Raw genomic sequence first — 55,260 nt, 5'->3', positions numbered from 1 at the left:
GTCGCAAGCTTCGACGAACCCTTTGCCGATGCCTCTGCGCTCGCAACCTATCAGGTCTGCGCGCTAGCCCGAGAGAACGTGACCGTCGCGCTATCCGGAGACGGCGCCGATGAAGCGCTCGCCGGCTATCGTCGCTACAAGTTCCAGGCGGCGGAAGAGCGCATCCGCGGATTGCTCCCCGAGCATCTCCGGCAGGACGTGTTCGGCACGCTCGGCCGCTGGTATCCTAAGGCCGATTGGGCACCGCGACCGATGCGCGCGAAATCAACCTTGCTCGCGCTCGCAAGGGGGGGCGGCGAGGCGTATGCGCGGTCGGTAGGCGTGACCACGCCCGAACTCCGCGCGGACCTCTTCAACCCGAGCGCGCGCGCCGCCCTCCAGGGTCATCGCGCCGAAGACCGCTACGCCGCGACGATGGCGAACGCGCCCGCCCGCGACGCGATCGACTGCGCGCAATACGCCGACATCAAACACTGGCTGCCCGGCGATATCCTCACCAAGGTCGACCGCATGAGCATGGCGGTCGGGCTCGAAGCACGCGAACCGTTGCTCGACCACCGCCTGATCGAGTTCTGCGCGACGCTGCCCGCCAACATGCGGCTGCGGCACGGCGAGGGCAAATGGCTGATGAAGAAGGCGATGGAGCCCTATCTCCCGCGCGACATCCTGTATCGGCAGAAGATGGGCTTCGTGACGCCGATCAGCGCTTGGTTCCGCGAAGGGCTGGCCGGCGAGGCGTCGGCGCTGGCGAAATCGCGGACGCTGGGCGAGACGGGATGGTTCGACATGGCGACGATCGCGCGGATCGCCGACGAGCACCGGATGGGGCGAGCCGAGCATGGCCGAACGCTCTGGCAGTTCGTAATGCTCGAACGCTCGATGAAACGGATGTTCGGCTAGGCGTTCAGTGGAGCTTGCCGCCGTCGCCGGCTTGAGCCCGGGCGATCAATTCGTCGAGCGCGGCTTCGTCGAGCCGACCGGCGGTGCGCAGGGCAGCTTCGGGGGTCATCGAGATTACCGTTCCGTCCGGCCCATCGATGATAACCTCGCCATGCTCATGGAAAACGTCACGGGGCTGGGCGTGCGGACGGGTCATCGCGCTTCTCCTGTTATTCGGGATCAACGCCGCACCAACGGGATGGGTCCGAACTGCTGACTCAACGCTCAGGACGCGACCAGTTCGCCCATCCAGCGGTCGAACAACTGCGGCCAGAGCGAGCCAGGTGACCGTGGTGACAGGCGCGTACCGAAGCCGTGGCCGCCATGCTGGAGGAAATGCGCCTCTGCTGGGATGCCGGCGCGACGCGCTGCGGCGAGCGTGTCGACGCTGTTGGCGACAGGGACGGTGGTGTCGTCCTCGGCATGGACGAGGAACAGCGGCGGGTCGCCCGCCTTCAACTGCCGGTCGACCGCATAGCGCGCCTGTACCGCGGGCAGCGGGTCGGGGCCGAGCAGGTTGGCGCGCGATCCGCCATGGCTTCGGCCGGGGTCCATGTTCGAGACGGCGTACATGAGGCCGGCCCATGCGGGGCGCGCCGAGTGACGATCGGCGGCGTCGATCGGGCGATAGGCCTTGAACTCGTGCAGGACCGTCAGCGAGCCGGCGAGATGCCCACCTGCCGAGAAGCCGAGCACGCCAAGCTTCTCCGCCCTGATCCCGTAGAGGCGGGCGTTGGCGCGGATCAGCCGCATCGCCCGCTGTGCGTCGGCGAGCGGCACGTCGGCGCGGTCGGCCCAGCCTTCGCCGGGCAGGCGGTAGCTCAGCACGAACGCGGTGATCCCGAACGCGTTCAGGACGCGCGCGACGTCGATGCCCTCGTTGCGCAGCGACGTGATCGAGTAACCGCCGCCGGGGACGATCAGCACCGCGCGGCCGTCGGGCCGTGAGGGACGGAACACGCCGACCTCAGGCCGCACCACGCCGCGCATCTGAAAGTCGCGATAGCCGTCTGGGTAGCGCGGCATGCGCGGCTGCGGGATCGGCAAAGGGTTCGGCGCGCCTGAAGGGATGCCGGGCCACAGTGCGAACCGCTCGGCGGGGGGCCAGATCGGTAGGTCCGTCGCACGCGGCTGGCCGGCGGTGAGCTGCCCACCGGTCCGCGCGAATGCGGCGGGCGCCAGGCCGGCGGCGAAAGGAAGGCTGAGGAGGGAACGGCGATCGAAAGTCATCTGGCAATTCTAGACGATCCCTGCACGCTCGGGGAGGGGAGCATGACGCGATCGGTAATTATTCCGGGCGAAAAGCCATCAGAAGACCGCGAGCGCCGCGTGCAACGTGAGTGCCACGAGCATTACGCTCGACAGCATGAAGAAGACGAACCGGTCGCGGACTCGGTTGCTGGTCGCCTAGACCACGCTGTGCACGATCCGCAGGCCGACATAGGCCCAGGCTATCCAGCTGTTGATCCCGTTGCCCGTGCCGCTGAGCGCCAGCACGGTGCATACCGCATAGAACAGCGTCGGCTGCTCCATCAGATGATTGTGATTATGCGCCTTCCACTGCACCTGCGGAGGCAGCGATCGATCCGCGTCGGACCCCTTGGTGCCGACGAGCTTGCCCATGTCGACGCCGGCCGCCTTCATCGCCGGCAACCGCGTCGCCAGCGTCCAACCCAGCATCACGAGCGTCCACGCGATCAGCACGACCATCGGTCGCAGGATCTCGCTGTGCATGAAAAAGCCTCCCCCGGTTATCCGGCGGAGGCTGCATCAATTGCCCGGAAGGGGCAACGTAGATTGGAACCGACAATCCTCCCCCGCTAGGGGGAGGTGTCGCGAAGCGACGGAGGGGGAGGCGGCGATAACGTCGGTTCCGTGTCCTCCCCCTCCGTCAGGCAAGCGCCTGCCACCTCCCCCTGGCGGGGGAGGATCAGTCAGCCTCAGGCCTTGTCGAAGCTCGCGCCCCACTTGCGGACCGGACGGTCCTTCCAAAGCCCACGATGATACGCGTCCGACGCCAGCAGCGGCATGACCGAACCGGCTTCCGCGAACACCATCTGCTCGATCCCCGTGTTCACCTTGCCCCACGATGCCGCTTCCTGCAGCGTCGAGGAGGAGCACGCACCGTCGCGCACGTCGGCAACCGTGATCTGCACCGCATACTTGTGCACCTGGACGTCGTCGTGGCCGAGGATCTCGGCGCAGACGACCGTATCCTGGATGAAGTTCTTCGGCACGCCGCCGCCGATCATCAGCAGCCCCGTAGTGCCCGCCTTGATCTTGATCTCGGTGAGCTCGCGGAAGTCGGCGATCGCGTCGAGGACCATGTACGGCTTGCCCGCCTTCACCGCATCGACCTGATGCTTGACCAGACCGAAGCCTGCCGAAGAATCGACGAACGCCGGGCAGAAGATCGGCACGTCATGCTCGTAGGCGAGCTTGACGAGGCTGTTCTCCTTCTTGCCGTGCTCGACGAGATACTTGCCCATCTCGCGGATGAACTCGCGGCTCGAATAGGCGCGTGGCTTGAGCGTCTCGGCGATCTCGAAGATCGTGTGGTCGACGTGCTGGAGCTCTTCCTCGTCGATATAGGTATCGTAGATCCGGTCGATCATCAGCGAGCGCAGCACGTCGTCGTGCGGCACTTCGAGCGCCTGATAATGCTTGTGGCCGAGGCCCTCGAAGAAATCCATGTCGACGATCGTCGCGCCGGTCGCGACGATGCCGTCGATCATGTTGTTGCGCAGCAGCTCGGCATACAGGTCCATGCAACCGCCGGCGCTCGTCGAGCCCGCGATCACGAGGAAGATCGTGCAGTCCTTGTCGGCCAGCATCTGGTTGTAGATGTCGGTCGCACGGCCGAGATCGCGGCTGGTGAACGACATCTTCTTCATCGCGTCGACGATCGGCCGCGCGTCGAAGCTGGTGATGTCGATATGCTCGACGGTGGTCGAAAGGAGTTCCGCCTTGCGCTGCGCGTCGATGCGGGTGTCTTCGGTCATAACATGCTCCATAAATCCCCCTTCCGCTTGCGGGAGGGGTTAGGGGAGGGACTGAAATATCCGCGAACGCCACGCTCGCGGACAAGCCCTCCCCCGACCCCTCCCGTAAACGGGAGGGGAGGAAGAAGGGCGCGGTACTAAAGCTTGGTTACAGCTTGACGACGTTCGACGCGAGGTCCTGGAAGCGCTCGTCGTACAGCGAGACCATCGGCTCGTCGGTGACGATCACCGTCTCGTCCGATCCGAACCCGTTGAACGCGGTCCGCATCGCCGAGCCATACGCGCCGAGCATGCCGATCTCGATGTAATCACCGGCCTTCGTATCCGCGGGCAGCATGAACGGGCCGACCATGTAATCCATGTCGTCGCACGTCGGACCATAGAAGCTGAACTCCATGTCCTTCGCCCGGCTGTCCGGCTCGCGGAGTAGCTCGACCGGGAAACGCCAGCCGATATGCGCCGCATCAAACAGCGCGCCATACGCGCCGTCGTTGATATACAGCTCGGTCCCGCGGCGCTTTTCAACGCGCACGATGATCGACGAATATTCCGCGCACAATGCCCGGCCCGGCTCGCACCACAGCTCGGACGAATAGCTGACCGGCAGCGATTCGAACGCACGGTGGATCGTCTCGAAGAAGTGCTCGAGCGGTGGGGGCTCCATGCCGGGATACGACGACGGGAAGCCGCCGCCGACGTCGATGACGTCGACCGTGACCGCCGCCTCGACGATCGCCGCACGGACGCGCTCCATCGCGTTGGAATAGGCCTCCGGGGTCATCGCCTGCGAACCGACATGGAAGCAGATGCCGAGCGCATCCGCTGCCTGGCGGGCCGCGAACAGCAGCTCCTTGGCTTCATGCGGGGCCGCGCCGAACTTCGATGCCAGCGACAGCTTCGAATGCTCCGACGACACGCGCAACCGAACGCAGAGCGTCAGATCGGAAGCTTCGCGGGTGGCGCGGACGACCTTGTCGAGCTCTTCCAGGCTGTCGAGGCTGAAGGTGCGGACGCCGTGCGTGAAATACGCCTCGGCGATCGCTTCCTCGGCTTTCACGGGGTGCATGAAGCACAGCGTAGCCTGCGGCAGCGTCCGTGCGACCAGGCGCACTTCGGCGATCGACGCCACGTCGTAATGCGTGATGCCATTGTCCCACAGGATCTGCAGGAGTTCGGGAGACGGGTTCGCCTTTACCGCATACATCGAGCGGCCCGGAAACTTCTCGACGAAGAACCGAGCGGCGCGCGCAGCAGCGTGCGGACGAACGAGCGTGACCGGGTTGACCGGGCGCCCTTTAGCGATGTCGATGCCGCTCCCGATATGGGAGGTGTCGGCGGTCGAATGGGCTTTCGCTAACCCCAGCGCGATATGATGCTTGACCAATTCAAGGGACCTCCAATGTCCTGAGACAAATTACGAAAACACTGCCTTGCGGTTGGAAGTCCCATGGGGCAGCGGAAGGGCGATCTACGGTCGCTTGCCCCCCATGTAAATAGGGTTGGCCGCATAGGAGCCAGTGTGTGACGATTTTGCGACAGCCCACGCGGGCGGGGGTACGGGACGCCGCGGAAAAGATCGCGCGGATCCTCCCGCCGACGCCGCTGTTTTTGAGCGAAATCAAAGGCGTACCGGTCGCGTTCAAGGCCGAATCGTTGCAACCAATCGGCGCGTTCAAGATTCGCGGCGCATGGCATCGGCTCACCGCATTGGACGACGCCGCGCGGAAAAAAGGTGCGGTCGCGTTTTCGTCGGGCAATCACGCGCAGGGCGTGGCCTGGGCGGCGAAGCGGCTTGGGATGGCGGCGACGATCGTGATGCCGTCGGATGCGCCACGTCTGAAGCGCGAATCGACGCTGGCGCTAGGCGCGGAGGTCGTCACCTACGACCGCGCCACCGAAAGCCGTGAGGCCATCGCCGCGCAACTGGCCGAAGCGCGGGGTGCGACGCTGGTGCCGAGCTTCGACGACCCGTGGATCATCGAGGGGCAGGGGAGCGCCGGGATCGAAGCCGCGGCGCAGATGGCGGCGCTCGGGTTGGGCGTACCAAGCCGGGTCGTGATCCCGTGCGGCGGTGGCGGCCTCTCGGCAGGCATCGCGCTGGCTCTTAAGGACAGCGCGATCACCGTCGTCGAACCCGAAGGCTGGGACGACATGCGCCGCTCCCTTGAGGCTTCATGGATCGAACCCGTCGGCCCCAACCCGCCCCCGACCGCCTGCGATTCGCTCCAGACGTTGCGCGTGTCGCCGCTGACGTTCGACGTGTTGTCGCGCCGGGACGCGACTGGCGTTGCAGTCAACGAATCCGAGATCGCTGCGGCGCAGCGCTGGGCTGCGGAGAAATTGCGACTGGTGATCGAGCCGGGCGGTGCGGTCGGGTTGGCGGCGGTGCTGGCCGGCAAGGTAAAGCTCGAATCCGGACTTCTCGTCATCCTGTCCGGCGGCAATGTCGACCTGGCCGCTTATGCGAAGGCGATTGCCGGCTGATTAAGCGGGGGGCAAAGTCTTCACCGCCGGTTTCGCGCAGCCATAGGCCTGCTTGTAACTCCGGTTCCAGCACGCGACGAAGCCGTTGAGAATGTTGACGTTCATCGGCCAAGCATAGGCGCGCGGCTTCCCGTCGGGACCGACCGGAGAATAGCCGGCCGGGCGGGGCAGCGCGGCGAGCTTGGCGCGGGCGGTGTCCAGTCCGGCGAGGTCGCGGCGCAGAAACGCAATGCTGCCGTCGACATAGAGGTTCCAGCCGAACCCGGCATCCTGCTCCACCGGTTTGCGCGCGGCTTCGAATAGCGCCACCGCGCGCGCGGTCTGCCCGGCGTTCGCGCGCAACTGGCCTTCGTGCCACTGCAACAGCCCGGCGGTGCGCGGGTTGGCGGGATGACCCGCGCGCCATTCCGCGATCAGGTCGGCGGCCTGCGCATCGCATTCGGCGTTGGCGAGCATGCGCCAGCCGCTCGTCATGGTTTGATCGAACGCGCGTTCGTCGAGCGCCATCATCGCGGGCTTGTCATATTCGCAGCTCGGCGGGGTCTGCGCGGCGATCATCGCGAGAAAGGGCAGCATCACACCTCCGAGTATCCGATCGAGGTCGCCAAGCTATTTCCGCGCGCCGCGCGAAGTCAACGCGCTTCAATCCAGGCTTTGCGTGGCGTATCGGACGGCATGAACGCCGCCCTGACCAGCATCGCCGCCGCCGCGCCCGCCATCGCCATGCTGGGCATGTTCGCCTGCCTGATCGGCGGGATCGCGCTGATCGTGAAGAAGCGCGATACGAAAAAGGGCGTGTTGATGCTGGTAATGGCCGCGGTTTTGCTAGCCAACGTGGCGATCTGGACACTCTGACTCCCTCGCCCCTCCGGGGAGAGGGAAGGGGCCCGCCGCACTTGCGGTGGGAAGGGAGAGGGGAGTTGTGGAGAGCGTATCGATCCCCAACTCCCCCTCATCCGACGCTGTCGCGCCACCTTCTCCCCGCGGGGAGAAGGACAGAATCACCGGATAGGCGAGTTCGGGTCCAACCGCATATCGAGGTACTTGTCCACCGACCCCATCAACTCCGGCATCTCATGCTCGAAGAAGTGGTTCGCTTTCGGGATGGTATCATGGTGGATCGTGATGTGCTTCTGCGTCCGCAGCTTGTCGACCAGCTTCTGCGTAGCCCCCGGCGTCGCCACCTCGTCGGCCTCGCCCTGGATGATGATCCCGCTCGACGGACACGGCGCCAGGAACGTGAAGTCGTACAAATTCGCCGGCGGAGCCACCGAGATGAACCCGCGGATTTCCGGACGGCGCATCAGCAGCTGCATGCCGATCCACGCGCCGAAGCTGACGCCCGCGATCCAGGTCGTCTGCGCCTCGGGGTGGAAGCTCTGCACCCAATCGAGCGCGCTCGCCGCATCGCTCAGCTCGCCGACGCCGTTATCGAATACGCCTTGGCTCTTGCCGACGCCGCGGAAATTGAACCGCAGGGTGGCGAACCCGCGCCGCTGGAAGGTCTTGTAGAGCTGCTGCACGATCGCGTTGTTCATCGTGCCGCCGGCCGACGGATGCGGGTGCAGGATCATCGCGACGGGTGCGCGCGGACGTGGGCCCGGCGCAAAACGACCTTCGAGACGGCCTTCGGGACCGGGGAAAATGACTTCTGGCATAGGCACTCGCGAGCTGGGATACGCACTCGGGTGGAGTGCCGGATTATCGACGCTATATAAGGTCCGCGCCCCTTTTCGCAATTGGAACCGACCCTGGCCCGTACCGAAGCCCGCATCTATCTCGATCACGCCGCCACCACGCCGATGCGCCCCGAGGCTATCGCGGCGGTGATGGAGGGCATGGCGCGCTGGGCGAACCCGTCCTCGCCGCATGCCGAAGGACGCGCGGCGCGGGCGGCGCTGGAGGACGCGCGGAAGCGGATCGCCAAGGCGCTGGACTGGCCGTATCACGTAATCCTGACGAGCGGCGCGAGCGAGTCCGCGGCGCTCGCGATGCGGGGTCGACCGGGTATCGGCGTGGCAGCGGTGGAGCATGACGCTATTCTCCGAGCCGCGGAACAGCCGGTCATGCTCGATGTCGATGCCAGCGGCATCGTGATGAACCGGGAGGGCTCAGCGTCGATCGCGCTCCAGTCCGCCAATAGTGAAACCGGCGTTCTGCAAGGCTCCGCCACCGGCTTCCGCATCGCCGACTGCGCGCAGACCGCCGGCAAGCTCCCGCTCCCCGACGCCGACCTCGTCATCGTCTCCGCGCACAAGCTCGGTGGGGCCCCCGGCATCGGCGCGCTGCTGGTCCGCGACCTCGGCCTGCTCGACCCGACCGGCGGACAGGAACGCGGCTACCGCGGCGGTACCGAGAACCTCCCCGGCGCGCTCGGGTTCGCAGCGGCGCTGGAAGCCTCCAGTGACTGGTTCGCCGGCATGGCCGACCTCCGCGCTAAGCTGGACGAAGCGATCCTCGCGGGCGGCGGCGAGATCGTTGCGCAGCACGCCCCGCGCCTCCCCACGATCGCCTCCTACCGCATGCCGGGCGTCAGCTCCGCCGCGCAGTTGATCCGCCTCGACATGGCAGGCTTCGCGGTCTCGGCCGGCAGCGCCTGCTCGTCGGGCAGCATGCGCCCGAGCCACGTCCTCGCTGCAATGGGGTATTCCCCGCAAGCTGCCGCCGAAGTCGTCCGCGTCAGCTTCGGCTGGACCACGACCGCCGACGACGTCGCGAAGTTCGCCGAAGCCTGGACGCGCATCGCCACCGATATAAGGCGGGCCGCATGACCTACCTCGACTACCAGGCGACCACCCCGCTCGCGCCGGAAGCGCTCGCCGCCATGCTTCCCTGGCTCGAATCACAGCACGCCAACCCGCATTCCCCCCACCGCGAAGGTCGCCGCGCCAAAGCCGCCGTCGAAGTCGCCCGCGATCAGGTCGCCGCGCTGCTCCCCGCCGGTGGCCGCGTCGCCTTCACCAGCGGGGCGACCGAGGCGCTCAACTGGGCGATCAAGGGCACTTCTGGCGAGATCGTCACGCTCGCGACCGAACACGCCGCCGTCCTCGACACGGTCGCGGCCGAAGCAGTGAGAGGACGCCCCGTCATGATCCTCCCGGTAGGCACCGACGGGCTGGTCGACCTCGCCGCAGCCCGAGCCGCAATCCAGCCAGGCGCCGGCCTCGTCGCCGCGATGCTCGTCAACAACGAGATCGGCGTCGTCCAGCCGATCGCCGCGCTCGCCGACATCGCGCATCAGGCCGGCGCGCTGATGCTCTGCGACGCGGTGCAAGGCTATGGCCGCGTGCCCGTTCCCGACACCGTCGACCTCGTCGCCATCTCCGCGCACAAGATCCACGGCCCCAAAGGCATCGGCGCACTCTGGATCCGCGATGGCGTCGACCTCGCGCCACTGATGCACGGCGGCGGGCAGGAAGCCCCTGGCCGCTCCGGCACGCTGTCGCCCGCGCTCTGCGCAGGCTTCGGCGTCGCCGCGCACCTCATGGCCGATCGCAAGGACCAGGACGCCGCGCACATCGACCGCCTCTGGTCGCTCGCGCTCGACCGCCTCGGCCCCGGCTGGACGATCAACGGCTCGACCGACCACCGCTACCACGGCAACTTCAACATTCGCCGTGAGGGCCTGGACGTAAACCGCCTGATGTCCGATCTACGCGACATCGCCTTCTCCGCCGGCTCCGCCTGCGCCAGCGGTTCGGGCCGCTCCAGCCACGTCCTTCGCGCGATCGGCCTCACCGAAGCCCAAGCACGCGCCAGCATCCGGCTCGGCTTCGGCCGCTACACCACCGAAACCGAACTCCGCGACGCGATCGATGCGATCGTCGCCGCAGCCGAGGCGCAATGGCCATGATCGTCCGCTTCATCGCCCGCGACGGCACCGTTACGCTGGCCGCGGCAAGCCCCGGCGACCGCCTGCTCGACGCAGCGCAGGCGCATGACCAGCCGCTCGAAGGCACCTGCGAAGGCCAGCTATCCTGCGCGACCTGCCACGTCATCGTCGATCCCGCCGATTTTGCCCGCCTGCCACCGGCAAGCGAGGACGAGGAGGACATGCTCGATCTCGCGCACAACGCGACGCGCACCAGCCGTCTCGCCTGCCAGATTCGGCTGACGGACGCGCTCGATGGCTTGACCGTGCGCATACCCGGTTAGGTCAGCAAAGCTTACAGGAAGACAACGGCCGGTTCAGGAAACGTCCACCGCCGGAAGCGGATTATCTCCTCATCGCCTCAATGTACGAGGTCTTGAGAGGAGTACCGGACATGAAGATCATCGCAATGTTCGCCGCTGGCGCGTTGGCCGCGGGAACGCTGTTCGCTTCGGCCCCCGCCGATGCCCAGCGCCACGGCTGGGACGGCCCGCGTGGCGGCCACGGCTGGCATGGCCCCCGCGGCGATCGCGGCTGGCATGGACGGCGCGGCTGGGACGGCCCCCGCCACGGGTATCGCGGATACCGGGGCGGCTATCGTGGTGGCGGCTACGGCTATCGAGGCCCGCGCGGCTACGGTCGATCGCGCGTCGTCTGCCGGATAGAGCGCGGTTATTATGGCCCGGTTCGTCGCTGTTTCCACCGCTGATACGGAACCGTAACGACCGCGCTTAGTTTGATAACATAGGTTGCCGGGTTTCGCAGAGCCCGCACCAGCAGGAGAATATCATGAAGTTGTTCACGCTCGCCGCCGCCGGTCTCGTCGCGCTCACCGGCCTTGCCCCCGTCGGCATCGCCGCCGAGGCTTCGGCACAGCGCACTGTCGTCCATGAGCGTACCGTCGTGCGTCACAACGACCGTCGCCCCGGTTACCGTCGTCACGTCGTTCGCACGCGCCAGGTCTGCCGCAACGTGTACCGCAACCATCACCGCCAGCGCGTCTGCCGCACGGTCCGCTACAACCGCTAAGTCAGGGCGCTCGTATTAAAGCGCCTTGATCATCCCGCCCGACCCCGCCATATGCGCCGCGGGAGTCGGGCGGACGTGGTCGTCGCCAACTTGGTCAGATCCGGAAGGAAGCAGCCACAACGACTAAGCCACGGGTCGTCCCGGCTCCCACCGCGAACGTTTGCAAGCAAACGTGAGCGCGGCTAGCGGTGCAAGGCACCGTCTGACGATGCGGCTTACCCGCAGCGCACTTCTGATCTTCTGATATAAAAAAAGCCGATAGCATCCCAAATCGCGGACCCCCGCGTCCGCGAGGGAACAGAAAGGGTTCGCTAGCCCTTCGACACCGCCTGTCAAACCGCCTATATCGACCGCAATGTCAGATTCATTCGACCTGGGCGAACCCCCGCAGCCAGCCAAAGCGGCGGACGTCGCCTACCGCGTGCTCGCGCGCAAATACCGACCGCAGACCTTTTCCGAGCTGATCGGGCAGGACGCGATGGTCCAGACGCTTGGCAACGCGATAAAGCGCGACCGGCTTGCGCATGCGTTCCTGATGACCGGCGTCCGCGGCGTGGGAAAAACCTCGACCGCCCGCCTGATCGCCAAGGCCCTCAACTGCATCGGCCCCGACGGCGAGGGTGGCCCGACGATCGACCCCTGCGGCGTCTGCGAACCCTGCCGCGCGATCGCCGAGGGCCGCCATATCGACGTGATCGAGATGGACGCCGCCAGCCACACCGGCGTCGACGACGTCCGCGAGATCATCGACGCGTCGCGCTATTCGGCGGTCACCGCGCGCTTCAAGATCTACATCATCGACGAAGTTCACATGCTGTCGAAGAACGCGTTCAACGCGCTGCTGAAGACGCTGGAAGAGCCGCCCCCCCATGTGAAATTCCTGTTCGCGACCACCGAAGTGAACAAGGTCCCGGTGACGGTCCTGTCGCGCTGCCAGCGCTTCGACCTCCGCCGCATCTCCGCCGAACAGCTCGCCAAGCATTTCGCCTGGGTCTCGAGCGAAGAAGGCGTCGTCGCCGATCCAGAGGCGCTGATGCTGATCGCGCGCGCCGCGGAAGGCTCGGCGCGCGACGGCCTGTCGATCCTCGACCAGGCGATCGCGCATGCCGGGCTCGAAGGCGGCGGCGTCACGGCGGAGGCGGTCCGCCAGATGCTCGGCCTGTCCGATCGCGGCGCTGTCCGCGATCTGCTGACGCTGATCCTGGCCGGCGACGGGGCAGGGGCGCTCGCCTCGATGCGCCGGCAATATGACTATGGCGTCGACCCGCTGTCGGTGCTCCGTTCGCTGCTCGAAACCGTCCACGGCATCACGCTGACCAAGGTCGGCACGCCTCCGGATGCCGCACAGCCGATGGAGGAGCGTGCGGCACGCGAGGAATGGGCGGCATCGCTCGGCTTCCCCGCGCTGCACCGTCTGTGGCAGCTGTTCCTCAAGGGCCATGACGAGGTCGCCAAGGCCGCGCTGCCGATCGAGGCCGCGGAGATGGCGCTGTTGCGTGCGATCTACGCCTCGACGCTGCCCGATCCCGGCGAGCTTGCCCGCCAGATCGCCAGTGGTGCGACCGTCGCGGCTGCACCAACGGCGCCGCCGCCGCCTGTTCCGTCCGGCGAAGCGCCGCCCTGGAACGCTGGTTCCGCTGCGAAGGCGCCCGAACCCGTCGCGACCGGCCCGATCCTGCCGCCGACGTTCGAGGCGCTGGTCGATCTGCTCGACGAATCGGGCGGCCTCGCGATCGCTGCGCGCCTTCGTCACGGCGCCCGCGTCGTAAGCTATGCGCCGCCCGAATTCGCGCTCAGCGGCAGTCGCCCGGTCTCGGCCGACACGCTCGCCGAACTCAACACATTGTTAAAAACGGTGACGCGGACGGCGTGGAAAGTGTCGATCGTCGACGCGCCCGGTGAGCCGACGCTGCGCGAGGCGCAGGACGCCGCCGACGCCGCGGTGCGCCAGGCTATTCTCGAATCCCCCATCATGAAGGCCGCGGTGGCAGCGTTTCCCGACGCCCAGCTAGAATCGTGGCCCGGCCAAAGGAGCAACGCATGAAGAATATCGATGAAATCCTCGCCATGGCGCAGAACGTCCAGAACGAGATGGAAAAGGCCCAGGCCAATCTCGACACGATCGAGGTCGAGGGCGCATCCGGCGGCGGCCTGGTCAAGGTGAAGGCCTCCGCCAAGGGCCGCATCATCAACATCGCGATCGACGACTCGCTGATGCAGGTGAGTGAGAAGCAGATGCTCGAGGACCTGCTGACGGCGGCGTTCAACGACGCGCGTGCCAAGGCGGATGCGGTGTCAGGGAGCGAGATGTCGAAAATGACGAGTGGCCTGCAACTGCCGCCAGGCTTTAAACTGCCATTCTGAACCAAATCGGGTTCGTTTCGGGGCGGGAACAATCGCTCTTCGGCCGGCGTTGCGCTCTCCAGTAATCAGGGAGAGTCAAAATGGCCGAAGAGCGTATCGTCGAAACCCCGACCACCCACACCACGATCATCGAACGCCGCGGCGGCGGCAGCGGCATGCTGATCGGCATCGTCCTGCTGATCGCGGTCCTGATCGGTGGCTATTACCTGTTCAGCCGCCAAGGCGCGCAGAACAGCAAGGACGCCGCGATCACCTCGGCGGCAAAGAGCGTCGGTAGTGCCGCCGACAAGGCCGGCGACGCGGTCGAGAAGTCGACGCAGTAAAGGCTCCTAGCTGGTTTCCCTGCGAAGGCGGGGACCCGGACTGTTCTCCCGCCTGCGCGGGAGAACAGGGGGGCATCTAGATCCGTCCGCCCTCCGTCATCCCAGCGAAATCTGGGATATCCCTCCACGGCGCGCACGATGCGCCACGTGGATACCTCCAGCTTCCGCTGGGGTGCGGGTCTCGGTTTGGGTATTCCTAATTCAGGATTGCAGACAGCTATCCAACCCGTCGTTCCGAACCACCGACACCCGCCGCGACAGCGTGTTCCCATGCTTGCGCACGAAACCATGAGGATCGATCGCCGCCCGCTTCTTGGGCAACGGCAAGACGGCGGCAATCCGCCCCGCCTCGGTCGGCGAGAGCCGCGAAGCATCATGATGGAAATACCTGATCGCCCCGGCGTTCGCGCCGTACGTTCCGATCCCGGTCTCGGCGATGTTGAGATACACCTCCATGATCCGCCGCTTCGGCCACAGCGCCTCGATCAGCACGGTGAAATACGCCTCGAACGCCTTCCGCACATAACCGCCGCCCTGGAACAGGAACGCGTTCTTCGCGGTCTGCTGGCTGATCGTCGAGCCGCCGCGGATCCGGCCGCCCTGCGCATTGCGCGCCGCCGCCCCCGCCATCGCCTTGAAATCGAAGCCGTGATGCGAACAGAACCGCGAATCCTCGCCCGCGATCGCCGCGCGCGCCATGTCGGGGTCCATCTCGGATAGCGGCATCCAGTCCTTCGTCACGCCGTGGCCATTGAGCACGTCGCCCATCATCGTCCAGGTGAACGGCACCGGCACGAACCGATAGATGCCGACCCAGGCGACGGTAATCAGGACGAACCCGAAGACGATCTTGGCGAAAATGCGGAAGAAGCCCATCGGCGCTCCTTATGCGATCGTAGCAGGCTCGCCAATCACCGCGCGCGCGGCCGCAACGCCGGTTTTATACGCCCCATGTGCGGTGGAGAAGTCGAACGGGTGGCATGCTTCGCCGGCGAAGTGGATCCGGCCGTCGACGGAGGCAGCGAGGACGGCGCGCTGCCCGGCCCTGCCAATTCGCGCATGACTGTAGCTGCCGCCGATATAGGGTTCGTGCCGCCAGCGGGTTGCAGCGAGCGGGGTGAAGCGCTTGCGCCAATCGCTGCCGAGCAAGCCGACAAGTTCGTCGATCGCGAACTGCGCGGCGTCGCGGTCCTCCAGCATCTCCGCGCAGTCACCGCCGAAGAAGCTCTCGACGATCGGCCAGCCGAACGGCGACAGGCGGTGGCTGGCGGTGCAGGCGCTGTACGGGTTGCCGATCAGATGCGCGTTGGTCGGCCATTCGGGGCGGTCGACAAGGAGAAATACCTTGTCCGCGAGCCCGAGCGGGAGGTCGGCGGCGGCGGCATGCTTGTCGGGGAGGGGTGGATCGAAGACGATCTGCGACTTGGCGAGGACGGTGGTGGGGACGCAGACGATGACGTGGTCCGCCTCGATCGTTCCGGCGGGAGTGTCGAGCTTGATGCGATGGCCGCTGTGATCAATGCGCGTTACCGGCGCCGAGAGGCGAACGTTCAGGCCCGTGGCGTGACTGGCGACCAGCGTGCCGTAGCCTTCCTTCACCGTCCAATTATCGTCGGTCGAGGCCTCCTCGTACGCTGCCCAGTCGTGGAGCGAGACCTCGCTGAGGTTCGCGCCATTGGCATAGCCGGAGATCGCGTCGATCTTCGGGCGCCATTTGTCGTTGGGGCCAATGAAGTCGGAGAGAGGGCGGTCGGCGCCTTCTAGGGCAGCGAGAGCGCGCTTGTTCCAGGTTGCGTACGCATCGGCGGATGAGGCTTGGTCTGCGGGCGAGAAGCCGAGATCGCGCCACTGGGTGCGCCAGTTTGCGTCGGAACGATTTACAGTGAAGCCAGAAGTCTCAGCGATGTTGGTCCATGGGTTGCGCTGGGCGGAGTGTAGCCAGCCGCAACCGGCGTCGACATGGTCCCCCGCGAAGGCGGGGGGCCAGTCTGGGCCCCCGCCTTCGCGGGGCAACAAGCAGGCTAAGGGTAGACATTTCGCTCTGCCGCCCAGACGATCGCTGGCCTCGACCAACAACACATCATGGCCCGCATCGTGCAAAGTCCGCGTCGCAACGATACCGGCCGCACCGCCGCCGATGACGACGGTGCGCACCACGTTAAGCCGCCAGCAGGCGCTTCTCGCCGGCGATGCGCATCATCGCCTTTTGCAGCTTCTCGAATGCCCGAACCTCGATCTGCCGCACGCGCTCGCGGGACACGCCGTAAACCTGCGACAATTCCTCGAGCGTCTTGGGATCATCCGTCAGGCGGCGCTCGGTCAGGATATGCTGCTCGCGCTCGTTAAGGTCGTCCATCGCCGACACCAGCATCGAGTGGCGAACATCCGCCTCCTGCGCATCGGCGACGATCTTGTCCTGCAACGGCGCGTCATCCTGCAACCAGTCCTGCCACTGGCCTTCGCCATCCTCACGCATAGGCACGTTGAGCGACGTGTCGCCGCCCATCGCCATGCGCCGGTTCATGCTGACGACGTCGGTCTCTGCGACACCCAGATCGGTGGCGATCTTGGTGACGTGCTCGGGGCGCAGATCGCCGTCCTCGAACGCATCGAGGCGGCTCTTCATCCGGCGCAGGTTGAAGAACAGCTTCTTCTGCGCGGCGGTGGTGCCCATCTTCACGAGGCTCCACGAGCGCAGGATATATTCCTGGATCGACGCGCGGATCCACCACATCGCGTAGGTGGCGAGACGGAAGCCGCGCTCGGGCTCGAACTTCTTCACGCCCTGCATGAGGCCGATGTTACCCTCGGAGATCAGCTCCGACGTCGGCAGGCCATAGCCGCGATAGCCCATCGCGATCTTCGCCACTAGACGGAGATGCGAGGTCACCAGCTGCGCCGCGGCCTCGGTGTCGCCATGCTCCTGGAAACGCTTGGCGAGCATATATTCCTGCTCGGGTTTCAGCAGCGGGAATTTCTTGATCTCGGCGAGATAGCGATTGAGACCCGCCTCGCTGCCGAGCGCAGGAATCGTCGCTGGAACGTTGGAGCGGGCTGCCATTGTCGTAATCCCTTTCTGCTGACCCCGATTGCCGCACTGCGGCATGGTGTCGATTATCTATACGTCAAGCTGGGTGAACAGTTCCTGCATGTCTGCGGGCATTTCGCTTTCGAACGCCAAAGCGATGCTATTCACCGGATGGATGAACCCCAGATGCGCCGCGTGCAAGGCTTGCCGGCGGAAACCGAGCGTTTCGAGCAGCGACTTCTGAGCTTGATTTGTTCTACCATAGACCGGGTCGCCGAGCAACGCGTGACCGATCGACGCCATGTGCACACGGACCTGATGCGTCCGCCCGGTTTCGAGCCGACACTCGATCAGTGCCGCCTTGTGCAACGTCGTGATCGTCGAGAAATGCGTCACCGCGCGCTTGCCGCCTTCGACGATCGCGATCTTCTTCCGGTTCTGCGGACTACGCGCTAGCGGCGCGTTGACGGTGCCGCTCGGCGGGCGCGGGATGCCACCGACGATCGCTTTGTAGCGGCGGTCGATGCTGTGGTCGTGGAATTGCTTCGCCAGACCTTCGTGCGCGCGGTCGGTCTTCGCGGCGATCATCAGCCCCGACGTGTCCTTGTCGATGCGGTGGACAATGCCCGGTCGCGCGACCCCGCCGATGCCCGACAGATTACCGGCACAATGGTGGAGCAGCGCGTTGACCAGCGTCCCGTCGAAATTGCCCGCGGCGGGGTGGACGACCAAGCCGGCGGGCTTGTCGATCACAATCAGGTCGTCGTCTTCGTAGGCGACGACGAGCGGGATATCCTGCGCTTCGTTGTGCAGCGGCGTTGGTGGCGGGATCGCGACCGCGAACACTTGACCCGCCGCAGCCTTCTTCGCCGAGTCACGCCATTCGCGGCCGTTGAGCGTGACCTGGCCCGCCGCGATAAGTGCCTTAAGCCGCTCGCGTGACATGTCCGGCAGCACTTCGGCGAGCGCACGGTCGAGCCTCCAGCCATCGGTGGCCGGCGTGATCGATGCTTCGACGATGGAAACCCCCCGGTCCATGTCGTAGCGATGTGGCGATGAGCGTGATGATTTCAAGCGAAGTGCTGACACAACTTGTTGCCGCGGCGACCGCGTCGCCCGACGCGGAGATTTGTGGGCTGCTGTTCGGGACGGCGAGGCGGATCGAGGCGGCGGAGGCGTGCGCGAATGTCGCGACCGATCCGGCGCGGACGTTCGAGATCGATCCTAGGGTGTTGTTCGCGGCGCATCGACGAGCGCGGGGGGGAGGGCCAAGCGTCGTCGGGCATTATCATTCGCATCCGTCGGGTTTGCCGGTCCCGTCTGCGCGTGATGCGGAGCAGGCTATGGGGGATGGGGCGATCTGGGTGATCCTTGGCGGGGGTGAGGCGCGTGCGTGGCGATCGGTCGAGATGGGCGCGTTCGTCGAAGAGATGATTGACGATACGTAAACCTCGCCACCCGTCATCCTGACGAAAGTAAGGACCCAGGGTTAGCCGGGGCAATATTCTTGGCTCTAGGTCCTGGCTTTCGTCAGGATGACGGAGGGAGGCACGTTAGGCCCGCTGTGAGAGCCGGCGACCGCAGCCCTTGCGCGCCGTCCGCACCACCGCCACAAGACGCTCCAGAATTAGGGGATTTTCATGACGGTCAGCCCGGTCGATTTCGCGAGTCTGCTGTGTTCGCGCCTGTGCCACGACCTGCTGTCGCCGGTAGGGGCGCTCAACAACGGGCTGGAACTGCTCGCCGACGAGACCGACCCGGCGATGCGCGAGCGCGTCATGCAATTGCTGGCCGACAGCGCGCGCGCGTCCGCCAGCAAGCTGAAGTTCTTCCGCCTAGCTTTTGGCGCCGCGGGTGGGTTCGGCGAACTGGTCGACACGCACGAGGCGCGCAATGCGATCGAGGGGCTGGTTGCCGAGAACAAGCGGATCACGTTCGTCTGGGCGGTCGAGGCGTCCGCGATGCCCAAGTCGGCGGTCAAGGTGCTGCTCAACCTCGTCCTGATCGCGACCGAGTCGCTCGTTCGGGGCGGCACGATGGAGGTCGGTGGCGAGGATAACGAGGGCCAGCTCGAGATCGTGGTGAAGGTCGAGGGGGGACGGATCGTACTCGATCCCGAGATCCGCCGGACACTGGTCGAGGGCGCGGGCGCGCATGCGGTCACGCCGCGCGCGGCAGCGGCATACATGATCAACACGCTGGTGACCGATGCAGGCGGCACGGTGATCGTGTCCGAACCCGCCGAGGGGATCATGATCTTCGGCGTCGTCTTCAACGCGCGGTAAAGCGCGGTCTTCTGCGATTCCCCTGGCGGGGGCGGGGATTGAGAAGTCGAGCTAACGGCCTCTTAACCTCCGCAATGCATGACAGGCCTCGAACGCGGGGCTCGCATGGACGATTTGCTACAGGAATTCATTGCCGAGACGCGCGAAACGCTGGAGGCGATCTCCGGCGAGATCGTCGCATGGGAAGCCGCGCCCGCCGACCAGGGACGTCTCGACGGGATCTTCCGCTTCGTCCACACCGTCAAGGGCAGCTGCGGGTTCCTCGACCTGCCGCGCCTCGCGCGCCTCAGCCACGCTGCGGAGGATGTTCTCGCCACGGTCCGCGATGGTAAGCGCACGCCCGATACTGCGCTCGTCAACGCGGTCCTGGGGATCGTCGACCGGATCGGGGCTATCGTCGAGGCGATCGCCGCAGGCGCCTCGCTCGACAATTCCGACGAGGACCTGTTGATCGCGGCCCTCGCGCCCGATGCACAGCCCTGCGCGCAGGCCCCGGCCGCACCGCAGAATCGTGTCGTCAGCCGCAGCGTCCGCCTGAATGTCGACCTGCTCGATCACATGATGAGCGGCATGTCCGAGATGGTGCTGGCGCGCAACGAGCTCGCCCGCCGCCTGCGCGACAGCGATGTCGATCCGCAGGTCGAAGCGGCGCTCGAACGGTTGTCGCTGACGGTTGCCGACATGCGCGACACCGTCACGCGGACGCGGATGCAAAAGGTCGATGCGCTGTTCTCGGCACTGCCTCGGCTGGTTCGAGACACCAGTGCGGAGCTCGCCAAAAGCGTCGACCTCGTGATCGAGGGCGCCGATGTCGAGCTCGATCGCGAGATGATCGAGCTGATGCGCGACCCGCTCGGCCACATCATCCGCAACGCGATCGATCATGGGATCGAGATACCGGCCGAGCGGCGTGCCGCGGGCAAGCCGATGACCGGACGGCTGATCGTGTCGGCGCGGCAGTCAGGCAACCAGATTCTCATCGAGATTGCCGATGACGGCAAGGGCATTGACGTCGCGCGGATCGTCGCCAAAGCGGCGGAAAAGCGCTTGTACGGCGTTGCCGAGCTTGCGCTGATGAGCGAGGCGGCAAAGCTCGACCTGATCTTCGCGCCCGGTCTGTCGAGCCGCGACACGGTGACCGCGATTTCGGGCCGTGGCGTCGGCATGGACGTCGTGCGCGCCAATATTGAACAGATCGGTGGACGCGTCGTGCTGACCAACGATCCGGGTCGCGGTTTGCGAATCGTCATCCATGTGCCGCTGACGCTGTCGATCCTGTCGACGATCATCGTCGGCGTCGGCTCGCAGCGGTTCGCGCTGCCGCGCCAGGCGATCGAGGAGATCGTCATGGTTCGCGGCGATCAGGTGCGGATCGACACGATCGGTGATGCTGCCACCGTCACGGTACGCGGCAAGCGGATGCCGCTGGTTTCGCTCGGCCACCTTCTCGATCTGAACAGCGACGCCCCGCCGACGTTGGTGATCGTCTCGACGCGTGAAGGTGATTACGCACTCGGTGTCGATACCGTGCTCGACACCGAAGAGCTCGTCGTAAAGCCTGCCTCTCCCGCCGTGATGGCGACCGGCGTCTATGCGGGCAAGACCTTGCCCGACAACGGCCTGCCGATGCTGTTGCTCGACGCTGCCGGGATCGCGGCGGTCGCGGGCTTGCGTTTCACGTCGGTCGCATCGGTTTCTGCACAGGTCGAGGAGGTCGTGCCGGGTGTGCCCGCCTTGCTGTTCGACGATCTCGATGGCCAGCGTCGGGCGATCGCGCTGGCGGTTATCGATCGCGTCGAGCCGGTCCCGACCGACGCGATCCGCTGGTCGGGCGGGGCGATGCGCCTGTCGGTCGGCGATACGATCATTCCCCTCCATGCGGTCGCCGAACTCGGCGCGCGCATCGAGGTGGCCGTGTTGCGGCTGACCGACGGCGAGAGCGAAATGGCATATGCGATTGCCGAGGCGATCGAGATCGTCGCGCTGCCTGCCGAGATGGCACCGGCACGGGGCACCGGGCCGATTGCCGGGGTCGTATCGATCGCCGGTGAGCAGATCGAGCTGGTCGATCCGCATGCGCTGTTCGCGGGCCAGCCGGTGACGCTGGCGTCGCTGCCGGTATGTCTGTTGCAGGTCGATGGATCGGGCTGGATGGAGACGTTCCTGAAGCCTGCGCTCGAGGCGTCGGGCTATCGCTGCGTCACGGCGCTGGCGGCGGGCGAGACCGCCGCGGTGGCGCTGGCGATGGAGGACGCGCCGGTCCGCGATACGATGGCGCCGGTGGTGACGCTGCGGCGGACGCGGACCGCCGATCACGACGACGATGCGAGCATCTATCGGTACGATCGGCCGGCATTGATCGCCGCACTCGCGGCACGGAGGGCGATGTGAGCGAACTGTTTCTGGTGGCGCATATCGCGGGTCGCGGCGTCGCGATCGCCGCCGCGCAGGTCGACTCGGTGGTGGATATCGGCGAGATCGTCGCGGTACCGCGGGCGGAGGCCTTTGTCCGCGGACTGGCCGCACTGCGCAGCCGGGTGGTGACCGTGATCGATACCGGTACCGCGCTGGGGCTTGAGCCGACCCCGGATGGCGCGAGGCGCGCGGTCATCACCGCCGTCGAGGGCCACCATTACGCGATCCTGGTCGATTCGGTCGAGGACGTCGCGCCGTTCGCCCGATTGCCGCTATCGTCTGGATTGGCGCTGCATCGTGGTTGGGCCTCGGCGGGCATCGGCATCGTCGAGCGCGATGGCGAACCGCTGCTGATTCTCGATCTGGCGGCGGTCATCTCCGACACTGCACTAGCTGCCTGAATTTCTAGCCGCCTGAATTTTGTCTCACTTAACCGGGTGCTTACGCTTTTCTGCGTAGACCGTCCCAACGATTTTCCCCGGAAGGCTTTCCATGAAGACCTGTCTCGTCGTCGATGACTCCAAGGTGATCCGCAAGGTCGCGCGTCATATCCTGGAGACGCTCGACTTCACCGTGACCGAAGCCTGTGATGGCCGCGAGGCCCTGGCATCGTGCTTGGCGTCGATCCCCGACGTGATCCTGCTCGACTGGAACATGCCGGTGATGAGCGGCATGGACTTTCTGCGTGCGCTGCGAGAGGCCGATATCCCGAGCCGTCCGAAAGTCGTGTTCTGCACGACCGAGAACGGCATGGCGTATATTCGCGCGGCGATCGAAGCGGGGGCGGACGAATATGTCATGAAGCCGTTCGATCGCGACACGCTCGAATCTAAGCTCCAGATCGTCGGCATGGCCTGATCCGGCCCGGACGATGGCCAGTCGCTCCCCTCCAGTTCCGCGGCTCGATCGAGACCATGACGGCCAGTCTATCGACGGGTTCGCACGAGTCCTGATCGTCGATGATTCGGTGGTCGCCCGGGCGGTGATCGCGCGACTGATCGACGCCAGCGACCGCTTTTCGGTCGTCGGCGCGGTCGGTACGGCCAAGGCGGCGCTCGAGTTTCTGGCACGCGCGACGGTCGAATTCATCTTGCTGGATATCGAGATGCCGGGTGTCGACGGCCTGACCGCGCTGCCGGATCTTATTGCCGCGGGGCAGGGGGCCAAGGTTCTGATCGTGTCGTCGTCCGCCGACGAAGGCGCCGCGGCGTCCGTCCAGGCGCTGGCGCTCGGGGCCGCCGAGACGTTGATCAAGCCATCGGCGGGTGCCCTGTCCGGTCGGTTCGGCCTGGCGCTCGTCGGCAAGCTCGAACGCCTGTGCGAACGTCCGGCGCTGATGCCGCCCGCGATACTGGTCCGCCCGCCGGCTTCGGGCCCGACGCCAGTGCGTCCCGAGCGACGGCCGGCGCAGTCGGTATCGACCTCGCCCCGGGTCCGGGCAGCGACGAGCGACGAGTACGACATCGTCGCGATCGGCGCGTCGACCGGCGGCATTCATGCGCTCAGCCAGCTTTTTCGCGAACTCCCGACCGGATTTCGCCTGCCGATCGTCATTACGCAGCATTTGCCGGCATCGTTCATGCCCTATTTCGCCGCGCAGATCGCTTTGATCGCCGGCCGCCCGTGCGAGGTGGCGACCGATCGATTGCGGGTGCGTCCGGGCCGCATCATCGTCGCGCCGGGCGATGCGCATCTCAAATGCGTCGCGCTCGGCGCGGACGGCGCGGCGTTTCGCCTCACCCAGGATTTTGCCGCCAGCGGTTGCATGCCGTCGGTCGATCCGATGCTGGCGTCGATCGCCGAGGTCTATGGCCCGCGCATGATCGCGATCGTCCTCAGCGGAATGGGGCGCGACGGGGCAGAGGGGGCGCGTCGCGTTCACGATCTCGGCGGGTGCGTCGTTGCCCAGGATCAGCAGAGCTCGGTCGTCTGGGGTATGCCGGGCGCGGTCGCGGCAACGGGTGTCGCCGATGCGGTTTTGCCACCCGATGCGATCGGTCGCCTCATCGCGACGCGGCGCCGGCCATGACGCTCGCCAAGTCCATGCCCATCGTTGCGTCGCAGACCGCGATCAACGTGCTGACCGCGCTGCTCGAGGCACGTACCGGCCAGCAGATCGCGGCCTATCGTTCGTGGCGGCTTGATACCGCGCTGAAACCGCTGCTGCGCGACCGGAAGCTCGACACGCTCGACCAGTTGGTGACGCAGTTGCTCGAAGGCAGCGACCGGCTGATCGGCGACCGGATCGTCGACGCGCTGGTCAATCAGGAAACCTCGTTTTTCCGCGATGCGCTGGTTTTCGATCAGCTGGTCGAGGCGGTCGCTGCGGCGCAATCGGACCGTCGCCGCGTCCGGATCTGGTGCGCGGGGTGCTCGACCGGGCAGGAGCCGTTGTCGCTGGCGATGGTGTTTGCCGAACGACATGCCGCGAGCGGCGCGCCGATGCCTGAAATCATTGCCACCGACGTGTCCGAAGCCGCGCTTACGCGTGCGCGGGCGGGGCGCTTCTCGCAATTCGAGATCCAGCGCGGGCTGCCCGTACGACGGATGATTCGCTGGTTCGATACGACCGGCAGCGACTGGGTGGCGAAACCCGAGCTGGTCAAGCTGATCACGTTCCGGCGCATGAACCTGGTGTCCGATCAGCCCCCGCCGGGACGGTTCGACATCATCCTGTGCCGCAACGTGCTGCTGTACCTGTCGACGGAAACCAAGACCGGCGTGTTTCCCAAGTTCGCGGACGCGCTCAACCCGGGCGGCAAGCTCGTGCTCGGCGCCGGTGAGACGGTCATCGGCCAGACCAGCGCGTTCGAACCAAGCCGCGAATTTCGCGGTTTTTATCAGGTGAACACCAAAGACCCCCGCACCCGATCCACGGGCTGAACGTGAGTCACGGCACGGTGTAACTGCAAGAGACCGGACTCCAGCGCGCGGTGCCGCTGATGATACACGCCGCGCCGATCATCCGGCCGTTCGTCGGAGCCTATTACGTTGGCAGTCCGTTAACGCTATTGATGTCGGCAGGCGGTGGCCTGACACTGCGCGGTGTCGCACGCGTGGTGATCCGTAGGGCGCGGAGTGGCGTCGGCTTGGCCGAACGGCGTGAAGGGAAGCTGGCTTGAAGTTTATCGAGACACCGTCACCAAATTTCGACGATCGTTCGCTGCCCATCACGATGATCGTGCTCCACTATACCGGCATGCAGGACGGCGCGTCGGCGATCGCCCGGTTGCGCGATCCGGCGGCGAAGGTGTCGTCGCATTACCTGATCGAGGAGGACGGCACGGTCCTGCGGATGGTCGCGGAAGATAAGCGCGCCTGGCATGCCGGCCGCTCGCATTGGCGTGGGATCGAGGACATCAACTCGGCAAGCATCGGCATCGAGATCGTCAATCCTGGTCACGAGTTCGGCTATCGCCCGTTCCCGCCCGAACAGATCGCATCGGTCGTGGCGCTGGTCGCGGAGATCAAGGACCGCCACGAAATTACCCGCGGCAACATCGTCGGCCATTCGGACATCGCGCCGACCCGCAAACGCGATCCGGGCGAACTGTTTCCGTGGCATGAACTCGCGCGACGGCGGCTGGCGCTGCCTAGGCCTACCAAGAACCTTATGGATCCTGGCTGGACCGAGGGCGGCTTTTGCTTGGCGCTTGAACGCTTCGGCTACGACGTCGAGAACCGGATGGCGGCGACGATGGCGTTCCAGCGCCGCTTCCGTCCGGAATTGGTCGATGGTGAAGTCGACGCGGAATGTCGCTGCATCCTGCTCGCATTGCTGCTTCCCAAACCGATGGGCGACGACTAGGGGTCTGCGCGCCAGAGGGTCGGGCGGCCGCGGGTGTTTTCGAACACGCGAGGAAAGTCCGGGCTCCGCGAAACGACGGTGCCGGGTAACGCCCGGCGAGGGTGACCTCAGGGAAAGTGCCACAGAGAGCAGACGGCCAACCCTCGGCTTCGGTCGGGACGGTCAGAGTGAAAGGGTGCGGTAAGAGCGCACCGCGCGCCTGGTAACAGGGGCGGCACGGCAAACCCCACCGGGAGCAAGATCGAATAGGGGTGGCACATGGGCTTCGTTTCAGCTCGTCACCCGGGTTGATTGCTTGAGGCGGCGGGTAACCGTCGTCCTAGAGGAATGGTCGCCTAACTTCCGTATCGAAGGATCGGAAATGGACAGAACCCGGCTTACAGACCCTCTGGCATCCTTCCCCGAACCGTAGCAGACTGCGGCGGAACTACGTCGGGGGAAGTGATGCGTTTCGGAAATTTCGGCGTGCTGAGTGTTGGCGTGATGGCGATGACCGCAGCGTCGGCGCAGACGGGGGCTCCGCCAGCGACCACCACCGTACAACAGGATTTCGACACCGCCGCGGCGCTTGATGCGAAGGGCGACAAGCCCGCCGCGCTCGCCGCGTGGCAGAAGCTCGAGGCGCGCACCAAGCCCGGCTCGCGCAGCCGCGGCGTCGCGCTGATCCGTAAAAGTGCCGCGCTTTTCAAGCTCGATCGGTCCGACGATGCGGTGACCGCGGCGCGCGCCGGGCTTGCCTTGTTGCCGGCGAGCGATGCGACGCTTGCCGAGGATCGCTGGCGGGCGAATTACAATCTCGGCACCATTGCGGAAAACGCGCTCGACTACGCGGGGGCGAGCGATTCCTACGCGAGCGCCGAGACCGCCGCCGATACGCCCGACCTGAAAGTCGCATCGATGCTGGCGCTGGCGAACACCAAGACGTTTACCGACCCCGCCGCCGCGGATGCCGCGCTCGCCCGCGCGGATGCGTTGCTGAAGCCGCTAAAGACTGATGGCAAGCTGAAGGCGCTGGTCGCGCGTCGTCACGCGATCCTGCTGCTCAACCGTGGCGCCTACGAACCGGCGCGTGCCTATGCGGTCGAGGCCGTCAAGCAACTCGGTGGCCTGACCTCGCAGACCGACTTGACCGACGTTTCCGCGCGCTCCGATGCGGCGATCGCTTCGCTGCTGGCAGGCAAGGCGGACGACGCGCGCCGCTACATGGCGATGACCGGGGCGGGCCGGCTGACCAAGGGCGAGTTCGATCCGGCGGTACAGATGGACGTCCCGCCGTGCGGTGGCGAGGCCGATCTGCGCCCGGCGGACATGGCGGTCGTCGAGTTCACGATCGGCGACGACGGCGTGGTGAGCAGGGTCTCGCCGATCTATGCGGCGGGGGGCGGTGCGGTTGCGCTGGAGTTCGCGCGCGCGGTTCGCGACTGGTCGTGGACGCCCGAACAGGTCAAGGCGCTACCGGCGTTCTTCCGCTACAACGTCCGGATCGAGATGCGCTGTTCGACCGCGTTCGAGCGTCCGTCGATCACCAAGTTCCTCGACGCCGACATGGCGACGTGGCTCGAATCGAAGGGGCTTGCGCTGCCGACCGAGGAGCGCGGCGCGGATGCGGTCGCCGTCGTCCGCCAACGCGCGGCGCTCGCCGCAGCGGAGGCGAAGTCCGGCGCCACTTCGCTCGCCGCGCTGCCACCGCTTTATCAACTCGTGAACAATGCGGTGGTCGGGCGCGAGGAGAGCAACGTCCTCGCACGGCGGGCGCTCGCGATCGCCGAGGCGCAGGGCGCGCCGCCGACCGCACGGCTGCCGCTGGATATCAGCGTCCGCCAGACCGACAGCGCGGACAACTGGAAGAACGAAGTCTACGCGCGCGGGCTAACGCCGCTGCTGTCGGTCCCGGCGTACGCGAACGATCCCAAGGCGCGGTCCGCGATCCTGTTGCTGATCGCCGAGCGGACCTATTCGCGCAGTCGCCGCGCGGTGCTGCTGCAGCAGGTGGCCGACGACAAGGGGCTCGCCGTGAACGATCCGTTGCGGGTCGGTGCACTGATCCGTCTCGCGTCGCTTCAGCAACAGGCAGGCGAAACCGCAACCGCGCGCGCGACGTTCGAGCGGTCGGGGCTGGCCGCGAACCAGTGCGCGATCCTCGATGCGCCGCCGCACTTCCTGTCGGCGGGCGGCGTCTTCCCGAACGAGGCGATGGCCTGGGGCTTCGAAGGCTGGACCAAGACGCAGTTCGACGTCGATGCCAACGGCCGGGTACTCAACCAACGCGCGGTACTCAGCTATCCGCCGTTCGTATTCACCAAGGCGGGCGTGCAGACGGTGGCGGGCGCACGCTGGAGCAAGACCTTCCGCCCCGATGGCGGTGTCGGCTGCGGCGGGCTGTCGCAGCAGGTGCGGTTCAAGATGCCGGGGTGAAGTATTGCTTCATGATCCTCCCCCTTGTGGGGGAGGATTCGCCATCGCCTACACCAGCACCCGGTCCGGCCGCCCGACCTCCTCCAGCACGGTCGTCGAATCGATCTCCATCATCGGTTTGATCAGCCCGTCGCGGATGTCGTAGACCCAGCCGTGGAGCAGCACTTCCTGCCCACGCGCGAACGCCCCCTGGATCGTCTTGGTGCGCGCGAGGCGGACGAGCTGGTCGCGGACGTTGACCTCGACCAGCCGGTTGACCTTCTGCTCGCGGTCGGGCTGCGCGTCGATCTCGTCGGCATGGTCGTGCAAGACGCAGCGCGCGGTGCTGAGCCATTCGTCGACCGGGCCGGTGGTGCCCCCGTCGAGCGTCGCGCGGATTCCGCCGCACGCATAATGGCCGCAGATGATGATGTGGCGCACGCCCAGCACGTCGACCGCATATTGCAGCACCGACATCAGGTTAGTGTCGTCATCCTTCACCAGGTTGGCGATGTTGCGGTGGATGAACATGTTGCCCGGCGGCGTCATCGTCATTTGCTCAGGTCCGACGCGGCTGTCCGAACAACCGATCCACAGGAACTCCGGGTTCTGGCCGACCAGCTGGCGCTGGAAGAAGTCGGCGCTCTCCTCGATGATCTCGGCCGCCCACGCCTTGTTGGCGAGCAGGAGCTGCTTGTACTGCCTCATGCGAAACGGACCTCGGTCTGGGGGGCGTTGATCAGCTTCACCGTGCGCATCGCGAGGTCGCCGCGGATGAGCACCGTGATGCCGCGATACTGCGCGCCCTTGATGAACGCGTTGATGATGTCGACGTTATCGAGATCGACATAGCTGGTCGACGACAAGTCGATCAGCAGATTGGCGTTGTCAGGCACCTTGGCGAGTGCCTTCTGCAGTTCGTATTTGTGGATGAAATACAGGTTGCGGCGTGCGCGGACGAGGCAATCCTCGTCGTCGCAGGCAAAGGTGATCGCGGTACGGAAGTTGCGCGCGACGACGAACACGAAGCCGACCGCCAGGCCGATGACGATGCCTTCGAGCAAGTCGGTGAACAGGATCGCGCCGACCGTGACGACGAATGGGATGAACTGCGTCCAGCCCTGCTGAAAGCGTTCCTTGAACAGCTTGGGCTTGGTCAGCTTGTAGCCGGTCGCGATCAGCACCGCGGCGAGCGCCGACAGCGGGATCAGGTTCAACACCGCGGGGATCAGCGCGACGCTAACCAGCAACCAGAAGCCGTGGAGGATCGTCGACAGCTTGCTCTCCGCCTTCGAATCGACGTTCGCCGACGACCGCACGATCACCGAGGTGACGGGTAGGCCGCCGATCAAACCCGACAGGATATTGCCGCCGCCCTGCGCCATCAGCTCCCAGTTCTTATCGGTCGAGCGGCGGCGCGGATCGATCTCGTCGACTGCCTTGACGCTCAGCAATGACTCAAGGCTGGCGACGATCGCGAGCGTGACTGCGCTGCTCCAGACGATGCCCATCGTGATCCCGGAGAAGTCGGGAAAGGTGAACAGCGACGGGAATTGCGACAGCGTCTGCGTGATAGGGACCTGAACGAGGTGCGTCGCCTGGAGCTGCCAGTCGGGCTTCACGACGCCCAACAGCATGTTGCCGAAGATGCCGATCAGCACGACGACCAGCGGGCCGGGGACGAAGCGCAACGGGCCGTCCTTCGGCTTGGCGCCGTCCCACCAGAACAGGAACGCGAGGCTGATTGATGCGATCAGGATCGCCCCCGGCGTCACGGCCGCGCTCAGGCTGTCGAAGATCCGTGTGAAGGTATTGATGCCGTTCGCGGTCGTGAATTCGAAGATACCCTCGGCTTCGCGATCGAACCCGACGGCATGCGGGATCTGCTTGAGGATCAGGATCAGGCCGATCGCCGCGAGCATGCCGGTGATGACGGAGGACGGCACGAATTCGCTGAGGATGCCGGCGCGGGTCAGCGAGAAGCAAATCTGGAGCACCCCGGCGAGCACGACCGCCATCAGGAACATCTGGTAGCTTGGCATGCTCTCGATCGCGGTGAGCACGATCACCGTGAGGCCGGCGGCGGGGCCGCTGACCGACAGCGGTGATTTGGAGAACAGGCCCACGGCGATGCCGCCGACGATGCCGGAAATGATGCCGGCGAACAGCGGCGCACCCGATGCTAGCGCGACGCCGAGACAGAGGGGCAGCGCAACGAGCGCGACGACGATGGAGGCGGGAAGATCCGCGCGCCACGTGGTAAGCTTTGGAATGAGAGTCGGCACCGATGCTCCTGTCGCTTGGTGTCGGCTGGGAATACGTCCGCACCGGACGCGTCTATCCATGCCACATGACAAATAGTTCATGTTCAGTAAGCGATGAACGGTGGCTGACTCAAGTTGGAATGTTGCGACGCGGAAGATTGTTCGGTCGCACGCGTTTGGGTTGGCTTTGCCGCGCACGGTTGCGTTGTCCGCGCGGACGCCTATCTCGGGCCGCTATGGCGAGAAGCACGACACGATCTTCCGACTGGGGTTTTCCACGCTGGCGCGAGTATGGCGCGAGCAGCGAGGCGGTGACCGTGCGGCTGTGCGACCGGCACGGCTGCAACGAGCCGGGCAATTGTCCTGCGCCGAAATCGCCGAACAGCCCCGATCGCTGGTATTTCTGCATGAACCACGCAGGCGAATATAATCGCGGGTGGAATTACTTCGAAGGCTTGAGCGCGGAAGAAGCCGCCGAGCGCGAAGCGGCCGAGACGCGGACCGCGGACGGCTACACCGATCCCAAGCATTACGCTTGGGCGGGCTCGGGTGATGGCAGCCGCTCGCGTGATGAGATGCGCGCGCTGGAAGTGTTGGATCTGGAGCCGGACGCGACGTTCGAGGACGTGCGCGCGGCATGGCGCAGGATGGCGAAGGCCAACCACCCGGATGTGCGGCCTGATGACAAGGATGCAGCGAAGCGGTTCCAGGGCGTGCAGGCGGCGTATGAGGTGCTGAAGGCGGCTGAAGACCAGCGGACGTGGAAACCGGCGTGATCCGCGTTCTTGCCAGCCGGTGGCAGGGGAGCGTGCTGGTCTGCGGGAAATGTTCGAAGAAGTTGGACGGCGGGTTCGGCGACAAGGGGCGGACGCCTCTGGTCAAGCTGCTGCGTCAGGCGCTCGGCGTGAAGAAGGGCCGCAAGGCGGACCGCGGCGTGGTCGAGGTCAAGTGCCTCGGGGTTTGCCCGAAGAACGCGGTGGTGATGGTGGACGGCGCTCGCCCCGATCGGTGGATGCTGGTGCCGGCTGGGGCTGACGTGAGCGAGGTCGTCGCGTCACTGACCGCCAGCGTGCCGTCACCCTCGCCGCCTTCGGCGTCTCTCCCCCTCCCCTGAGGGGAGAGGGAAGGGGCCCGCGCGGCGCTTGCCGGGTGGGAAGGGTGAGGGCACGTTATTCGGCGTACCGCTCCGCCGTCTCGCGGATCAGCGCGATCATGTTCGGGATCCCTTGAGTCCGGTTCGAACTCAGCTGTTTGCTCAGATCGAACGGCGCCAGTTCCGCCTTGATGTCGGTCGCGACGATCTCGGTCGGCGCCTGATCCTGCACGGTCAGCAACACCAGCGCGATAATCCCCTTAGTGATCGCCGCATTCGAATCCGCCAGGAAATGCAGCCGGCCATCGTCTGTCGTGGTCGGATAGACCCATACCGACGCCGAACACCCCCGCACCAGCGTCGCGTCGGTCTTGAGCGCATCCGGCATCGGTTCGAGCTCTTTGCCGAGATCGATCAGCAGGCGGTAGCGATCGTCGGGTTCGAGGAAGTCATATTCCTCGCGGATGTCGGTGAGGGTGGCCATGGAAGCGGCGGTTACTCCCGAGACGGCTTGCTCGCAACAGTCCGGCTAGCCATATGCTCGAACCCGAGCCGATTGCATTGTGCCGAACTGAAATATCTACCCAAGCCTCTTTCCGTCACCCCAGCGAAAGCTGGGGTCTCCCCGCTATGATGAGACCCAGCTTTCGCTGGGGTGACGGGGGCGGTGGATGTCGAGGCGGTTGGCTTCAGAGATCCACCCCGGCGGCGATCGCCTCGAGCTTCTTGATGCGTTCCTTCAGATCGGCGATCTCGATCCGCGATCCGGTCGACACCGCCGGCATGCGGCCATCCTGCGCGTTATCGAGTTCGAGCCGCCGCAGCGAGAGCCATCCGCGCCATCCGGCCAGTCCGCCGGCGACGATCATCGCGAGGCCCGCAAGGCTCGCCAGCGCCAAGGTGATGTAAAGGTTCGGGTCGATCATGTCCGCCTCCTAGCGGTCGCGGAGCCGCTCGATCTCTCGGTCGAGATCGACGCTCTTGTGGTTGTCGGTGATCACGCGCTCCAGCACCTGGATGCGCTCCTTCATCTGCTGCACCTCGTCGCGCAGACGCAACGTGTCGATGCTGTCGACGGGGTTCTGCTGGATCGTCCCCATCGCGCGGTACCGGGCGTTCAGGACCTTGGCGGCCATCACGATCAGGACGATGCAGACGACCATGGAAAAGGGATTCATCGGTATCTCTCCAACGTCTTGGGCTTAGCGGTCGCGAAGCGCTTCGATCTCGCGCGCGGTGCGCTCGGCGGGGTCGGTGGCGATGCGTTCCAGGACTGCGATCCGCTCCTCAAGCCGCGAGACCTGGCCGGTGAGACGCTCGTTCTCGTTGCTGAGCAGCAGCACCTTGCGGTCACCGGCGACATCGCCCTCCCGCCCGCGTTTGCGGCTACGCATCTCTGGTTCAAAGCCGTGCTTCGCGCGGATCCAGTTGTTGGTGACCCAGGCGATCGGTCCCACCGAAATCGCCACGATCGGTATCATCAAAGCCCAATCCATCGTCTGTCTCCCTGTTGACGCCGCGTCTCAGCGCAGGCTGTCGATCTCTGCCGCAAGGCTATTGCTGTTGCGGCTGGTATAGTGTGTCTCGATGTCGGCAAGGCGGCGGTCGATGTCGCGGAACTTGCTGCGGACCTCGGCGGTCGAGCGCTTCGGGTTCGAGCGGACACCCTGCCAGAACTTCGCGTCGTCGGGTGTCTCGTACAGGCCGATCGGCTTCTTGGGCGCCAACCATGCGGTGGCGAAGTAGCCGAGGATGACCCAGCCGCTGGTGGCGAACGCCAGCACGACCATGGCGACCCGGACGAGCGTGATATCGACGCCCGTATAATCGGCGATCCCCGAGCAGACGCCCTTGAACTTGCCATTTTGCTTGTCGAGGTAGAACTGTGTGCGGCTACCGGACATGTCAGTTTCTCCGTTCGAAGGGGCGGTCGGCCTGGCGGTCGCTGTCGCGATCGAGCCGGTATGGCGAGTCCGACTGGGTGGTGCCGAGGCCCGGCTTCCAGTCGGGATTGTCGGCGGCGATGATCCGTTCGACGGTCATCACCCGGTCTTCGAGGCGACGCGCGAGCATCTGCATCTCGTCGAGCAGCCGCTCGTCCTCGTCGGTGATCTTGGGCGCGGTCTTCCACTTGGTGACATAGTGGAGGATCACCCAGGGCAGCCCGACGAAGAGCGTGGCGCATACGAGTACGGTGTCCATCTCAATCGTCCTTCTTCATGCGCGCCTTGAGCGCGGCGAGCTGGGCGTTGACCTTGTCGTCGCTGCGCAGTTCGGCGATTTCCTCTTCGAGCGACTTCACGACGCCGAGCCCCATCGCATCCGCGCGGCCCTCGGCCTCGTCGACGCGGCGGTCGAGGATGTCGAACCGGCTGAACGCCTCGTGCGTCTTCGGCCCGTTGTACATCTCGCGCAGCCGGGTGCGATTGTTCGCGCTCTCAAGCCGGGTCTGCACCGCGTTCTGCTTGGTGCGCGCCTCGCGGAGCTTGGTCTGGAGCTTGGCGATGTCCTCTTCCGATGCCCGCAGCGCATCGTCGAGCACACCGACTTCGGCCTTGAGCTGCTCGGCCATGTCGAACGCCTTCTGGCGTTCCACGAGCGCCGCCTTGGCGAGGTCCTCGCGGTCCTTGCTCAGCGCCAGTTCGGCCTTCTCGGTCCAGTTGTCCTGGAGCTGCTCGAGCTTCGAGATATGGCGGCGCATCTCCTTCTGGTCGGCGATGGTGCGCGCAGCGGAGGCGCGAACCTCGACCAGCGTTTCCTCCATCTCGAGGATGATCATGCGGATCATCTTCGACGGATCTTCGGCCTTCTCGATGAGATCGGCGAAGTTGGCGGCGACGATGTCGCGGGTGCGGGAAAAGATGCCCATGTAAATCCTACTCCAGGGGTCGGCCCGAGGCTCTAAGCCGTCGGGGTCTTATGCCACGATCGAGGTGTGAACCGCGATAGGCGTTGTGTTGGTTGCGATCGCTGGGCCGACTGCGCCGAGGACGCAGGTTGCGCTGACGACGATGGTGCAGAGGGTGGCGGCGACGGTGCGGGCGATGTTGGTGTTGAACATGGTGGGTCCCCTTTAAGACTGGTTGGTTCCGCTATTCGGCGGGTTGCCTGAAGCATTGCATCTGTCGTGCCAGTTTCGAAAATGGCGGAATTGCAGTGGTTTGCGCGATTTTAGATGATCGGGCGGTGGCGTAAGCTTGCCAAGAGTTGGGAATTCGCGCCACATCTTCGCCATGGAGCGAACGACACAGGTCATCGGCGAGTCCGGCACGTTCATGGCGGCGCTCGAACGCGCCTCGCGGGCGGCGGCATTGGACCGCCCGGTGCTGGTGATCGGCGAGCGCGGTACGGGCAAGGAGCTGGTCGCCGAACGCCTTCACCGTCTCTCGCCGCGGTGGGATCAGCCGCTGGTGATCATGAACTGCGCCGCGCTGCCCGAGATGCTGATCGAGGCGGAATTGTTCGGGCACGAGGCGGGCGCGTTCACCGGTGCGACCAAGGCGCGGGTCGGGCGGTTCGAGGAGGCCGATGGGGGGACGCTGTTCCTCGACGAACTGGGGACGCTGTCAATGGCGGCGCAGGACCGCCTGCTGCGCGCGGTCGAATATGGCGAGATCACCCGGATCGGCTCGTCGCGGCCGATGCGGGTCGACGTGCGGATCGTGGCCGCGACCAACGAGCATCTGCCGGACAAGGTCGACCGGCACGAGTTTCGCGCGGATTTGCTCGATCGGCTGTCGTTCGAGGTGGTGACGCTGCCGCCGCTGCGTGCGCGGACCGGCGACGTGGTGGTGCTGGCGGAGCATTTCGGGCGGCGGATGGCGTCCGAGCTCGGTCGCGAGCGCTGGGAGGGGTTTGGCCCGGCGGCGATGGACGCGCTGATCGCGTATCGCTGGCCGGGGAACGTCCGCGAACTGCGCAACGTCGTCGAGCGCGCGGTGTATCGCTGGGAACAGGCCGGGCCGATCGACGCGATCGAGATCGACCCGTTCCAGTCACCGCACCGTCCGGGGGCCTCGACCGCGCCCAAACCTATGGTTATGGCTCCGCGCCCGGCCGAAGCGGATGAAGGCGAAGACCCGGTCGTCGCGTGCGAAGAAGGCCCCTCGGACTTCAAGTCCCGCGTATCCCGCTTCGAACGCGACCTGCTCTCGCGCGCGCTGTCCGAACACCGCTTCAACCAGCGCGCCACCGCGGAGGCGCTGGGCCTGAGCTACGACCAACTCCGCCACGCCCTGAAACGCCACGACCTGCTCAACGCAGGCGCTTGAGCCACAACCACCCGTCATCCTGACGAAAGTGAGGACCCAGAGCCAAGCAGGGCGGCGTTCGTAACCCTGGGTCCTGACTTTCGTCAGGATGACGATCTGGCGTCGTTACGCACTCTTCCCCACCAGCCCCGCCAGCTTCTTCAACTTCGGCGCGACCATCGGCACGGTCAGCATCGTGCTCGCCAGCGCCATCAGCAGCAGCGCGGTGAAGGTCTCGTTGGTGATGATCTTCTTATCCAGCAGGATGTTGACGAAGATGATCATGATCAGCGCCTTGGTCTGGAGCAGCCAGCCGATCGCCGAAGCCTCGCCCGGCCGCCATTTCAGGATACGCCCGGCGGCGTGAACACCGATCAGCTTGCCGCCGACCGACGCGACCAGCAGCAACGCCGCTGCGGCGAAGACCGCATAGCCGCCGACCGCCCACTGCGTCTTCAACCCCGTCGACAGGAAGAACACCGGCATCACCGCGAGCAGCACGAAGTGGCGGAACTGGTCCATCTTCGCGGTCGTGAACCATTTCGAATCGAGCACCGCGCCCGACAGGAACGCGCCGACCATGAAATGCAGCCCCGCCCAGTCCGCCGCGAACCCGCAGCCGGCCAGCCAGATCAGGCTGACATACCAGCGATCGCGTTCCTCGATCCGCGCCATCAGTTTCCGAACGATCAACGTGGCCACCGCGAAGCCGAGCAGGAAGCCACCCTGCCGGCCAACCCGCTCCCAGTCGAGCAGGATCAGCGCGAGCACGCCCCAGATCGCGATGTCGTCAAGGCTGGCATAGCGCAGGATACGCTGGCCGATCGGTTCGCGCAGGATCTCGAGCTTGTCGAGGAAGAGGACGAGGATCGGCAGCGCAGTGACCGCACAGGCCATGCCGATGCCGAGCACCACTTGCCACGTCGCGCCGTCCGGCCCGCGCCAGCCGGGATACCGCAGCATCAGCACGGCGGCGATGCTACCGGTGATCAGCGGTACCGCAAGCGCCAGCCCTGCGGTGACGCCGGTCTCGCCGCGCCGCTTCCACGCCTCACCGAGATCGAGCTCGATCCCCGCGACCCATACGAACATCATCACCGCCCACCACGCGATGCCGTTGAGCGAGCCCAGCGTCGCGGGCGTGAAGACCGTCGCGTAATAGTCGGGATACGCCGCGCCCAGCACGCCCGGCCCCAGCAGGATGCCGCCGAAGATCTGCACTACCACGAGCGGCGCCCAGTAATCGGTCCGCCCCAGCCGCCACACTAGATACGGCACGGTGAAGATGATGAGTATCGCGAGGAGGAAGACCTCCGTCGGCGTCATGGCGTGCATGTGGATCCCCCGCGCCGATCGGTTCCCCCCGCCGGCTTCGTTTCGGTCGCGATAGTATTCGGTGAAACCGGGCGCGGCAATATGCGGACGCGACGATACGCCCAGCGCTGACCGATCTCCGCGCTGCGTCATTTCGGGACAGGGCATGATAGCGCGCTCGGATCGGCTCGCCGAACGTCTGCGTTCCGTGCGATTGAACGCTGTGCGCCGCAGACGCCGGCGGAGGAGGATTTCGATGAAACGATCGTTGCTGGCGCTCGCGCTGTTCGCTGTTCCCGCGTTCGCGCAAGGCGCTGCGCCGTTCACGGTCAACGGTCAGGGATTCGCAACGCTGCAGGAGGCGGTGTCGTCGGTCCGCATGGGCACCGCGACGATCCTAATCGCGCCCGGCACGTACCGGCAATGCGCCGTCCAGGCGGGCGGCCACATCACCTTCAAGGCGGTTCAACCCGGCACCGCGATCTTCGAGAGAGTGGCCTGCGAGGACAAGGCGGCCTTGGTGCTGCGCGGGCAGAGCTCGGTGGTCGATGGCCTCGTTTTCCGCGGCTACCGCGTGTCGGACGGCAACGGTGCCGGCATCCGGACCGAAATGGGCGACCTGACCGTCACCAACGCCATGTTCCTCGACAGCCAGGAAGGTATTCTCGGCGGCCAGCCGACCGGTCAGACGATCACGATCGATCACTCGACCTTTGCCGGGCTCGGACAGTGCGACGAGGCGCCGAACTGTGCTCACGGGATCTATCTCGCCAACCAGGGCCGCGTGATCGTCACCAACTCGCGGTTCGAGCGCGGCACCGGCGGTCATTACGTCAAGGTGCGCGCGCCCAATGTGACGATCACCGACAACAGCTTCGACGACACCGGCGGGCGCAAGACCAACTACATGATCGACCTGCCCGACGGCGCCACCGGCCTGATCGCGCGCAATACCTTCGTGCAGGGCAAGCAGAAGGAGAACGGCTCGGCGCTGATCGTCGTCGCTGCGGAGGCGAAGACTTACCCGTCGACCGGGTTGCGGGTGGAGGACAACGACGCGCGACTGACGGCGGGGGATGCGCACACGCCCGCGTTCATCGTCGACTTCAGTCATGACTGGCTGGCGATCGGCGCGAACCGGATCGGGACCGGGTTGAAGCCGTTCGAGACGCGCTGACAGCGAAGAACGCCGCTAAGCCGTAGCTCCCACCGGAACCGTCACCCCAGCGAAAGCTGGGGTATCCCAGTTGGAACGGGACGCGCGCCACACGGGGATATCCCAGCTTTCGCTGGGATGACGGGTTAAGGGGCGGGGGGGCAGTGCAGGCTGCTGATGTTGCAACCGACGAAGCGGCAGCACCGCGCCAACCCAGAAAAATATGTTCTTACGCGAAGGCGGGAGCCCAGGCTGGACTCCCGCCTTCGCGGGAGAACATACTAGGCGAGCGTCATGTGCCTCAGCTTGGGCAGGTGCTCGCAGCGCTTGGATCGAGATCGAGGCACCGCCCGTCCAGTCCGTTCACCGGCAACCCGATCGTCGCCGCCAAGGTCGGCACGATATCCACCGTCTCCACCGACAGCGGCTGCTCGAACCCGGTCATCCCCTTGCGCCAGAACAGGATCGGCACGCGGCGGTCGTAATCCCAGGGCGACCCGTGCGTCTCGACATAGCCGCCCGCCGGCGACACGATCGTGGTCACACGCGGTTTGAGCAGGACCACCATCTGGCCCGAGCGCTCCGGATAGAAGGACGCGCGCGCACGCTCGATCAGCGTCCAGGTCTCGGGCGGGCTCTTCGCCATCGGCGTTGCCATGATCTCGGCGGCGGAATACGCCCCCGCGACCTGCGGCAGCGCGCGATAGCGGCGGAGCGCCTCGGCTAGCACCTTCGTCCGCGTTTTTTCCGGCAGCGAGTCGTCGATATAGACGTCGCCCTCGGTCCCGAGCAGCACGCTTCTCGGCAGCCCCATGTCCTTGGCAATCGCAGTGCCGACCTGCTTGGCGAGGACATTCTCGTCCATATGCGCCTCCATCGGCATCGCGCGCTGCTGCTGGCGCTCGGTCGCGTCGTGCGCGCCGTGATCCGCGGTCAGCACGACTTCGTAATCGACCCCGGTTTCGTCCATCACGTTGAAGAAATCGCCCAGCGTCTTATCGAGCTGCGCCATCTGGATGCACATCTCCGAGCCCTGCGTACCGTAGGTATGCCCGATATAATCGGTCGCCGACGCGCCGATATCGATGATGTCGGTCTGCGGCCCCTTGCCGAGCTTCATGTCCTGCACCAGCGCTGCCGCCATCGCGAACACCGCGGCGTCGGACGCGGGCGACACGCGGAAGCCCTTGGCATCCCCCGCCTCGCGCTCGAAGCGACCCTGGCCGTACGTCTTGCCCGCGATCACGATCGGATGGTTCACGCCCGCGCAATAGCCCGGCAACGGCAGCGCCGCCTGCGGCTTGGCGATCAGCGCGGCGACCGCGTCGCGCGTACGCTGCACCGCCGGCGGCACCGCGCGGCCGGCATAGGAGACATAGGTCTTGCCGTCCCACCACCAGAGCTCGTCGACCTTGTGGCCGCCCATCATCACCGCCGCGCGATCCTTGCCCGCGACCGACACGGAGCGGGTGCGTGGATCACGCGCCTTCATCATCTCGCCGAGCGTCGGCACCTTCAGGTGCATGTCGGACACGGTGTAGCTGTCGTGCGTGCTGCCGGTGACGCGCTCGTCCTCCGAGCAATAGACGATCTTGTCGGGCCGTCCGGCGCGCTGGTCGACCCAGTTGTTGGCGATGATCCCGGTATGCGCGGGCCGCATGCCGGTCAGGATCGTCGAATGGCCGGGGCACGTCTCGGTCGCGGCATGGCTCTGATATCCGCTCGGAAACACCGCGCCGTTCAGTAGCCGTGTGAAGCCGCCGGTATAGTGATTGCGATATTGCTGGAACAGGTCGGCGGCGAACTGGTCGACCGAGATCGCGACGATCAGTTTCGGCGGGGTGGTCGGCGTCGCCGCAGGGGCAGGGGCGGGCGCAGGAGGCGCCATCTGCGCGGAGACCGATGCGGCCGAGGTCAGCAGGAGCGCGGCGATAAGTGCTTTCACGAACAGTCCTTTAGCCAGCGACGACCATAAAGCGCGGTCGTCGCTTTGAAGTGCAATACGACAAGGTCACCGCTATGGCTTTGCGCGATGAACGAAACAAGGATGGCCATGCGCGGATTACGTTGCGTCCTGATGACGGTCTTGCTGGCCGTCTGCGGGCTGGCGAGTGCGCCAACGTTTGCGGAATCGCTGAACGGCTCGAGCCAGCATCTGATGATGAAGCTGGTTGCCGAGAGCGATCACCCCAAGGCCGGCGCACCGCTGACGATCGCGCTGGCAACGACGCCCGAAACCGGCTGGCACGGCTATTGGCGCAACCCCGGCGACGCGGGTTTTCCGGCGACGTTCGACTGGACGCTGCCGACGGGCGCGAAGGCGGGCGAGCCCGAATGGCCGGTACCGACGACGCTGCTGATCGCGGGCCTTATGAACTATGTCTACGAGGCGCCCTATGCGCCGCTCGTGACCATCCAGGTCCCGGCCGGGCTGACGGCGGGGACCAAATTTCCGATCCGCCTGAAGACGAGCTATCTCGTCTGCTCCGCGACGATCTGCGTGCCCGAGGAAAAGGCGCTGTCGCTCGACCTGACGATCGGTGATGGCGCGCCGTCGCAGGCGGCCGCGTTCGCTGGCTGGCGGCAGGCGATTCCGAAGCCACTCGATGCCGGTGCGACCTATGCGGCGAACAACGGCACCATGCGGATCGCCATCCCGTTCCCCGCAGGCGCGAAGGTCGACAAGGCGTATTTCTTCCCGGTCACCACCGGCGTGATCGAGAATGGCGCGGCGCAAACGGTTACGCGTGACGGAGACCGGCTGACGATCAGCACCAAGATCGCGGCCAATGCCAAGACCGGCGGCCCGATCGAGGGCGTGCTGCGGATCGGCGAAGGGCAGGGGCTGGGCGTCAAGGCGACGCCCGGCGTAGTGGGCGATGCGGCCGGCAGCGGCTCGACCAGCGCTAGCGGTGCGAGCATCTGGCTGACCGCGCTGATCGCGTTCTCTGGCGCAGTGCTGGGCGGCTTGATCCTGAACATCATGCCGTGCGTGTTCCCGATCCTCAGCCTCAAGGCACTCAGCCTCGCGCGGGGCGGTGCGAGCGAGAAGGACGCGCGCGGCGAGGCCTTGGCCTACACCGCCGGCGTCGTGCTGGTCTGCCTCGGGCTCGGTGCCGCGATCCTGGCGCTCCGCGCGGGCGGCTCCGCGGTCGGCTGGGCATTCCAGTTGCAGCATCCCGCGGCGATCGTCGTCCTGCTGCTGCTGAGCGCGGCGATCGCGTTTAATCTCGCCGGGCTGTTCGAAGTGCCGACGCCGCGCTTTGCCGGCGAGAGTGGCGCGAGCGGGGCGTTCGCGACCGGTGCGCTGGCGGCGTTCATCGCGACGCCGTGTACCGGGCCGTTCATGGGTGCGGCGCTCGGCGCGGCGCTGGTGCTGCCGTGGCCGGCGGCGCTCGCCGTGTTCGGCGGGCTCGGGATCGGGCTTTCGCTCCCGTTCCTCGCGATCGGGTTCATTCCGTCGTGGCGGCGGTGGCTGCCCAAGCCAGGTGTGTGGATGGAAACGTTCCGCCATATCCTGTCGGTGCCGATGTTCCTGACCGCGATCGCGCTCGGCTGGGTGCTCGGGCGACAGACTGGCGTCGATACGCTGACGCTGGCCTTGGTCGCGGTGCTGGCGGTCGGCGCGGTGCTCTGGGTCGGTGGCACCCGCCAGCGCAAGGGCAAGGCGTTCGGCGTGGCGGCACAGGTCGCGCTGGCGGTGGTGTTCGTCGGCAGCGCGGTTCTGATCGCGCGCGCGCCACCGGCGGCGGCGAAGGTCGCCACAGCAGGGGACGAGCCGTTCACCGAGGCCCGGCTCGCATCGCTGCGGGCCGAAAAGCGCCCGGTGTTCGTGTATTTCACCGCCGACTGGTGCCTGACGTGCAAGGTCAACGAGAAGGCTGCGATCGATACGGCCGGCGTGCGTGACGCGTTCGCCCAGCACAAGGTCGCGGCGTTGATCGGCGACTGGACCGACGGCGACCCGGTAATGGGCCGTTTCATCCAGGCCCACAACCGCGCCGGCGTGCCGCTGTACCTGTACTACGCACCGGGCGCTGCCGAGCCGACCGTCCTCCCGCAGGTCCTGACGCCGGGCCTGCTCGAAGGGCTGGGTGCCTAAGCGTATTGCAATCCTCCCCCGCCAGGGGGAGGTGGCGACGGAGGGAGGGGCGACAAACTTCATTGCGCGTCCTCCCCCTCCGACTGGAAAGCGCCAGCCACCTTCCCCGGCGGGGGAGGATCAGAGACCACACCTCGCCAGTCATATTCTTGACTTGTGCAGCGCAGCGAAGCGTTGCAGCATGGAACCGTAACGCTTGATGGGGAATTGACCGTTCCGATGGGGAAACAGGCGTTCGACGAAATCATGGGGACGCCGGGCGATACGACCGCTCGTCCCGAACTCGCGGCTCTCGGGCATTGGATCGAGGAGACGCCCGACGCCGAGCTTCGTCGCAGGCAGGAAGCCGCCGAGACGACGTTCCGCCAGCTGGGCATTACCTTCGCAGTCTACGGTGAGAACGAGGCGGCAGAACGGATCATTCCGTTCGACATCGTTCCGCGCGTGTTTCTGCATGACGAGTGGACGCGCCTCTCAGAAGGGCTGGTCCAGCGCGTCGAGGCGATCAACGCGTTCCTCAACGATATCTACGGCGAGCGTCGCATCCTGAAGGAGGGCATCCTCCCCGAGGACCTCGTTCTCGGCAACGCGCAGTTCCGCCCCGAGATCGCCGGCATCCGCCCGCCGCACGGCGTCTGGGCGCATATCTGCGGGATCGACCTCGTCCGCACCGGCCCCGATGATTTCTTCGTGCTCGAGGACAATGCGCGCACGCCGTCGGGTGTCAGCTACATGCTGGAGAACCGCGAGGCGATGCTGAGGCTCTGCCCCGAACTGTTCCGCGAGTTCCGCGTCGCGGCGGTCGACAGCTATCCCGACCTCCTGCTCGAGACGATGAAGTCGGTCGCGCCGCACGGCACGGGCTCCAACCCAACGTGTGTGCTGTTGACCCCCGGCCACTACAACTCCGCCTATTACGAGCACAGCTTCCTCGCCGACTCGATGGGGATCGAACTCGTCGAGGCCGCAGATCTGGTCGTCGACGACGACATCGTCTGGATGCGGACGATCGCGGGACGGGTGAAGGTCGACGTGATCTATCGCCGGATAGACGACGATTATCTAGACCCGCTCGTGTTCCGCCCGGACTCCGCGCTCGGCGTTCCCGGGCTGATCGCCGCCTATGCGGCCGGCAACGTCGCGATCATGAACGCGCCGGGCAACGGCATCGCCGACGACAAGGCGATTTACAGCTATATGCCCGACATCGTGAAATTCTATTCCGGCGGCGAGTGTAAGCTGCGCAACGTCGAGACGTGGCGCTGCCGCGAACCGCAGGCGCTGCAATACGTTCTCGACAACCTCAAGGACGTCGTCGTCAAGCTGGTCGACGGCTCCGGGGGCTATGGCATGCTGGTCGGCCCGACCGCATCGAAGCAGGAGATCGAGGATTTCCGCGCCGCGCTCATTGCTGAACCGCACCGCTACATCGCGCAGCCGACGCTGGCGCTGTCGACCGTCCCGACGATGGCCGATGGTGGCCTATCCCCACGCCACGTCGATTTCCGCCCGTTCGTGTTGAGCGGATCGAAGGGCGTGCAGGTCGTTCCTGGCGGCCTCACCCGCGTCGCGCTGAAGGAAGGCTCGCTGGTGGTGAATTCCAGCCAGGGTGGCGGGACGAAAGACAGCTTCGTGCTTATGGCGGAACAGTCGCAGCGGATCACGCGTGGTGCGATGACGCAGACGATGGGCGGCATGACGCAGACCTTGGGTGGAGACGCCTGATGCTCTCGCGTACCGCATCGTCGCTCTACTGGCTCGGCCGCTATTTCGAGCGCGCTGATTTCATCGCCCGGCTGGTCGAGGCTACCGTGCGTCTCGACGTCCTTTCGTCACAGCCTGCGGGCGAGGCGGCCTGGGCCTCCGCGCTTGCCGTCACCGAGACCGAGGAACCGTTCGCGACGCTCGGCGGCAATCTTAGCCAGACCGAAGTCGTCCGCTTCCTGACGCTCGATTCGAGCCATCCCGGCTCGATCGTGCGCTGCGTCGACATGGCGCGCAACAACGCCAAGGCGGTGCGCACCGCGCTGACCCGCGAGGCGTGGACCGCGATCAACCGCGCGTGGCTGTTGTTCGAGAACCGGACGATTCCGCGCAGCACCACCGACCAGATGAACCTAGTGGAGGCGGTGAAGACCGAGACACGCGGGTTCGAAGGCGCGATCCACCGGATGCTGCGCAACCAGACGACGTGGTTTATCCGGCTCGGGCAAGCGGTCGAGCGCGCCGACAACACGGCGCGGTTGCTGGACGTCAAATACCATATTTTGCTGCCCGAGGGGCAGAAGATCGGTGGCGCGATCGATCGCGACCAGTGGACCACGATCCTGCAGACGGTGTCGGCGGTGACCGCGTATCGCTGGCTTTACAGCGACGGCCTGAGGCCGGCAGACGTGATTGACCTTTTGATCGCCCGCGCGGAACTGCCGCGCAGCCTGGCGGCGTCGGTCGAGGAGACGGTCGACGTGCTCAACCTGCTGGCGAAACGCACGGGCAACCACGGGGAGGCGGACAGGATGGCACGAATGCGCGCATCGCGAATGGCCAAGACGCGGTCTGGGGAAGTGATCGCCTCGGGCCTGCACCAGTATCTGCAGGCCTTCATCGCCGAGAATGCGCTGCTCCACGGCGCGATCGGCCGCCAGTTCAAGTTCCATTGATGCGGCTGTCGATCGATCACCACACGATCTACCGCTTCACCCAGCCACAGGGCCGGCTGGTCCAGATGCTTCGGCTGACACCCGAGAATACGCACGACCAGACCGTGGCGTCGTGGCGGATCGACGTCGATTGCGATGCGCGGTTGCGGCCGGGGCGTGACGGGTTCGGCAACGCGGTGACGATGCTGTACGCCGAGGGGCCCGTCGACGGGATCGAGATCACCGTTAAGGGCGAGGTGCTGACGAGTCACTCCGACGGTGTCCTGCACGGTGTCCACGAGACATTGCCGCCGGCGCTGTTCCTGCGCGCGACCGAGGCGACGGCGTTCGACCCTGCGATCGCCGAGTTTGCGGCGGATGCGGTGGTCGGGGCGCGCGATCGCGTCGGGGCGTTGCACCGGCTCAACCGCGCGCTGCATGGGCAGTTCGTGTTCGACGCCGGTCGGCCCGAACCGGGGCTCACCGCGGGTGCGGCGTTCCGGAAGGACAGCGCTACGCCGCGCGACATGGCGCAGATCTTTGCGGTCGCCGCGCGGTCCTTGGGGGCACCGGCGCGGTACGTGTCGGGCTATCATCACAACGACCATGAGGTGGTCCACTTCCCGACCCCGCATGGCTGGGCGGAGGCATATGTCGACGGGCTCGGCTGGGTCGGGTTCGATCCCTGCACGGGGATGTCGCCCGAGGAGCATTACGTTCGCGTCGCGATGGCGCTCGATGCGGCGGGGGCGGCGCCGGTCGCAGGGTCGCGGCTGGGCGAGGGCGGCGAGGAACTCGACGTCGACGTGGTGGTACAGCGGGAAGACTAAAAAGCTTGTTTCCCCGCAGAGGCGGAGACCCAGACTGGGCTCCCGCCTTCGCGGGAGAACAAGGGCGCCTGTGTTTGGACTGTCGAGTAATCAGCAGCGAATTGCCAGTACTGCACCTCCCCGGCGAAGGCCGGGGTCCAGTTGGAAAGGTGGAAGTAACGAAGCGTTGCCCTTGATCATCTACCTTTCCCAACTGGGCCCCGGCCTTCGCCGGGGAGGTGGTTCTCGAGGCGGGCTAGCGGGCCCGGCCACCATTCCCGCCCCAAATCAGGCCGTCGCCGCGACCCGCGCAGGCGGCGCCACCAGATCCGCATCCTCGAGCCGCCGCCACCCCGCCGGGCCCAGCACCTCGAGCGGCCGATACCGCGTCTTGTATTCCATCCGCGGTGAGCCCTTCACCCAATAGCCCAGATACACGTACGGCAGCCCGGCTTCGCGGGCGCGGATCAGATGATCCATGATGATGAAGTTGCCGAACCCCGGCCGGCTGTCCTCGTCCGCCGCAAAGAAGCTGTAGACCATCGACAGCCCGTCCGCCTGGCGATCGGTCAGGCAGGCGCCGATCAGCCGCCCGCGCGCGCCGTCGACCGAGGGCTCGCGGTACTCGACGATCACCGAATTGACCGGCGAATGCTCGATCATGTCGGCGTAATCGTCCTCGTCCATTCCGGCCATGCCGCCGCCCGGATGGCGCGTCCCGAGATAGCGGCGAAGCAACTGGAACTGCTCGTCGGTCGCCCACGCCTTGCACGCGGTCACTTCGACATCGCCGTTGCGCCTGAGCAACTTACGCTGCGTCGCGTTGGGCATGAATTCGTTCGTTACCACGCGGACCGACACGCACGCGGTACACCCGGCGCATGACGGTCGATACGCGACGCCCTGGCTGCGACGAAACCCGATCCGGCCGAGCGCATCGTTTAGCTCACTCGCATGCGGCCCGGTTAGCTCGGTGAACACTTTCCGCTCCTGCCGACCCGGCAGATACGGGCACGGCGACGGGCTGGTGACGAAGAAGCGCGGGAAACGAAAAGGCGCAGTCACCGAACCGGATGTCCTTCAGGGAAGCGCGAAAGGTCGCGTTCCACAGCATATGGTCGCGTCATGCAACACTGAAAAGCGCGTTTACCACGATAATGGGTTAATGCGCTAAATCCCCGCAGCACCGTGCTATTTATGCGAGCTCCACGGTCGAGGTCTCGTACCCGCCAGCGCGCAATGCGCCGACCAGCCGATCGAGATGCGCGCGGTCGCGGAGCTCGCATTCGATGTCGGTGATGAGACCCTTTGCCGGCAACGTCGTGAAGACGCGCTGGTGATAGATCTCGATGATGTTGACGCGTTCCTGATCGAAGATCCGCGCGACGTGGAACAGCGCACCCGGCTTGTCCTGCAACCGGATACGCAGCCGTGCGAGCCGCCCCGACCGCGCCAGATCGCGCAGCAGCACGTTGGCGAGCAGCCGCGTATCGATATTGCCACCGCATAAGACGATGCCGACGGTCCTTCCCGCGAACCGCTCGGGGTGCGACAGCAGCGCGGCGAGCCCGGCGGCCCCCGCGCCCTCGACCACCGTCTTCTCGATCTGGAGCAGCAGGCTGACCGATTCCTCGAGGCTCCGCTCACTGACCAATACGATATCATCGACCAGTTCGGCGACGATCTTCGACGTGATCGCACCGGGCTCCTTGACCGCGATGCCCTCGGCCAGCGTGTCGCCCGCGCACGGCATGTCGGTGCCGTTGATGCGGTTGTACATCGATGGGAACAGCTCGGCCTGCACGCCGACGATCTCGATCGGATGACCGCCGGCCTGCTGGCTCGCAGCACGCGCGACCGTCGACATGCCGGAGATCAGCCCGCCGCCGCCGATCGGGATGACCAGCGTATCGATCTGCGGCACGTCCTCGAGCATCTCGACCGCGACGGTCCCCTGGCCGGCGATGACGCGGGGGTCGTCGAACGGGTGGACGAAGGTGAAGCCGCACTCGCCCTCCAGGATGCGCGCGTGCGCGTAGGCCGCGTCGAACGTCTCGCCGTGCAGCACGACGTTGGCGCCGTGGCCTTCGGTCTGCATGACCTTCACGGTCGGCGTGTTGGTCGGCATCACGATCGTCGTCGGGATGCCGAGCCGGTTGGCGTGATAGGCGAGGCCCTGTGCGTGATTGCCGGCGGACGCCGCGATGACGCCCTTCGCGCGCGCCTCGGCCGACAGCTGCAACAGCGTGTTGAGCGCGCCACGCTCCTTGTACGCCGCGGTGAACTGGAGGTTCTCGAACTTCAGATACACCGTCGCCCCGGTCATCTGGCTCAGCGTCTTGCTGATCAGCGTCGGCGTGCGGACGATCGAAGCGCGGATCCGGTCGTGTGCGAGCCGGACGTCGTCGATCGAGACGGGGAGGGTGGGTGCCGCTACGGCAGCGTGGGTAGCCATGTCCGACCCGCTAGACCATCTGGCGCGCGCGGGAAACACCGCTTATGCGCGAAGGCTATGGCAATACCGGCATTTATCGGCACCGGAACGAGGGGCACAGCGATCGCGCCGTATCTCGTGGTGAGCAACCTGTTCATAACGGCTGATAAATCATGTGGCGTGGGTCAACATCCCGGCGTGCAAATGTGGAGAGTATCGAAGTGATGCGTTTTCTAATCTCCGCGGCTGCGATCGCGCTGCTGTCCACGCCCGCGCTTGCCGACGGGATCGTCGACAACGTCAACGGCATCACCGTCGCCGACGGCGGTCGCGTGATCCACTTCAAGGCGATCCTGATCGACAAGGATGGCAAGGTCACGCGGCTCGTGCCACCCGGCGAGGAAGCGCCCAAGCTCAGTCGTAAGGAATTGAAGAAGAACGCCGGCAAGCCGCTTTACGACTGGCGGATCGACATGGGTGGCAAGACCGTGCTGCCGGGCTTCATCGATGCGCACGGCCATGTGATCGAGATGGGCTTCGGCGCGCTGTCGCTCGACCTGTCGATGACCAAGTCGCTCGACGAGGCGAAGTCGCGGATCGCGGCGTACATCGCGGGCAATCCGGACCGGAAGTGGGTAATCGGGCGCGGGTGGAACCAGGAGGCCTGGGGGCTGGGGCGCTTTCCGACCGCGGCGGATCTCGAGTCCGTTTCCGGTGGCCACCCGATCTGGCTGTCGCGCGCGGATGGTCATGCGAGCTGGGCGAACCGCGAGGCGATGCGTGAGGCGGCCATTACCGGCTCGACCGTATCACCGGCGGGCGGGCGGATCGAGAAGACTGGCGGAGCACCGGCGGGCGTGTTCGTCGATGGCGCGCAGGCGTTGATCGAGAAGGTCGTCCCCCAGCCGCTCCCCAAGGAGCGCGACGCCGCGTTCCTGACCGCGCAGAGCATCCTGCTGCGCTACGGTGTCACCGCGGTCGCCGACATGGGCACGACGCTCGACGACTGGCTGACCTATCGGCGGATGGCGGACATCGGCGGGCTTCGCGTCCGTATCATGAGCTATGCGATGGGCGTCGAGACGGCGAGCCGGATCGGCGGCAAGGGGCCGACGCCGTGGCTGTACAATGATCGCCTGCGGATGGGCGGCGTGAAGCTCTATGCCGATGGGGCGCTCGGCTCGCGCGGGGCGTGGCTGTTGAAGCCGTATTCGGATGCGCCCGGCCAGTCCGGGCTCGGCTTTCTCACCGACGACCAGCTCCAGAACCAGATGAGCCGTGCGGCGATGGACGGCTATCAGGTCGCGGTGCATGCGATCGGCGACAAGGCCAACCAGATGGTGCTCGATGCGATCCAGGTCGAGAGCGGGACCTATACCGGCGATCGTCGCTGGCGGATCGAGCATGCGCAGGTGGTCGATCCGGTCGACCTGCCGCGGTTCGGCAAGTTCGGCACGATCGCCTCGATGCAGCCGACGCACGCGACCAGCGACCGGACGATGGCCGAAGCGCGGCTCGGGCCGAACCGGCTGGCAGGGGCCTATGCGTGGAAGTCGATGCTGACCAACGGCGCCAAGCTCGCGTTCGGGACCGACTTCCCGGTCGAGAAGCCCGATCCGTTCGCGACCTGGGCCGCGGCGTTCACGCGGCAGGATGCCGATGGCCAACCGCAGGGTGGCTGGCAGCCGCAAGAGCTGGTGACGCGCGAGCAGGCGTGGTGGGCGATGACCGGTGCTGCGGCGTATGCCGGGTTTGCCGAGACGAAGTTCGGTGCGCTTGCGCCTGGCCAGCGGGCGGATTTCATCATCGTCGACCGCGATCCGACGATGGCCTCGCCTACCGACCTGCGCGCCACCGTCGTGCAGGAGACCTGGATCGGTGGCGAGAAGGTCTGGACGCGTAAGTAACGCCCGTTACTGGCGCATCCGGATCAGCCCTTCCTGCGCGACGCTCGCCACGAGGCGGCCGTCGCGTGCGAAGATCTTGCCACGGTTGAAGCCGCGCGCGTGGCCCGACCAGGGGCTGTCGCAGGCGTAGAGCAGCCAGTCGTCGGCGCGAAAATTCTCGTGCAGCCAGAGCGAATGGTCGAGGCTGGCGGTCTGCAGCCCCGGCGTGATCCAGTTCTTCCCATGCGGCAGCAGCGCGGTGCCGAGCAGCGCCATGTCCGACGCATAGGCAAGGATGGCGCGGTGCATCGCCGGGTCGTCGCCAATCGGCGCGACGAGACGGAACCAGTTGGCATAGTTCGGCGCCTGCGGGGCGGGATCGATCCAGCTGCGCGGGTTGACCGGACGCACCTCGATCGGCCGCCACCGCAGCATGTGCGCGCGGAACTTCTCGGGAATGCCGTCGATGTTCTCGAGCCGCAGGTCGCGGTCGGAGCGGAGCGTTTCGGGCGCGGGCACGTCGGGCATCGCGTCCTGATGGTGCAGGCCTTCCTCGGGCATCTGAAACGACGCCGCCATGTTGAGGATCGGCTGCCCCTTCTGCATCGCGATCACGCGCCGGGTAGCGAAGCTCCGCCCCTCGAAGTCGCGGACGACGCGGTAGACGATCGGATAGTCTTCGTTGCCGGGGCGCATGAAATAGGCGTGGAGGGAATGTGCGGCCTTGGGGCTTTCGGTCGAGCGTTGCGCGGCCTGCAACGCTTGCGCGATGACCTGCCCCCCGAATACGCGACCGACCCCGCCCGGCTGGCGCTTGCCGACATAAAGGTCGGTGTCGACTTCCTCGATTTCGAGCAGGTCGACGAGACCCAGCGCGAGTGCTTCGGGCGACGTATCGGCAGTTTCCGCGGTCATCTAACTTCCTTGTTCTCCCGCGAAGGCGGGAGCCCAGTCTGGGCCCCCGCCTTCGCGGGGGGACAGGTTTGGGTCAATACCCCGCCGCTACCGCCAACCGATCAGCATGGAAGTTCGCATCGCCGAACATCTCCGCCAGCACCCGCGCGCGCTTCATGTAGAAGCCGATGTCATATTCGTCAGTCATGCCGATGCCGCCATGCATCTGCACGCCCTCCTGGACGCTCAGCGTCGTCGCCAGCGCCGTCATCGCCTTCGCCACCGACACCGCCTCGTCCGCCCGATCGCTGCCCTGATCCAACAACTGCTGCGCCTTGAGAACGGCGGCACGCGCGACCTCCATCTCCGAATACAGATGCGCGGCACGGTGCTGGAGCGCCTGGAAACTGCCGATCAGCGTCCCGAACTGCTTGCGCTCCTTCATGTAGCCGATCGTCATGTCCATCGCCCCGCCGCCGACGCCGAGCAGCTCCGCGGACGCCCCGGTCCGCCCCGCGCGCAAAAGGCGATCGAGCGGGGTTCGGCCTGCGTCGACCTCGCCGATTACCGCATCCGCATCGACCTCGACGCCCTCGAACTCCAACCGCGCGGCCAAGCTCGAATCCGCGAGACGTTCGGCGTTTGCTGTCAGCCCTGCGGCATCCTTCGGCACCGCAAAGAGCGTGATACCGTCCGTGTCGTTATCCGACCCGCCAGTTCGCGCGGCGACGATGATCAGGTCGGCGGTGTGGCCGTGCGTGACGAACCGCTTGGCGCCGGTCAGCTTGAAGCCGTTGCCCGAGCGTTCGGCGGTCATCGCCACCGTGTCGCGGTGTTTGGCGCCCTCGTCTATCGCGAGCGCGGCGACGGTCTCGCCGGCGATGATGCCGGGGAACCAGCGTTCGGCCTGCGCTGTGCCCTTGAGCGCCTCGACCGCTGCAACCGCAGTGGAGAGGAACGGGGAGGGGGACAGGTTGCGCCCGATTTCCTCCAGCACCACGCCCGCCTCGACATGCCCGAGCCCGAGCCCGCCCTGGTCCTCGCCGATCAGGATTCCGGTAAAGCCCATCTCCGCGAACTGCTTCCAAAGGTGGCGCGAGAAGCCGGTCTTGTCTTCGGCATCGCGCAGCGCGCGCATGTGGCTGACCGGCGCGTGCTCTGCGACGAAATCGCGGATCGTGTCCTGAAGGACGGTCTGGTCGTCGTCTAAGTACAATGGCATTTCGGGTTACTCCGTCGCCCCGGAGGCAATCCGTCACCCCAGCGAACGCTGGGGTATCGTGCTGCAAGGGGGCGCTTCATTACGGGGAGACCCCAGCTTTCGCTGGGGTGACGTGGTGGGGGCGGGTGGCGATCGGCTCGGTCAGGCCGGCAGTTCCAGGATCCGTTTGGCGATGATGTTGAGCTGGATCTCGCTTGTCCCACCCTCGATCGAGTTCGCCTTGGTGCGCAGCCACGACCGCGGGATCGCCCCGCCACGCGACCGATCGCTGTCCCATTCGAGCGCGTCCGAGCCGCCCGCCGCCATCATCAATTCGTATCGGCCCTTGTTCAACTCGGTGCCGTAATATTTCATCATGCTAGGCTGCGCCGGGTGCGCCTTGCCCGCCTTCAACTCGTCGATGAACCGCTCGGACATCGCCCCAAACGCCTTCGCGCGCACCTCGAACAACGCGATCGACGCGCGCAGCAGCGGATCGGCCAGCCGCCCGTCATGCCCAAGCCCGACAGTCGCGATCGCCCCATCGATCAACGGATTGCCGCCGCTTGACGCCAGTCCCATCCCCGAGATCATCTCGCGCTCATGCCCGAGCAGGTATTTCGCGACGTCCCAGCCCTTGTTCTCCTCGTAGACGCGGTTGACCTTGGGCACCTCGACATTGTCGAAGAACGTCTCGCAGAACGGCGAATTACCGCTGATCAGCAGGATCGGCTTGGTCGACACGCCCGGCGAGGCCATGTCGAACAGCACGAAGCTGATCCCGCCCTGCTTCGACGTCTTGTCCGTGCGGACGAGGCAGAAGATCCAGTCCGCCTTGTCGGCATAGGACGTCCACACCTTTTGCCCGTTGACGAGATAATGGTCGCCCTTGTCCTCCGCCGAGGTGGCAAGTCCGGCAAGGTCGGAGCCTGCATTCGGCTCCGAATACCCCTGGCACCAGCGGATTTCGCCGCGCGCGATCTTGGTCAGGTGATCGAGCTTCTGCTCCTCGGTCCCGTATTTGAGCAATGCCGGCCCGAGCATAGAGATCCCGAACGAATTGAGCGGGTTACGCGCCTTTATTGCTGCCATCTCTTCGCGCAGGATCTTCGTCTCCGCAGGCGACAACCCACCGCCGCCATAGGCCTTGGGCCAGTCCGGCACGGTCCAGCCCTTGGCGGCCATCTTGTCGAGCCACTCCTTCTGCGCAGGGCTCGACGGCTTGAACTGGCGCCCGCCCCAGCAGACGTCGTCCTCCGAGCGCACCGGCTTGCGCATCTCGGGCGGGCAATTCTCCGCGAGCCACGCACGCGTTTCGGACCGGAAAGTATCGAGGTCGGACATCGGATCAGCTCCTGCTTAGTCGATTGCACAACGCGGCGACGGCGATCGCGTCGTGGTCGCGGTAACGGTTGGTGATGACCTGCACGCCGATCGGCAGGCCGCGCGGGTCGATCCCGACGGGCACGCTGGTCGCGGGCAGATTGGGGAAGGTGGCGAGACCGGCCCAGGCGAACTGGACGCCGAACGGGGTATCCTCGCCGTCTATCGACAGCGTGCGCCGCGCGACATTGCGCTCGGCGATGTGCGGGAAGGCGTTCACGCCGCTGGCGGGCGCGATCACCGCGTCGAACTCTTCGAACAGTGCACCCCAGGCGCGTTGCAACCGCGCCTGGGAATCGAGCAGGTCGAACCAGTGCGACAGCGTCGCGACCTTGCCGTCGCGCGCCGGGCCGCCGCGGGTCATCGCGATACCGAGCATCCGCATATAGTCGGCATGCTGCGCGGCGAGGTCGATCGGTGGCTCGGCATGCGAAACGGTTGCGCCAGAGAAGCCCAGCGCCTCACCGACATGCTCGATCGCCGACACGATCGACGCATCGACGCGCGCCGCGGGATGTGCGGTCAGCAGCAGGATGCGCGGTCGGCCAAGATCGACGCGCGGGCGAGGCAGTGGAAGATCGGCTAGGACGTCGAGCGCAACGGCCAGATCCTCCGGATTGCGCGCGAGCGGTCCGATCACGCCGAGAGCCGCGCTCGCCCCATCGGTGCCGGGCACGCGGTGGCCGATGTCGGACAAGGCGCCATAGGTCAGCTTGTGCCCCCAGACGCCACAGAACGCGGCCGGCACACGGATCGAGCCGCCGATATCGGAGCCGAGTTCGAGCGGTACCATCCCCGACGCGAGCGCCGCTGCGGCACCACCCGACGATCCGCCGGGTGTCAGCGTCGGATCGATGGGATGATTCGTCCGGCCATGGATCGGGTTATCCGCCTGCCAGTCGCTCAGCCGCACCGGTACGTTGGTCTTGCCGAGGATCACAGCGCCCGCCGCCTTCAGCCGCGCGATGGCGACCGCATCCCGGCCGACGATGTTGTCGCGGTGGATGGCAACACCCCAGCTGGTCGGCAGGCCGGCAACGTCGAACGACTCCTTCACCGTCATCGGCACGCCGAACAGCGGGCGATCATCCGGACCCTCGGCATCGAGCGCCCGTGCGGCCTCACGCGCCCGCGCAAAATCCCGGACCATGACGGCGTTGATCGCACCATCGCGCGCCTCGATCCGCGCGATAGCCGCGTCGCACTCGGCGAGCGCGGTCGTCTCGCCCGCACGGATCGCCGCCGCCGTCTGGAGCGCAGACCGCTCCATCAGTGATCGACTACCGGCAAGAAAAGACCACGACCGATCACTTCAGTCGACCGCCCGATGCCGCGGCATCCTTCAGCGACTTCGCCACCGGGAACCCATATTTCTCAAGTCCCGCAACGACCTTCGGCAACCCCTCGGACTGTGCCCAGAACATCGGTCCGCCGCGGTACACCGGCCAGCCATAGCCATAGATCCAGACCACATCGACGTCGGACGCGCGCTGTGCCTTACCCTCTTCGAGGATCAGCGCGCCTTCGTTGACCATCGTGTAGAGCGTCCGCACGACGATCTCCTCGTCGCTGATCTCGCGCGGCGTCACGCCCGACTTCTTGCGGAAATCGTCGATGATCTCGGTGACCCGCGCGGAGTTCGACGGCGTCCGCTTCTCGTCGTAATCGTAGAAGCCGGCCTTGGTCTTCTGGCCCCAGCGATTCTCCGCCGCCAGCGCATCGCGGATGTTCTCGATCCGGCTCGGATCGCGATGCCAGCCGATGTCGACGCCCGCGAGATCGCTCATCTGGAACGGCCCCATCGGCATCCCGAACGCGACATGGACCTTGTCGATCTGCTCCGGGCTCGCGCCTTCCAGCAGCAGCTTGGTCGCCTCGACCTGCCGGGGCATC

59 protein-coding genes, 2 other RNA genes and 1 pseudogene (2 of these 62 running past the window's edge) are annotated in these 55,260 nt (G+C 66.0%); 32 read left to right on the top strand and 30 right to left on the bottom strand.

Going from position 1 to position 55,260, the window contains the following annotated elements; all coding sequences use genetic code 11:
• Nucleotides 1-900, top strand: partial view of an XrtA/PEP-CTERM system amidotransferase gene (locus tag C8J46_RS13540; protein WP_132740107.1) — the 3' end only. Its footprint begins 987 nt before the window's first position; only the last 900 of its 1,887 coding nucleotides appear in the window; its start codon lies off the left edge, out of view; its stop codon occupies nt 898-900.
• Nucleotides 901-904: 4 nt separating this feature from the next.
• On the opposite strand, the gene C8J46_RS13535 is transcribed toward C8J46_RS13540, so the two are convergent.
• From C8J46_RS13535 to C8J46_RS13515, 5 genes and pseudogenes are all read right to left on the bottom strand, one after another.
• Nucleotides 905-1,096, bottom strand: coding sequence for a hypothetical protein (locus C8J46_RS13535; RefSeq protein WP_132740104.1), 192 nt, complete (start codon nt 1,094-1,096; stop codon nt 905-907).
• 68 nt (nt 1,097-1,164) lie between these two features.
• A complete protein-coding gene (locus C8J46_RS13530; protein ID WP_132740101.1) occupies nt 1,165-2,169 on the bottom strand; it encodes an alpha/beta hydrolase in 1,005 nt (334 codons plus the stop codon).
• A 78-nt stretch (nt 2,170-2,247) separates the two neighbouring features.
• A pseudogene (locus C8J46_RS13525) lies at nt 2,248-2,673 on the bottom strand (MAPEG family protein).
• Between the two features lie 206 nt (nt 2,674-2,879).
• The gene (locus C8J46_RS13520; RefSeq protein ID WP_132740098.1) at nt 2,880-3,941 is read right to left on the bottom strand and encodes a deoxyhypusine synthase; all 1,062 of its coding nucleotides are present in this window, start codon (nt 3,939-3,941) and stop codon (nt 2,880-2,882) included.
• 148 nt (nt 3,942-4,089) lie between these two features.
• A complete protein-coding gene (locus tag C8J46_RS13515) occupies nt 4,090-5,325 on the bottom strand; it encodes a type III PLP-dependent enzyme (protein ID WP_132740095.1) in 1,236 nt (411 codons plus the stop codon).
• A gap of 137 nt (nt 5,326-5,462) precedes the next feature.
• Here C8J46_RS13515 and C8J46_RS13510 point away from each other — a divergent pair, with 137 nt between their 5' ends.
• Nucleotides 5,463-6,425: a threonine/serine dehydratase gene (locus tag C8J46_RS13510; RefSeq protein WP_132740092.1), complete on the top strand. Its 963-nt coding sequence runs from the start codon at nt 5,463-5,465 to the stop codon at nt 6,423-6,425.
• On the opposite strand, the gene C8J46_RS13505 is transcribed toward C8J46_RS13510, so the two are convergent.
• Nucleotides 6,426-7,001, bottom strand: coding sequence for a hypothetical protein (locus C8J46_RS13505; protein WP_132740089.1), 576 nt, complete (start codon nt 6,999-7,001; stop codon nt 6,426-6,428).
• Nucleotides 7,002-7,100: 99 nt separating this feature from the next.
• Here C8J46_RS13505 and C8J46_RS13500 point away from each other — a divergent pair, with 99 nt between their 5' ends.
• Nucleotides 7,101-7,280 (top strand): hypothetical protein, encoded by a 180-nt coding sequence (locus C8J46_RS13500; RefSeq protein WP_132740086.1) that lies wholly within the window; start codon nt 7,101-7,103, stop codon nt 7,278-7,280.
• A gap of 146 nt (nt 7,281-7,426) precedes the next feature.
• On the opposite strand, the gene C8J46_RS13495 is transcribed toward C8J46_RS13500, so the two are convergent.
• Entirely contained in the window at nt 7,427-8,212 is a 786-nt protein-coding gene (locus C8J46_RS13495; RefSeq protein ID WP_132740083.1) for an alpha/beta hydrolase, read from the bottom strand.
• On the opposite strand from C8J46_RS13495, the gene C8J46_RS13490 reads away from it, so the two are divergent.
• The 9 genes from C8J46_RS13490 (at nt 8,165) to C8J46_RS13450 (ending at nt 14,012) form a co-directional block, all read left to right on the top strand.
• Nucleotides 8,165-9,196, top strand: a complete 1,032-nt coding sequence (locus tag C8J46_RS13490) for an aminotransferase class V-fold PLP-dependent enzyme (protein ID WP_279388902.1) — start codon at nt 8,165-8,167, stop codon at nt 9,194-9,196. The two genes, C8J46_RS13495 and C8J46_RS13490, sit on opposite strands and share 48 nt — an antisense overlap.
• On the top strand, nt 9,193-10,278 hold the full coding sequence (locus tag C8J46_RS13485) for a cysteine desulfurase family protein (RefSeq protein ID WP_132740080.1): 1,086 nt from the start codon (nt 9,193-9,195) through the stop codon (nt 10,276-10,278). Before C8J46_RS13490 ends, C8J46_RS13485 begins: the two co-directional genes overlap by 4 nt.
• Nucleotides 10,275-10,580: a 2Fe-2S iron-sulfur cluster-binding protein gene (locus tag C8J46_RS13480; RefSeq protein WP_132740791.1), complete on the top strand. Its 306-nt coding sequence runs from the start codon at nt 10,275-10,277 to the stop codon at nt 10,578-10,580. Before C8J46_RS13485 ends, C8J46_RS13480 begins: the two co-directional genes overlap by 4 nt.
• Nucleotides 10,581-10,690: 110 nt before the next feature.
• Nucleotides 10,691-11,005 carry a hypothetical protein gene (locus tag C8J46_RS21100; protein WP_207894179.1) on the top strand — a complete coding sequence of 105 codons (315 nt, stop codon included), beginning with the start codon at nt 10,691-10,693 and terminating at the stop codon, nt 11,003-11,005.
• Nucleotides 11,006-11,085: 80 nt separating this feature from the next.
• Nucleotides 11,086-11,325, top strand: a complete 240-nt coding sequence (locus tag C8J46_RS13470) for a hypothetical protein (RefSeq protein WP_132740078.1) — start codon at nt 11,086-11,088, stop codon at nt 11,323-11,325.
• A gap of 58 nt (nt 11,326-11,383) precedes the next feature.
• An RNA gene (ffs, locus tag C8J46_RS13465) (signal recognition particle sRNA small type) lies at nt 11,384-11,479 on the top strand.
• Nucleotides 11,480-11,680: 201 nt separating this feature from the next.
• A complete protein-coding gene (locus tag C8J46_RS13460; RefSeq protein WP_132740075.1) occupies nt 11,681-13,369 on the top strand; it encodes a DNA polymerase III subunit gamma/tau in 1,689 nt (562 codons plus the stop codon).
• Nucleotides 13,366-13,689, top strand: coding sequence for a YbaB/EbfC family nucleoid-associated protein (locus tag C8J46_RS13455; protein WP_093399186.1), 324 nt, complete (start codon nt 13,366-13,368; stop codon nt 13,687-13,689). Before C8J46_RS13460 ends, C8J46_RS13455 begins: the two co-directional genes overlap by 4 nt.
• An 80-nt stretch (nt 13,690-13,769) precedes the next feature.
• Nucleotides 13,770-14,012: a hypothetical protein gene (locus tag C8J46_RS13450; protein ID WP_056048365.1), complete on the top strand. Its 243-nt coding sequence runs from the start codon at nt 13,770-13,772 to the stop codon at nt 14,010-14,012.
• Nucleotides 14,013-14,213: 201 nt separating this feature from the next.
• Here C8J46_RS13450 and mtgA read toward each other — a convergent pair whose 3' ends face one another.
• From mtgA to C8J46_RS13430, 4 genes are read right to left on the bottom strand one after another with little or no spacing between them, the layout of a single operon-like run.
• The gene (gene mtgA / locus C8J46_RS13445) at nt 14,214-14,888 is read right to left on the bottom strand and encodes a monofunctional biosynthetic peptidoglycan transglycosylase (protein WP_132740072.1); all 675 of its coding nucleotides are present in this window, start codon (nt 14,886-14,888) and stop codon (nt 14,214-14,216) included.
• Between the two features lie 9 nt (nt 14,889-14,897).
• The gene (locus C8J46_RS13440) at nt 14,898-16,166 is read right to left on the bottom strand and encodes an NAD(P)/FAD-dependent oxidoreductase (RefSeq protein ID WP_243643380.1); all 1,269 of its coding nucleotides are present in this window, start codon (nt 16,164-16,166) and stop codon (nt 14,898-14,900) included.
• Between the two features lie 4 nt (nt 16,167-16,170).
• Complete coding sequence (gene rpoH / locus C8J46_RS13435) at nt 16,171-17,073, bottom strand: RNA polymerase sigma factor RpoH (RefSeq protein WP_056048373.1); 903 nt, start codon at nt 17,071-17,073, stop codon at nt 16,171-16,173.
• Nucleotides 17,074-17,130: 57 nt separating this feature from the next.
• Nucleotides 17,131-18,078 carry an RluA family pseudouridine synthase gene (locus tag C8J46_RS13430; RefSeq protein WP_132740066.1) on the bottom strand — a complete coding sequence of 316 codons (948 nt, stop codon included), beginning with the start codon at nt 18,076-18,078 and terminating at the stop codon, nt 17,131-17,133.
• A 17-nt stretch (nt 18,079-18,095) separates the two neighbouring features.
• Between C8J46_RS13430 and C8J46_RS13425 the strand changes: the two genes are divergently transcribed.
• From C8J46_RS13425 to C8J46_RS13380, 11 genes are all read left to right on the top strand, one after another.
• Nucleotides 18,096-18,488 (top strand): M67 family metallopeptidase, encoded by a 393-nt coding sequence (locus tag C8J46_RS13425; protein ID WP_132740063.1) that lies wholly within the window; start codon nt 18,096-18,098, stop codon nt 18,486-18,488.
• A gap of 192 nt (nt 18,489-18,680) precedes the next feature.
• Nucleotides 18,681-19,325 (top strand): histidine phosphotransferase family protein, encoded by a 645-nt coding sequence (locus tag C8J46_RS13420; RefSeq protein WP_132740060.1) that lies wholly within the window; start codon nt 18,681-18,683, stop codon nt 19,323-19,325.
• A gap of 105 nt (nt 19,326-19,430) precedes the next feature.
• Nucleotides 19,431-21,716, top strand: a complete 2,286-nt coding sequence (locus C8J46_RS13415) for a chemotaxis protein CheW (protein WP_132740057.1) — start codon at nt 19,431-19,433, stop codon at nt 21,714-21,716.
• Nucleotides 21,713-22,141, top strand: a complete 429-nt coding sequence (locus C8J46_RS13410; protein ID WP_132740054.1) for a chemotaxis protein CheW — start codon at nt 21,713-21,715, stop codon at nt 22,139-22,141. Before C8J46_RS13415 ends, C8J46_RS13410 begins: the two co-directional genes overlap by 4 nt.
• A gap of 91 nt (nt 22,142-22,232) precedes the next feature.
• A complete protein-coding gene (locus C8J46_RS13405; protein WP_132740051.1) occupies nt 22,233-22,598 on the top strand; it encodes a response regulator in 366 nt (121 codons plus the stop codon).
• Nucleotides 22,599-22,611: 13 nt separating this feature from the next.
• Nucleotides 22,612-23,769: a chemotaxis protein CheB gene (locus tag C8J46_RS13400; RefSeq protein ID WP_132740048.1), complete on the top strand. Its 1,158-nt coding sequence runs from the start codon at nt 22,612-22,614 to the stop codon at nt 23,767-23,769.
• Nucleotides 23,770-23,783: 14 nt separating this feature from the next.
• On the top strand, nt 23,784-24,623 hold the full coding sequence (locus tag C8J46_RS13395) for a protein-glutamate O-methyltransferase CheR (RefSeq protein ID WP_243643379.1): 840 nt from the start codon (nt 23,784-23,786) through the stop codon (nt 24,621-24,623).
• Between the two features lie 50 nt (nt 24,624-24,673).
• Nucleotides 24,674-24,862, top strand: coding sequence for a hypothetical protein (locus C8J46_RS20865; RefSeq protein ID WP_165886550.1), 189 nt, complete (start codon nt 24,674-24,676; stop codon nt 24,860-24,862).
• Nucleotides 24,859-25,548, top strand: a complete 690-nt coding sequence (locus C8J46_RS13390; RefSeq protein ID WP_132740042.1) for an N-acetylmuramoyl-L-alanine amidase — start codon at nt 24,859-24,861, stop codon at nt 25,546-25,548. The genes C8J46_RS20865 and C8J46_RS13390 overlap by 4 nt, the downstream gene beginning before the upstream one ends.
• Before the next feature lie 11 nt (nt 25,549-25,559).
• Nucleotides 25,560-25,944, top strand: an RNA gene (gene rnpB, locus C8J46_RS13385) — RNase P RNA component class A.
• 48 nt (nt 25,945-25,992) lie between these two features.
• Nucleotides 25,993-27,963 (top strand): hypothetical protein, encoded by a 1,971-nt coding sequence (locus tag C8J46_RS13380; protein ID WP_132740039.1) that lies wholly within the window; start codon nt 25,993-25,995, stop codon nt 27,961-27,963.
• A gap of 48 nt (nt 27,964-28,011) precedes the next feature.
• On the opposite strand, the gene C8J46_RS13375 is transcribed toward C8J46_RS13380, so the two are convergent.
• Nucleotides 28,012-28,650: a carbonic anhydrase gene (locus tag C8J46_RS13375; protein ID WP_132740036.1), complete on the bottom strand. Its 639-nt coding sequence runs from the start codon at nt 28,648-28,650 to the stop codon at nt 28,012-28,014.
• Nucleotides 28,647-30,227, bottom strand: a complete 1,581-nt coding sequence (locus C8J46_RS13370; RefSeq protein ID WP_132896798.1) for a SulP family inorganic anion transporter — start codon at nt 30,225-30,227, stop codon at nt 28,647-28,649. The genes C8J46_RS13375 and C8J46_RS13370 overlap by 4 nt, the downstream gene beginning before the upstream one ends.
• 215 nt (nt 30,228-30,442) lie before the next feature.
• Between C8J46_RS13370 and C8J46_RS13365 the strand changes: the two genes are divergently transcribed.
• On the top strand, nt 30,443-30,982 hold the full coding sequence (locus C8J46_RS13365) for a J domain-containing protein (protein ID WP_132740030.1): 540 nt from the start codon (nt 30,443-30,445) through the stop codon (nt 30,980-30,982).
• Entirely contained in the window at nt 30,979-31,320 is a 342-nt protein-coding gene (locus C8J46_RS13360) for a (2Fe-2S) ferredoxin domain-containing protein (protein ID WP_207894178.1), read from the top strand. Before C8J46_RS13365 ends, C8J46_RS13360 begins: the two co-directional genes overlap by 4 nt.
• Nucleotides 31,321-31,375: 55 nt before the next feature.
• On the opposite strand, the gene C8J46_RS13355 is transcribed toward C8J46_RS13360, so the two are convergent.
• The 8 genes from C8J46_RS13355 to C8J46_RS20860 form a co-directional block, all read right to left on the bottom strand.
• Entirely contained in the window at nt 31,376-31,783 is a 408-nt protein-coding gene (locus tag C8J46_RS13355; protein WP_132740027.1) for a SufE family protein, read from the bottom strand.
• 205 nt (nt 31,784-31,988) lie between these two features.
• Entirely contained in the window at nt 31,989-32,225 is a 237-nt protein-coding gene (locus C8J46_RS13350) for a hypothetical protein (RefSeq protein WP_132740023.1), read from the bottom strand.
• A gap of 9 nt (nt 32,226-32,234) precedes the next feature.
• On the bottom strand, nt 32,235-32,477 hold the full coding sequence (locus tag C8J46_RS13345) for a hypothetical protein (RefSeq protein ID WP_132740020.1): 243 nt from the start codon (nt 32,475-32,477) through the stop codon (nt 32,235-32,237).
• A 24-nt stretch (nt 32,478-32,501) separates the two neighbouring features.
• On the bottom strand, nt 32,502-32,780 hold the full coding sequence (locus C8J46_RS13340; RefSeq protein WP_243643378.1) for a hypothetical protein: 279 nt from the start codon (nt 32,778-32,780) through the stop codon (nt 32,502-32,504).
• Nucleotides 32,781-32,822: 42 nt separating this feature from the next.
• On the bottom strand, nt 32,823-33,203 hold the full coding sequence (pspC, locus tag C8J46_RS13335; RefSeq protein ID WP_132740014.1) for an envelope stress response membrane protein PspC: 381 nt from the start codon (nt 33,201-33,203) through the stop codon (nt 32,823-32,825).
• A 1-nt stretch (nt 33,204) separates the two neighbouring features.
• Entirely contained in the window at nt 33,205-33,501 is a 297-nt protein-coding gene (gene pspB, locus C8J46_RS13330) for an envelope stress response membrane protein PspB (protein WP_132740011.1), read from the bottom strand.
• A 1-nt stretch (nt 33,502) separates the two neighbouring features.
• Entirely contained in the window at nt 33,503-34,168 is a 666-nt protein-coding gene (gene pspA, locus C8J46_RS13325; protein WP_056058229.1) for a phage shock protein PspA, read from the bottom strand.
• Between the two features lie 48 nt (nt 34,169-34,216).
• Nucleotides 34,217-34,360, bottom strand: a complete 144-nt coding sequence (locus tag C8J46_RS20860; protein WP_165886549.1) for a hypothetical protein — start codon at nt 34,358-34,360, stop codon at nt 34,217-34,219.
• Nucleotides 34,361-34,532: 172 nt separating this feature from the next.
• Between C8J46_RS20860 and pspF the strand changes: the two genes are divergently transcribed.
• Nucleotides 34,533-35,570, top strand: coding sequence for a phage shock protein operon transcriptional activator (pspF, locus tag C8J46_RS13320; RefSeq protein WP_132740008.1), 1,038 nt, complete (start codon nt 34,533-34,535; stop codon nt 35,568-35,570).
• Between the two features lie 105 nt (nt 35,571-35,675).
• Here pspF and C8J46_RS13315 read toward each other — a convergent pair whose 3' ends face one another.
• On the bottom strand, nt 35,676-36,884 hold the full coding sequence (locus C8J46_RS13315; RefSeq protein WP_132740005.1) for a cation:proton antiporter: 1,209 nt from the start codon (nt 36,882-36,884) through the stop codon (nt 35,676-35,678).
• 235 nt (nt 36,885-37,119) lie between these two features.
• Here C8J46_RS13315 and C8J46_RS13310 point away from each other — a divergent pair, with 235 nt between their 5' ends.
• Nucleotides 37,120-38,040, top strand: a complete 921-nt coding sequence (locus C8J46_RS13310; RefSeq protein WP_132740002.1) for a right-handed parallel beta-helix repeat-containing protein — start codon at nt 37,120-37,122, stop codon at nt 38,038-38,040.
• Nucleotides 38,041-38,320: 280 nt separating this feature from the next.
• Here the strand turns inward: C8J46_RS13310 and C8J46_RS13305 are convergent, their stop codons facing one another.
• On the bottom strand, nt 38,321-39,907 hold the full coding sequence (locus C8J46_RS13305; protein ID WP_165886568.1) for an alkaline phosphatase family protein: 1,587 nt from the start codon (nt 39,905-39,907) through the stop codon (nt 38,321-38,323).
• Between the two features lie 165 nt (nt 39,908-40,072).
• Here C8J46_RS13305 and C8J46_RS13300 point away from each other — a divergent pair, with 165 nt between their 5' ends.
• The 4 genes from C8J46_RS13300 to C8J46_RS13285 all read left to right on the top strand — a co-directional run bounded on the left by C8J46_RS13300 (nt 40,073) and on the right by C8J46_RS13285 (nt 45,590).
• Nucleotides 40,073-42,121 (top strand): protein-disulfide reductase DsbD domain-containing protein, encoded by a 2,049-nt coding sequence (locus C8J46_RS13300; protein WP_207894177.1) that lies wholly within the window; start codon nt 40,073-40,075, stop codon nt 42,119-42,121.
• Between the two features lie 219 nt (nt 42,122-42,340).
• Entirely contained in the window at nt 42,341-43,846 is a 1,506-nt protein-coding gene (locus C8J46_RS13295; RefSeq protein ID WP_132740786.1) for a circularly permuted type 2 ATP-grasp protein, read from the top strand.
• Nucleotides 43,846-44,781: an alpha-E domain-containing protein gene (locus tag C8J46_RS13290; RefSeq protein ID WP_132739993.1), complete on the top strand. Its 936-nt coding sequence runs from the start codon at nt 43,846-43,848 to the stop codon at nt 44,779-44,781. Before C8J46_RS13295 ends, C8J46_RS13290 begins: the two co-directional genes overlap by 1 nt.
• Nucleotides 44,781-45,590, top strand: coding sequence for a transglutaminase family protein (locus C8J46_RS13285; RefSeq protein ID WP_132739990.1), 810 nt, complete (start codon nt 44,781-44,783; stop codon nt 45,588-45,590). The genes C8J46_RS13290 and C8J46_RS13285 overlap by 1 nt, the downstream gene beginning before the upstream one ends.
• A gap of 267 nt (nt 45,591-45,857) precedes the next feature.
• On the opposite strand, the gene C8J46_RS13280 is transcribed toward C8J46_RS13285, so the two are convergent.
• Both C8J46_RS13280 and C8J46_RS13275 read right to left on the bottom strand, forming a co-directional pair.
• Nucleotides 45,858-46,634 carry an arginyltransferase gene (locus C8J46_RS13280; RefSeq protein ID WP_132739987.1) on the bottom strand — a complete coding sequence of 259 codons (777 nt, stop codon included), beginning with the start codon at nt 46,632-46,634 and terminating at the stop codon, nt 45,858-45,860.
• A 130-nt stretch (nt 46,635-46,764) separates the two neighbouring features.
• Nucleotides 46,765-48,024 carry a threonine ammonia-lyase gene (locus C8J46_RS13275; RefSeq protein ID WP_132739984.1) on the bottom strand — a complete coding sequence of 420 codons (1,260 nt, stop codon included), beginning with the start codon at nt 48,022-48,024 and terminating at the stop codon, nt 46,765-46,767.
• A 203-nt stretch (nt 48,025-48,227) separates the two neighbouring features.
• On the opposite strand from C8J46_RS13275, the gene C8J46_RS13270 reads away from it, so the two are divergent.
• Complete coding sequence (locus C8J46_RS13270; protein ID WP_132739981.1) at nt 48,228-49,910, top strand: amidohydrolase; 1,683 nt, start codon at nt 48,228-48,230, stop codon at nt 49,908-49,910.
• A 6-nt stretch (nt 49,911-49,916) separates the two neighbouring features.
• Here the strand turns inward: C8J46_RS13270 and C8J46_RS13265 are convergent, their stop codons facing one another.
• The 5 genes from C8J46_RS13265 to C8J46_RS13245 form a co-directional block, all read right to left on the bottom strand.
• Nucleotides 49,917-50,804, bottom strand: a complete 888-nt coding sequence (locus C8J46_RS13265; protein ID WP_132739978.1) for an acyl-CoA thioesterase II — start codon at nt 50,802-50,804, stop codon at nt 49,917-49,919.
• Between the two features lie 73 nt (nt 50,805-50,877).
• A complete protein-coding gene (locus tag C8J46_RS13260) occupies nt 50,878-52,005 on the bottom strand; it encodes an acyl-CoA dehydrogenase (protein WP_132739975.1) in 1,128 nt (375 codons plus the stop codon).
• A gap of 141 nt (nt 52,006-52,146) precedes the next feature.
• Nucleotides 52,147-53,328, bottom strand: a complete 1,182-nt coding sequence (locus tag C8J46_RS13255; protein WP_120300063.1) for an acyl-CoA dehydrogenase family protein — start codon at nt 53,326-53,328, stop codon at nt 52,147-52,149.
• A gap of 4 nt (nt 53,329-53,332) precedes the next feature.
• The gene (locus C8J46_RS13250) at nt 53,333-54,637 is read right to left on the bottom strand and encodes an amidase family protein (RefSeq protein ID WP_132739972.1); all 1,305 of its coding nucleotides are present in this window, start codon (nt 54,635-54,637) and stop codon (nt 53,333-53,335) included.
• A 37-nt stretch (nt 54,638-54,674) separates the two neighbouring features.
• Nucleotides 54,675-55,260: the 3' portion of a 3-hydroxyacyl-CoA dehydrogenase NAD-binding domain-containing protein gene (locus C8J46_RS13245; protein WP_132739969.1), read on the bottom strand. Its footprint extends 1,445 nt past the window's final position; the window shows 586 of its 2,031 coding nt (coding positions 1,446-2,031); the start codon falls outside the window, past its right edge — the gene reads right to left on this strand; its stop codon occupies nt 54,675-54,677.

It is taken from the genome of Sphingomonas sp. PP-F2F-A104-K0414 (assembly GCF_004340945.1).
In the GTDB taxonomy this organism is placed as follows: domain Bacteria; phylum Pseudomonadota; class Alphaproteobacteria; order Sphingomonadales; family Sphingomonadaceae; genus Sphingomonas.
The sequence above is the reverse complement of the archived record's forward strand: the minus strand, read 5'-3'. Positions and strand labels throughout refer to the sequence as shown.

Coding starts and splice junctions, on each gene's coding strand:
- C8J46_RS13275 (WP_132739984.1), bottom strand. CDS start 48,024: ATGGCTACCCACGCTGCCGTAGCGGCACCCACCCTCCCCGTCTCGATC.
- C8J46_RS13305 (WP_165886568.1), bottom strand. CDS start 39,907: ATGGCGCCTCCTGCGCCCGCCCCTGCCCCTGCGGCGACGCCGACCACC.
- C8J46_RS13285 (WP_132739990.1), top strand. CDS start 44,781: ATGCGGCTGTCGATCGATCACCACACGATCTACCGCTTCACCCAGCCA.
- C8J46_RS13405 (WP_132740051.1), top strand. CDS start 22,233: ATGAAGACCTGTCTCGTCGTCGATGACTCCAAGGTGATCCGCAAGGTC.
- pspA (WP_056058229.1), bottom strand. CDS start 34,168: ATGGGCATCTTTTCCCGCACCCGCGACATCGTCGCCGCCAACTTCGCC.
- C8J46_RS13420 (WP_132740060.1), top strand. CDS start 18,681: ATGACGGTCAGCCCGGTCGATTTCGCGAGTCTGCTGTGTTCGCGCCTG.
- C8J46_RS13300 (WP_207894177.1), top strand. CDS start 40,073: ATGCGCGGATTACGTTGCGTCCTGATGACGGTCTTGCTGGCCGTCTGC.
- C8J46_RS13535 (WP_132740104.1), bottom strand. CDS start 1,096: ATGACCCGTCCGCACGCCCAGCCCCGTGACGTTTTCCATGAGCATGGC.
- C8J46_RS13340 (WP_243643378.1), bottom strand. CDS start 32,780: ATGATACCGATCGTGGCGATTTCGGTGGGACCGATCGCCTGGGTCACC.
- C8J46_RS13310 (WP_132740002.1), top strand. CDS start 37,120: ATGAAACGATCGTTGCTGGCGCTCGCGCTGTTCGCTGTTCCCGCGTTC.
- C8J46_RS13500 (WP_132740086.1), top strand. CDS start 7,101: ATGAACGCCGCCCTGACCAGCATCGCCGCCGCCGCGCCCGCCATCGCC.
- pspC (WP_132740014.1), bottom strand. CDS start 33,203: ATGTCCGGTAGCCGCACACAGTTCTACCTCGACAAGCAAAATGGCAAG.
- C8J46_RS13260 (WP_132739975.1), bottom strand. CDS start 52,005: ATGCCATTGTACTTAGACGACGACCAGACCGTCCTTCAGGACACGATC.
- C8J46_RS13265 (WP_132739978.1), bottom strand. CDS start 50,804: ATGACCGCGGAAACTGCCGATACGTCGCCCGAAGCACTCGCGCTGGGT.
- C8J46_RS20860 (WP_165886549.1), bottom strand. CDS start 34,360: ATGTTCAACACCAACATCGCCCGCACCGTCGCCGCCACCCTCTGCACC.
- C8J46_RS13375 (WP_132740036.1), bottom strand. CDS start 28,650: ATGAGGCAGTACAAGCAGCTCCTGCTCGCCAACAAGGCGTGGGCGGCC.
- mtgA (WP_132740072.1), bottom strand. CDS start 14,888: ATGGGCTTCTTCCGCATTTTCGCCAAGATCGTCTTCGGGTTCGTCCTG.
- C8J46_RS13430 (WP_132740066.1), bottom strand. CDS start 18,078: ATGGACCGGGGGGTTTCCATCGTCGAAGCATCGATCACGCCGGCCACC.
- rpoH (WP_056048373.1), bottom strand. CDS start 17,073: ATGGCAGCCCGCTCCAACGTTCCAGCGACGATTCCTGCGCTCGGCAGC.
- C8J46_RS13255 (WP_120300063.1), bottom strand. CDS start 53,328: ATGTCCGACCTCGATACTTTCCGGTCCGAAACGCGTGCGTGGCTCGCG.
- C8J46_RS13315 (WP_132740005.1), bottom strand. CDS start 36,884: ATGCACGCCATGACGCCGACGGAGGTCTTCCTCCTCGCGATACTCATC.
- C8J46_RS13450 (WP_056048365.1), top strand. CDS start 13,770: ATGGCCGAAGAGCGTATCGTCGAAACCCCGACCACCCACACCACGATC.
- C8J46_RS13470 (WP_132740078.1), top strand. CDS start 11,086: ATGAAGTTGTTCACGCTCGCCGCCGCCGGTCTCGTCGCGCTCACCGGC.
- C8J46_RS13485 (WP_132740080.1), top strand. CDS start 9,193: ATGACCTACCTCGACTACCAGGCGACCACCCCGCTCGCGCCGGAAGCG.
- C8J46_RS13520 (WP_132740098.1), bottom strand. CDS start 3,941: ATGACCGAAGACACCCGCATCGACGCGCAGCGCAAGGCGGAACTCCTT.
- C8J46_RS13460 (WP_132740075.1), top strand. CDS start 11,681: ATGTCAGATTCATTCGACCTGGGCGAACCCCCGCAGCCAGCCAAAGCG.
- C8J46_RS13530 (WP_132740101.1), bottom strand. CDS start 2,169: ATGACTTTCGATCGCCGTTCCCTCCTCAGCCTTCCTTTCGCCGCCGGC.
- pspB (WP_132740011.1), bottom strand. CDS start 33,501: ATGGACACCGTACTCGTATGCGCCACGCTCTTCGTCGGGCTGCCCTGG.
- C8J46_RS13480 (WP_132740791.1), top strand. CDS start 10,275: ATGATCGTCCGCTTCATCGCCCGCGACGGCACCGTTACGCTGGCCGCG.
- C8J46_RS13270 (WP_132739981.1), top strand. CDS start 48,228: ATGCGTTTTCTAATCTCCGCGGCTGCGATCGCGCTGCTGTCCACGCCC.
- C8J46_RS13350 (WP_132740023.1), bottom strand. CDS start 32,225: ATGATCGACCCGAACCTTTACATCACCTTGGCGCTGGCGAGCCTTGCG.
- C8J46_RS13345 (WP_132740020.1), bottom strand. CDS start 32,477: ATGAATCCCTTTTCCATGGTCGTCTGCATCGTCCTGATCGTGATGGCC.
- C8J46_RS13380 (WP_132740039.1), top strand. CDS start 25,993: ATGCGTTTCGGAAATTTCGGCGTGCTGAGTGTTGGCGTGATGGCGATG.
- C8J46_RS13415 (WP_132740057.1), top strand. CDS start 19,431: ATGGACGATTTGCTACAGGAATTCATTGCCGAGACGCGCGAAACGCTG.
- C8J46_RS13365 (WP_132740030.1), top strand. CDS start 30,443: ATGGCGAGAAGCACGACACGATCTTCCGACTGGGGTTTTCCACGCTGG.
- C8J46_RS21100 (WP_207894179.1), top strand. CDS start 10,691: ATGAAGATCATCGCAATGTTCGCCGCTGGCGCGTTGGCCGCGGGAACG.
- C8J46_RS13290 (WP_132739993.1), top strand. CDS start 43,846: ATGCTCTCGCGTACCGCATCGTCGCTCTACTGGCTCGGCCGCTATTTC.
- C8J46_RS13505 (WP_132740089.1), bottom strand. CDS start 7,001: ATGCTGCCCTTTCTCGCGATGATCGCCGCGCAGACCCCGCCGAGCTGC.
- C8J46_RS13250 (WP_132739972.1), bottom strand. CDS start 54,637: ATGGAGCGGTCTGCGCTCCAGACGGCGGCGGCGATCCGTGCGGGCGAG.
- C8J46_RS13355 (WP_132740027.1), bottom strand. CDS start 31,783: ATGGCCACCCTCACCGACATCCGCGAGGAATATGACTTCCTCGAACCC.
- C8J46_RS13295 (WP_132740786.1), top strand. CDS start 42,341: ATGGGGAAACAGGCGTTCGACGAAATCATGGGGACGCCGGGCGATACG.
- C8J46_RS13395 (WP_243643379.1), top strand. CDS start 23,784: ATGCCCATCGTTGCGTCGCAGACCGCGATCAACGTGCTGACCGCGCTG.
- pspF (WP_132740008.1), top strand. CDS start 34,533: ATGGAGCGAACGACACAGGTCATCGGCGAGTCCGGCACGTTCATGGCG.
- C8J46_RS13400 (WP_132740048.1), top strand. CDS start 22,612: ATGGCCAGTCGCTCCCCTCCAGTTCCGCGGCTCGATCGAGACCATGAC.
- C8J46_RS13425 (WP_132740063.1), top strand. CDS start 18,096: ATGAGCGTGATGATTTCAAGCGAAGTGCTGACACAACTTGTTGCCGCG.
- C8J46_RS13455 (WP_093399186.1), top strand. CDS start 13,366: ATGAAGAATATCGATGAAATCCTCGCCATGGCGCAGAACGTCCAGAAC.